Source organism: Micromonospora sp. NPDC047134 (genome assembly GCF_040643455.1).
Classification (GTDB): domain Bacteria; phylum Actinomycetota; class Actinomycetes; order Mycobacteriales; family Micromonosporaceae; genus Micromonospora.
In genome coordinates, this window is sequence record NZ_JBEYUI010000034.1 from 1 (window position 1) to 51,025 (window position 51,025).

At 70.3% G+C, this 51,025-nt stretch carries 51 protein-coding genes, 2 tRNA genes and 1 pseudogene; 14 read left to right on the plus strand and 40 right to left on the minus strand.

Features of this window, described 5'->3' with window-relative positions; translation table 11 throughout:
• Nucleotides 1-673 precede the first annotated feature (673 nt).
• Nucleotides 674-901: a hypothetical protein gene (locus tag ABZ795_RS26405; RefSeq protein ID WP_357532313.1), complete on the plus strand. Its 228-nt coding sequence runs from the start codon at nt 674-676 to the stop codon at nt 899-901.
• Between the two features lie 6 nt (nt 902-907).
• Here ABZ795_RS26405 and ABZ795_RS26410 read toward each other — a convergent pair whose 3' ends face one another.
• The 6 genes from ABZ795_RS26410 to ABZ795_RS26435 all read right to left on the minus strand — a co-directional run bounded on the left by ABZ795_RS26410 (nt 908) and on the right by ABZ795_RS26435 (nt 6,333).
• Nucleotides 908-1,705, minus strand: coding sequence for a carbon-nitrogen hydrolase family protein (locus tag ABZ795_RS26410; RefSeq protein WP_357532314.1), 798 nt, complete (start codon nt 1,703-1,705; stop codon nt 908-910).
• Between the two features lie 59 nt (nt 1,706-1,764).
• Nucleotides 1,765-3,060 carry an ATP-dependent Clp protease ATP-binding subunit ClpX gene (gene clpX / locus ABZ795_RS26415; protein ID WP_327024486.1) on the minus strand — a complete coding sequence of 432 codons (1,296 nt, stop codon included), beginning with the start codon at nt 3,058-3,060 and terminating at the stop codon, nt 1,765-1,767.
• 206 nt (nt 3,061-3,266) lie between these two features.
• The gene (locus ABZ795_RS26420; protein ID WP_327024485.1) at nt 3,267-3,929 is read right to left on the minus strand and encodes an ATP-dependent Clp protease proteolytic subunit; all 663 of its coding nucleotides are present in this window, start codon (nt 3,927-3,929) and stop codon (nt 3,267-3,269) included.
• Nucleotides 3,930-3,943: 14 nt separating this feature from the next.
• Nucleotides 3,944-4,582 (minus strand): ATP-dependent Clp protease proteolytic subunit, encoded by a 639-nt coding sequence (locus ABZ795_RS26425; RefSeq protein WP_327024484.1) that lies wholly within the window; start codon nt 4,580-4,582, stop codon nt 3,944-3,946.
• 172 nt (nt 4,583-4,754) lie between these two features.
• The gene (tig, locus tag ABZ795_RS26430; protein ID WP_327024483.1) at nt 4,755-6,101 is read right to left on the minus strand and encodes a trigger factor; all 1,347 of its coding nucleotides are present in this window, start codon (nt 6,099-6,101) and stop codon (nt 4,755-4,757) included.
• Between the two features lie 158 nt (nt 6,102-6,259).
• A tRNA-Pro gene (locus ABZ795_RS26435) sits at nt 6,260-6,333 on the minus strand.
• Between the two features lie 254 nt (nt 6,334-6,587).
• On the opposite strand from ABZ795_RS26435, the gene ABZ795_RS26440 reads away from it, so the two are divergent.
• Nucleotides 6,588-6,661, plus strand: a tRNA-Gly gene (locus ABZ795_RS26440).
• Nucleotides 6,662-6,725: 64 nt separating this feature from the next.
• On the opposite strand, the gene ABZ795_RS26445 is transcribed toward ABZ795_RS26440, so the two are convergent.
• The 9 genes from ABZ795_RS26445 to ABZ795_RS26485 all read right to left on the minus strand — a co-directional run bounded on the left by ABZ795_RS26445 (nt 6,726) and on the right by ABZ795_RS26485 (nt 14,769).
• Nucleotides 6,726-7,109: a hypothetical protein gene (locus ABZ795_RS26445; protein ID WP_327024482.1), complete on the minus strand. Its 384-nt coding sequence runs from the start codon at nt 7,107-7,109 to the stop codon at nt 6,726-6,728.
• Between the two features lie 98 nt (nt 7,110-7,207).
• Nucleotides 7,208-8,599, minus strand: a complete 1,392-nt coding sequence (locus tag ABZ795_RS26450) for an MFS transporter (protein ID WP_357532315.1) — start codon at nt 8,597-8,599, stop codon at nt 7,208-7,210.
• 60 nt (nt 8,600-8,659) lie between these two features.
• Complete coding sequence (locus ABZ795_RS26455) at nt 8,660-9,310, minus strand: MOSC domain-containing protein (protein WP_357532316.1); 651 nt, start codon at nt 9,308-9,310, stop codon at nt 8,660-8,662.
• A 49-nt stretch (nt 9,311-9,359) separates the two neighbouring features.
• Nucleotides 9,360-11,180, minus strand: coding sequence for an ABC transporter ATP-binding protein (locus ABZ795_RS26460; RefSeq protein ID WP_357532317.1), 1,821 nt, complete (start codon nt 11,178-11,180; stop codon nt 9,360-9,362).
• Nucleotides 11,177-12,193, minus strand: a complete 1,017-nt coding sequence (locus ABZ795_RS26465; RefSeq protein WP_357532318.1) for a MauE/DoxX family redox-associated membrane protein — start codon at nt 12,191-12,193, stop codon at nt 11,177-11,179. The genes ABZ795_RS26460 and ABZ795_RS26465 overlap by 4 nt, the downstream gene beginning before the upstream one ends.
• Before the next feature lies 1 nt (nt 12,194).
• Complete coding sequence (locus tag ABZ795_RS26470; protein ID WP_327024477.1) at nt 12,195-13,211, minus strand: MvdC/MvdD family ATP grasp protein; 1,017 nt, start codon at nt 13,209-13,211, stop codon at nt 12,195-12,197.
• 9 nt (nt 13,212-13,220) lie between these two features.
• Nucleotides 13,221-13,511 carry a hypothetical protein gene (locus tag ABZ795_RS26475; RefSeq protein WP_327024476.1) on the minus strand — a complete coding sequence of 97 codons (291 nt, stop codon included), beginning with the start codon at nt 13,509-13,511 and terminating at the stop codon, nt 13,221-13,223.
• A complete protein-coding gene (locus ABZ795_RS26480) occupies nt 13,508-13,867 on the minus strand; it encodes a hypothetical protein (RefSeq protein WP_357532319.1) in 360 nt (119 codons plus the stop codon). Before ABZ795_RS26480 ends, ABZ795_RS26475 begins: the two co-directional genes overlap by 4 nt.
• Before the next feature lie 362 nt (nt 13,868-14,229).
• Nucleotides 14,230-14,769: a hypothetical protein gene (locus tag ABZ795_RS26485; RefSeq protein WP_327024474.1), complete on the minus strand. Its 540-nt coding sequence runs from the start codon at nt 14,767-14,769 to the stop codon at nt 14,230-14,232.
• A gap of 114 nt (nt 14,770-14,883) precedes the next feature.
• Between ABZ795_RS26485 and ABZ795_RS26490 the strand changes: the two genes are divergently transcribed.
• Nucleotides 14,884-16,116 (plus strand): GNAT family N-acetyltransferase, encoded by a 1,233-nt coding sequence (locus ABZ795_RS26490; protein WP_357532320.1) that lies wholly within the window; start codon nt 14,884-14,886, stop codon nt 16,114-16,116.
• 297 nt (nt 16,117-16,413) lie between these two features.
• Nucleotides 16,414-16,740: a hypothetical protein gene (locus ABZ795_RS26495; RefSeq protein WP_357532321.1), complete on the plus strand. Its 327-nt coding sequence runs from the start codon at nt 16,414-16,416 to the stop codon at nt 16,738-16,740.
• Nucleotides 16,741-16,841: 101 nt separating this feature from the next.
• Here the strand turns inward: ABZ795_RS26495 and ABZ795_RS26500 are convergent, their stop codons facing one another.
• The 4 genes from ABZ795_RS26500 to ABZ795_RS26515 all read right to left on the minus strand — a co-directional run bounded on the left by ABZ795_RS26500 (nt 16,842) and on the right by ABZ795_RS26515 (nt 19,992).
• A complete protein-coding gene (locus ABZ795_RS26500; RefSeq protein ID WP_327024471.1) occupies nt 16,842-17,309 on the minus strand; it encodes a ribose-5-phosphate isomerase in 468 nt (155 codons plus the stop codon).
• A 112-nt stretch (nt 17,310-17,421) separates the two neighbouring features.
• Nucleotides 17,422-18,627, minus strand: a complete 1,206-nt coding sequence (locus ABZ795_RS26505) for a DUF1015 family protein (protein ID WP_357532322.1) — start codon at nt 18,625-18,627, stop codon at nt 17,422-17,424.
• A gap of 113 nt (nt 18,628-18,740) precedes the next feature.
• Nucleotides 18,741-19,181: a hypothetical protein gene (locus ABZ795_RS26510; protein ID WP_327024469.1), complete on the minus strand. Its 441-nt coding sequence runs from the start codon at nt 19,179-19,181 to the stop codon at nt 18,741-18,743.
• 187 nt (nt 19,182-19,368) lie between these two features.
• Nucleotides 19,369-19,992, minus strand: a complete 624-nt coding sequence (locus tag ABZ795_RS26515; protein WP_357532323.1) for a DsbA family protein — start codon at nt 19,990-19,992, stop codon at nt 19,369-19,371.
• A gap of 217 nt (nt 19,993-20,209) precedes the next feature.
• Between ABZ795_RS26515 and pepN the strand changes: the two genes are divergently transcribed.
• Nucleotides 20,210-22,759, plus strand: coding sequence for an aminopeptidase N (pepN, locus tag ABZ795_RS26520; RefSeq protein ID WP_327027472.1), 2,550 nt, complete (start codon nt 20,210-20,212; stop codon nt 22,757-22,759).
• A 122-nt stretch (nt 22,760-22,881) separates the two neighbouring features.
• Here pepN and ABZ795_RS26525 read toward each other — a convergent pair whose 3' ends face one another.
• The 16 genes and pseudogenes from ABZ795_RS26525 to ABZ795_RS26600 all read right to left on the minus strand — a co-directional run bounded on the left by ABZ795_RS26525 (nt 22,882) and on the right by ABZ795_RS26600 (nt 35,354).
• Nucleotides 22,882-23,295, minus strand: a complete 414-nt coding sequence (locus ABZ795_RS26525) for a DUF5130 family protein (protein ID WP_327024467.1) — start codon at nt 23,293-23,295, stop codon at nt 22,882-22,884.
• Nucleotides 23,282-23,569 carry a hypothetical protein gene (locus tag ABZ795_RS26530; RefSeq protein WP_327027470.1) on the minus strand — a complete coding sequence of 96 codons (288 nt, stop codon included), beginning with the start codon at nt 23,567-23,569 and terminating at the stop codon, nt 23,282-23,284. Before ABZ795_RS26530 ends, ABZ795_RS26525 begins: the two co-directional genes overlap by 14 nt.
• Nucleotides 23,570-23,639: 70 nt before the next feature.
• Nucleotides 23,640-23,908: pseudogene (locus tag ABZ795_RS26535) on the minus strand (amidase); the annotation flags it as partial.
• Nucleotides 23,909-23,916: 8 nt separating this feature from the next.
• Complete coding sequence (locus ABZ795_RS26540) at nt 23,917-24,345, minus strand: PIN domain-containing protein (RefSeq protein ID WP_327024466.1); 429 nt, start codon at nt 24,343-24,345, stop codon at nt 23,917-23,919.
• Nucleotides 24,342-24,560: a type II toxin-antitoxin system VapB family antitoxin gene (locus ABZ795_RS26545; protein WP_327024465.1), complete on the minus strand. Its 219-nt coding sequence runs from the start codon at nt 24,558-24,560 to the stop codon at nt 24,342-24,344. Before ABZ795_RS26545 ends, ABZ795_RS26540 begins: the two co-directional genes overlap by 4 nt.
• Nucleotides 24,561-24,588: 28 nt before the next feature.
• Nucleotides 24,589-25,611, minus strand: coding sequence for an amidohydrolase family protein (locus ABZ795_RS26550; protein WP_357532324.1), 1,023 nt, complete (start codon nt 25,609-25,611; stop codon nt 24,589-24,591).
• A complete protein-coding gene (locus ABZ795_RS26555; protein WP_327024463.1) occupies nt 25,611-26,135 on the minus strand; it encodes a 3-hydroxyanthranilate 3,4-dioxygenase in 525 nt (174 codons plus the stop codon). Before ABZ795_RS26555 ends, ABZ795_RS26550 begins: the two co-directional genes overlap by 1 nt.
• Nucleotides 26,132-26,560: a RidA family protein gene (locus ABZ795_RS26560; protein ID WP_357532325.1), complete on the minus strand. Its 429-nt coding sequence runs from the start codon at nt 26,558-26,560 to the stop codon at nt 26,132-26,134. Before ABZ795_RS26560 ends, ABZ795_RS26555 begins: the two co-directional genes overlap by 4 nt.
• Before the next feature lie 123 nt (nt 26,561-26,683).
• Nucleotides 26,684-27,457 carry a 4-oxalocrotonate decarboxylase gene (locus ABZ795_RS26565; protein ID WP_327024461.1) on the minus strand — a complete coding sequence of 258 codons (774 nt, stop codon included), beginning with the start codon at nt 27,455-27,457 and terminating at the stop codon, nt 26,684-26,686.
• Entirely contained in the window at nt 27,454-28,566 is a 1,113-nt protein-coding gene (dmpG, locus tag ABZ795_RS26570; protein WP_357532326.1) for a 4-hydroxy-2-oxovalerate aldolase, read from the minus strand. The genes ABZ795_RS26565 and dmpG overlap by 4 nt, the downstream gene beginning before the upstream one ends.
• On the minus strand, nt 28,563-29,474 hold the full coding sequence (locus ABZ795_RS26575) for an acetaldehyde dehydrogenase (acetylating) (protein WP_327024459.1): 912 nt from the start codon (nt 29,472-29,474) through the stop codon (nt 28,563-28,565). The genes dmpG and ABZ795_RS26575 overlap by 4 nt, the downstream gene beginning before the upstream one ends.
• A complete protein-coding gene (locus tag ABZ795_RS26580; RefSeq protein ID WP_327024458.1) occupies nt 29,471-30,322 on the minus strand; it encodes a fumarylacetoacetate hydrolase family protein in 852 nt (283 codons plus the stop codon). The genes ABZ795_RS26575 and ABZ795_RS26580 overlap by 4 nt, the downstream gene beginning before the upstream one ends.
• A complete protein-coding gene (locus tag ABZ795_RS26585; protein WP_327027469.1) occupies nt 30,319-31,800 on the minus strand; it encodes a 2-hydroxymuconic semialdehyde dehydrogenase in 1,482 nt (493 codons plus the stop codon). Before ABZ795_RS26585 ends, ABZ795_RS26580 begins: the two co-directional genes overlap by 4 nt.
• A gap of 20 nt (nt 31,801-31,820) precedes the next feature.
• Nucleotides 31,821-33,155 (minus strand): NAD(P)/FAD-dependent oxidoreductase, encoded by a 1,335-nt coding sequence (locus ABZ795_RS26590; protein WP_327024457.1) that lies wholly within the window; start codon nt 33,153-33,155, stop codon nt 31,821-31,823.
• A complete protein-coding gene (gene kynU, locus ABZ795_RS26595; protein ID WP_327024456.1) occupies nt 33,152-34,447 on the minus strand; it encodes a kynureninase in 1,296 nt (431 codons plus the stop codon). The genes ABZ795_RS26590 and kynU overlap by 4 nt, the downstream gene beginning before the upstream one ends.
• Before the next feature lie 7 nt (nt 34,448-34,454).
• A complete protein-coding gene (locus tag ABZ795_RS26600; protein ID WP_357532327.1) occupies nt 34,455-35,354 on the minus strand; it encodes a tryptophan 2,3-dioxygenase family protein in 900 nt (299 codons plus the stop codon).
• A 148-nt stretch (nt 35,355-35,502) separates the two neighbouring features.
• On the opposite strand from ABZ795_RS26600, the gene ABZ795_RS26605 reads away from it, so the two are divergent.
• From ABZ795_RS26605 to ABZ795_RS26615, 3 genes are all read left to right on the plus strand, one after another.
• Nucleotides 35,503-35,985: an Lrp/AsnC family transcriptional regulator gene (locus ABZ795_RS26605; protein ID WP_357532328.1), complete on the plus strand. Its 483-nt coding sequence runs from the start codon at nt 35,503-35,505 to the stop codon at nt 35,983-35,985.
• An 89-nt stretch (nt 35,986-36,074) separates the two neighbouring features.
• Nucleotides 36,075-36,605, plus strand: coding sequence for a hypothetical protein (locus tag ABZ795_RS26610; protein ID WP_357532329.1), 531 nt, complete (start codon nt 36,075-36,077; stop codon nt 36,603-36,605).
• A 15-nt stretch (nt 36,606-36,620) separates the two neighbouring features.
• Nucleotides 36,621-37,457 carry a class F sortase gene (locus ABZ795_RS26615; RefSeq protein ID WP_357532330.1) on the plus strand — a complete coding sequence of 279 codons (837 nt, stop codon included), beginning with the start codon at nt 36,621-36,623 and terminating at the stop codon, nt 37,455-37,457.
• 245 nt (nt 37,458-37,702) lie between these two features.
• Here the strand turns inward: ABZ795_RS26615 and ABZ795_RS26620 are convergent, their stop codons facing one another.
• Nucleotides 37,703-38,236: an HNH endonuclease gene (locus tag ABZ795_RS26620; protein WP_327024451.1), complete on the minus strand. Its 534-nt coding sequence runs from the start codon at nt 38,234-38,236 to the stop codon at nt 37,703-37,705.
• Between the two features lie 268 nt (nt 38,237-38,504).
• On the opposite strand from ABZ795_RS26620, the gene ABZ795_RS26625 reads away from it, so the two are divergent.
• The 3 genes from ABZ795_RS26625 to ABZ795_RS26635 all read left to right on the plus strand — a co-directional run bounded on the left by ABZ795_RS26625 (nt 38,505) and on the right by ABZ795_RS26635 (nt 41,593).
• The gene (locus ABZ795_RS26625; protein ID WP_357532332.1) at nt 38,505-39,542 is read left to right on the plus strand and encodes a mechanosensitive ion channel family protein; all 1,038 of its coding nucleotides are present in this window, start codon (nt 38,505-38,507) and stop codon (nt 39,540-39,542) included.
• 223 nt (nt 39,543-39,765) lie between these two features.
• Nucleotides 39,766-41,112 (plus strand): MFS transporter, encoded by a 1,347-nt coding sequence (locus ABZ795_RS26630; protein ID WP_327027466.1) that lies wholly within the window; start codon nt 39,766-39,768, stop codon nt 41,110-41,112.
• Between the two features lie 61 nt (nt 41,113-41,173).
• Complete coding sequence (locus ABZ795_RS26635) at nt 41,174-41,593, plus strand: globin (RefSeq protein ID WP_327024450.1); 420 nt, start codon at nt 41,174-41,176, stop codon at nt 41,591-41,593.
• Between the two features lie 119 nt (nt 41,594-41,712).
• Here the strand turns inward: ABZ795_RS26635 and ABZ795_RS26640 are convergent, their stop codons facing one another.
• From ABZ795_RS26640 to ettA, 4 genes are all read right to left on the minus strand, one after another.
• Complete coding sequence (locus ABZ795_RS26640; protein ID WP_327024449.1) at nt 41,713-42,297, minus strand: YbjN domain-containing protein; 585 nt, start codon at nt 42,295-42,297, stop codon at nt 41,713-41,715.
• A gap of 131 nt (nt 42,298-42,428) precedes the next feature.
• Nucleotides 42,429-43,145 (minus strand): hypothetical protein, encoded by a 717-nt coding sequence (locus ABZ795_RS26645; protein WP_327024448.1) that lies wholly within the window; start codon nt 43,143-43,145, stop codon nt 42,429-42,431.
• On the minus strand, nt 43,142-43,585 hold the full coding sequence (locus ABZ795_RS26650) for a thioesterase family protein (protein ID WP_327024447.1): 444 nt from the start codon (nt 43,583-43,585) through the stop codon (nt 43,142-43,144). Before ABZ795_RS26650 ends, ABZ795_RS26645 begins: the two co-directional genes overlap by 4 nt.
• Before the next feature lie 16 nt (nt 43,586-43,601).
• Nucleotides 43,602-45,278 carry an energy-dependent translational throttle protein EttA gene (gene ettA / locus ABZ795_RS26655; protein WP_327024446.1) on the minus strand — a complete coding sequence of 559 codons (1,677 nt, stop codon included), beginning with the start codon at nt 45,276-45,278 and terminating at the stop codon, nt 43,602-43,604.
• A gap of 327 nt (nt 45,279-45,605) precedes the next feature.
• On the opposite strand from ettA, the gene ABZ795_RS26660 reads away from it, so the two are divergent.
• The 3 genes from ABZ795_RS26660 (at nt 45,606) to ABZ795_RS26670 (ending at nt 50,856) form a co-directional block, all read left to right on the plus strand.
• On the plus strand, nt 45,606-47,006 hold the full coding sequence (locus ABZ795_RS26660) for a trehalose-6-phosphate synthase (protein WP_327024445.1): 1,401 nt from the start codon (nt 45,606-45,608) through the stop codon (nt 47,004-47,006).
• Between the two features lie 53 nt (nt 47,007-47,059).
• A complete protein-coding gene (gene otsB, locus ABZ795_RS26665) occupies nt 47,060-49,609 on the plus strand; it encodes a trehalose-phosphatase (RefSeq protein ID WP_357532333.1) in 2,550 nt (849 codons plus the stop codon).
• A gap of 644 nt (nt 49,610-50,253) precedes the next feature.
• Nucleotides 50,254-50,856 (plus strand): hypothetical protein, encoded by a 603-nt coding sequence (locus ABZ795_RS26670; protein WP_357532331.1) that lies wholly within the window; start codon nt 50,254-50,256, stop codon nt 50,854-50,856.
• The last annotated feature ends 169 nt before the right edge of the window (nt 50,857-51,025 follow it).

Here is a 51,025-nt window from a genome sequence, read left to right on the forward strand (position 1 = left end):
AGAAATCAAAGACCTCCAGCCGGCACGGGGCATAAACTACTTGGCACTGGCTTATCAAACACCCTGTTGAGTTCTCAAAGAACAACCACACACCAAACTCGGCCTCGAATCCGAAACCTTGTCTGGGGCAACCGCTCCAAACTATCCGAATCGTTCTCGTGGGTCAAAACTGAAGCTCAGTCTCAGACCTTCTAAGATCGTTCGGGCCCACGGTGGCGCACGCCTCTCGGCGGTCGCTTCTTCCGTGGAGAACCGCAGACCGGCCAGTTGCCCTCAGGCAACCCGCCCGGCTCCTGCCGGCTCCAGAACCTTACCCGGCCGGCTTCGCGATTGCAACCTCAACTTCAGGCCCACTCGCACCGCCCGGTCTCGGCCTTACGATCACTCGCAAGACCGGCGCCCGTTCTCGGCTGGTTTGCCCGGCCTCCCTCGTGCAGAGAGAAAGTTACGCGCACCCACCGGAGAAGGCAAATCAGCGACTGTCGATCAGGGGCAGGCATCCAGGGGTGTCTCTCATCCGCTCGTGGTTCGGGGGCGCGGAACTCACCGGCAGCCGCACTCCGCCAGGTCGTCAGCGAACTGCCCCAACACACACCTGACTAGTACGCAATCTGCGTGATTGCGTACTCGCGGCGGCGACCGCGGAGGGCACCGGCGTGCCAGAGTGTCTGACATGGATGACGTGTCCCGGCCTGCCAGCCCGGTCCTCGCCGAGGACGCGCTGCTCGGCCTGTTACTCCCCTTCTGGCAACTGATCATCGGGGCCTTCGTGCTCTTCGCCGTGGTGGTGTCGATCGGGCGGCTGGTCCGGCGGGGTCCCTCGCGGATGAGCACCGCCCTGCTGGTGACGGCCGTGGCCATCGCCGGCTTCGCGGTGGTGGGGGTACTGCTGCAGGGATAGTCGCGCTCAGAGCCGGCGGTTTGCCAGGCTGGGCAGTTCTGCTCGGATGCGGGCCAGCCGGTCGAGGTGCACCTCAGCGATGGCGAACCCGGGGCCGTCCGGCACCTGGGACAACACCGTCCCCCAGGGGTCGATCACCATGCTGCGCCCGTAACAGGTCCGGCCCGGCTCGTGGTCCCCGGTCTGTCCGGCAGCCGCGACGAAGCACTGGTTCTCGATCGCTCGGGCGCGCAGCAGGACCTCCCAGTGGTCACGCCCGGTGTGCATCATGAAGGCCGCCGGGACCACGAGCAGATGAGCACCACCCTCGGTGGCGAGTTGCCGGTAGAGCTCGGGGAAGCGCAGGTCGTAACAAATCGACAGCCCCACCCGCAGCCCTTCGACCTCCACCACCACGGACTGGTCGCCCGGGGCCACCGAAGCCGACTCCTGGTACGAGACCCGACCGGGGATCTCCACGTCGTACAGGTGGATCTTGCGGTAGCTGGCGGCGAGAGTGCCGGCGCGGTCGAAGACGAGGGTGGTGTTCCAGGTGTGCTCGGGGTCGGGGCCGGCCTCGTGGAAGGAGCCGGCGATGAGCCAGATGCCCCGTCGACGGGCGACGTCGGCGAAGAACTGACCCACCTCGCCGCCGACCGGTTCCGGCGCCGGCATCTTGGCACCCGGCCCCAGATAGTCGACGTACTCCGGCAGGAGCACCAGGTCCGCGCCGGCGTCGGCCGCGCGATCGATCAGGGCCTCCGCGGCGGCGAGGTTCGCCTTCCGGTCGTCGCGGGAGTTCAGCTGGCAGACGGCGACGCGCATGACAGCCAGGGTACGGGCGGACGGTCGAAACCGGCAGGGTAAGACACTCCCCTACCGGATCAGGCCGACTTCTCCTCGCGCTCGCGTCGGGCCCGACGTCCGGTGAACTCGCGCGGGACGATGGTCGGGTTGACGTTCTCCAGCACCACCTCACGGGTGATGAGCACCCGGGCGGCGTCGGGGTTGCTGGGCACCTCGTACATCACGGAGAGCAGGACCTCTTCCATGATGGCGCGGAGGCCACGGGCACCGGTGCCGCGCAGCATGGCCTGGTCGGCGATGGCCTCCAGAGCCGGTCGCTCGAACTCCAGCTCCACCCCGTCGAGCTCGAAGAGGCGTTGGTACTGCCGGACCAGGGCGTTCCGCGGCTCGGTGAGGATGCGCACCAGGGCCGTCCGGTCGAGGCTGCGGACACTGGTGATCACCGGCAGGCGGCCGATGAACTCCGGGATCAGCCCGAACTTGAGCATGTCCTCCGGCATCACCTGGCTGAAGATGTCGTCCGTGGAACGCTCGGAGACGGCCCGGAGCCGGGCGCCGAAGCCGGTGCCGCCGTGGCCGGTACGCGCCTCGATGATCTGATCCAGGCCAGCGAAGGCACCACCACAGATGAACAGCACGTTGGTGGTGTCGATCTGGATGAACTCCTGGTGCGGGTGTTTGCGGCCGCCCTGCGGTGGCACGTTCGCCACGGTGCCTTCGAGCATCTTCAGCAGGGCCTGCTGGACGCCCTCGCCGGAGACGTCACGGGTGATCGACGGGTTCTCCGACTTGCGGGCGATCTTGTCGACCTCGTCGATGTAGATGATGCCGGTCTCGGCGCGCTTGATGTCGTAGTCGGCGGCCTGGATCAGCTTGAGGAGGATGTTCTCCACGTCCTCGCCGACGTAGCCAGCCTCCGTCAGGGCGGTGGCGTCGGCGATGGCGAAGGGCACGTTGAGCATCCGCGCCAGGGTCTGCGCCAGGTGGGTCTTGCCACACCCGGTCGGGCCCAGCAGCAGGATGTTCGACTTGGCCAGCTCGACGCCGTCGTTACCGGCGCCCGGCGCGTTGGCCGCCTCCGCCTGGATGCGCTTGTAGTGGTTGTAGACCGCGACGGCGAGCGCCTTCTTGGCCTGCTCCTGCCCCACCACGTAGGTGTCGAGGAACTGGCAGATCTCCATCGGCTTGGGAAGCTCTTCCCACTTCACCTCGCCGGACTCGGCCAACTCCTCTTCGATGATCTCGTTGCAGAGATCGATGCACTCGTCGCAGATGTAGACCCCGGGGCCCGCGATGAGCTTCTTGACCTGCTTCTGCGACTTGCCGCAGAAGGAGCATTTGAGTAGGTCGCCGCCGTCACCGATCCGTGCCACCTACGTTCTCCCTGCACTCATCGGCCGGAGCCCCGGCCACGACCTGCGGACGCTTCGCTCTGCCCGTCTCCACCCACCACGCCGGTCGCCCGACGAAGCGGTACTGACCCGACGTTACCCGCTGCAGGGGCATTCTCCGACCCCCAAAACGGGTGTGTCAGAGGCCGGCGGGTGACAGACCCGACCGGCCCCTGATCCCGTGCAGGTCAGCCGGCCGCGTTGGCGGCCAGCAGACCCTTCTTGCGACTGCTGAGGATCGTGTCGACCAACCCGTACTCCCGGGACTCCTCGGCCGTCATGATCTTGTCCCGGTCGATGTCCTTGCGGACCTTCTCGACCGGCCGGTTGCAGTGCCGGGAGAGCATCTCCTCCAGCTGGGTGCGCATCCGCAGGATCTCCCGGGCCTGGATCTCGATGTCCGAGCCCTGCCCGTAGCCACCCTCGGTGGCCGGCTGGTGGATGATGATCCGCGAGTTCGGCAGCGCCATCCGCTTACCCGGAGTGCCGGCCGCCAGCAGCACCGCCGCGGCGGAGGCGGCCTGGCCGAGGCAGACCGTCTGGATGTCCGGCCGGACGTACTGCATGGTGTCGTAGATCGCCGTCATCGCGGTGAACGAGCCGCCGGGCGAGTTGATGTACATGATGATGTCCCGGTCGGGGTCCGTCCCCTCCAGGGTCAGCAACTGGGCCATCACGTCGTTGGCCGACGCGTCGTCCACCTGGACGCCGAGGAAGATGATCCGGTCCTCGAAGAGCTTGTTGTACGGGTTGGATTCCTTGACCCCGTACGACGTGCGCTCGACGAACGACGGCAGGACGTAGCGGTTGTGCACGGCCGCGAACTGGGGCGGCAGGCTGAGGTCGGTCATCGTCTGCTCCTCGATCAGCTCAGGGTCCCGGCGCCCTCGGGAACCTGAGCGGCCCCGATGATCACCTTGTCGATGAAGCCGTAGTCCATGGCCTCCTGGGCGGTGAACCAGCGGTCGCGGTCCGAGTCCGCCTCGATCTGCGCCTGGGTCTGTCCGGTGTGGTGCGCGACCCGCTCCTGGAACATCCGCTTGGTGTAGAGCATCTGCTCGGCCTGGATCGCGATGTCCGAGGCGGTACCGCCGAGGCCACCCGAGGGCTGGTGCATCATGATCCGGGCGTGCGGCAGAGCGTACCGCTTGCCCTTGGTGCCCGCGCAGAGCAGCAGCTGGCCCATCGAGGCCGCCATGCCCATCGCCACGGTCGACACGTCGTTGTCGATGTACTGCATGGTGTCGTAGATCGCCATGCCGGAGTAGACCGAGCCACCCGGCGAGTTGATCCAGAGGAAGATGTCCCGGTCCGGGTCCTCCGCCGCGAGCAGCAGCAGCTGCGCGCAGATGCGGTTGGCCACCTGGTCGTTGACCTCGCTGCCGAGGAAGATGATGCGTTCCTTGAGCAACCGGTTGTAGACCGAGTCGTCGAGGTTGCCAATTGAGTCGCCGCCTCGGGCGTCGAGCGCCCGCGGCTTCGCTGGGATGTGCATGTCGGTCATGGCAGCCCTTCGCTCTCCGTACCGTCCTGTCCGACACTAACCGCTCAGCCGGGCGGCAGAGTCCCGCTCCGGGCACTGTTCGCTCTCAGCGCAGGGGGCCCGGGACTCGTACCCGGAAAGGGGTCGGGCCACCACCCACCGCGACCGGCGGACGGTGGCCCTCACCCGACGATCAGTGCTCGTGCCCGTGCTCCGCCTCGCTGGCCTCGCGCAGCGCGTCCAGGCTGATCTCGTTGCCTGCGGTGTCCTTGATGGTGATGCGCTCCATGACCGCGGCCAGCGCCTTGCCCCGGCGGACGTCACCGAAGACCGCGCCGGCGGCGCCAGAGCGCACCAGCTGGTCGTAGTACTGCTGAGGGGCCATGCCGGCCCGCTGGGCGCGGTGGACGATCTCGTGGCCGAACTCGTCGTCGGAGACCTGCACGTCCTCGGCGTCGGCGAGGGTGTCGAGCAGCAGCTGGACCTTGATGCCCTGGGTGGCGGCCTCGGTCAGCTCGGCGTCGATCTGCTCCTCGGTCTTCTCCTCGGCGGCCAGGTAGTCCTCCATCGAGGCGCCGATCCGCTCCAGCTGGTCGACCATCGCCTGCTTGCGGCTCTCCACCTCGTCGCGGATGACACCCTCCGGCGCCGGCACCTCGGCGGCCTCGACGAGCTGCTCCAGGGCCTTGTCCCGGGCGGCGTAGATCTGCTCGACCCGCTTGCCCCGGGTGACCCGCTCACGCAGGTCGTTGCGCAGCTCCTCCATGGTGTCGAACTCGCTGGCCAGCTGCGCGAACTCGTCGTTCAGCTCGGGCAGCTCCTTCTCCTTGACCGTACGCACGGTCACCAGGACCTCGGCGTCGCGGCCGGCGAAGTCGCCACCGACCAGCTGGGTGGTGAAGGTGGTGTCCTCGCCGGCGGCGAGGCCGACCAGGGCCTCGTCCAGGCCCGGCAGCAGCTGCTTGCTGCCCACCTCGTGGGAGATGTTGCTGGCCGAGCCGCCCGGCACCTCCTCGCCGTCGACGGTGGCCCGCAGGTCGATCTGGACGTAGTCGCCCTCGGCCGCGGCCCGCTCGACGGTCTTGAGGGTGGCGAACCGCTCGCGCAGGTTCTTCACCTGCTCGTCGATCTCGCTGTCGTCGATCTGCAACTCGTCGACGACGACCTCGAGGGAGGCCAGGTCCGGCACGGTGATCTCCGGCCGGACGTCCACCTCGGCGGTGAAGTTCAGCGAGTCACCGTCGTTGAACTCGGTGATGTCGACCTCGGGACGGCCCAGGGTCTTCAGGTCGTGCTCGCGGACCGCGGCGAGGATGTTCTGCGGGATCGCCTCCTGCACGGCCTCGTTGAGCACCGTGCCCCGGCCCACCCGCTGGTCGATGATCGCCGCCGGCACCTTCCCCTTACGGAAGCCGGGGATCTGGATCTGCTGGCCGATCTCCCGGTACGCCTTCTTGAGGCTCGGCTCGAGCTCGACGAACGGCACCTCGATGGCGAGCCGCACGCGCGTCGGGCTCAGAGTCTCGACGGTGCTCTTCACAGGCGTACTCCTTGACGGATCTCGGTTGATTCTGGGCGCACTTCGGCCCATCGAGTGTAGGCGAACCGGCGTGGCCGACCGGCAGCGCCCAGGGACCCGGCGGCGAAGCATCCCGCTCGCCCACCGTCCCGGGTGCACCGGCCCCACGCTGGAGGCAGTCGGGGTGGCGGGATTTGAACCCACGGCCCCTCGCTCCCAAAGCGAGTGCGCTACCAAGCTGCGCCACACCCCGTGGCGTCGAGCAGTCTATGCCTTCGACCCGACAACCGGATGCCGGGGCATCCCCCAACGCGCCGAACAACCCCAAATCGGACACCCCCTGACCTGGTAGCCGCCGTTTCGCCGATGTTGCGGCATCGGTGGCGGCCGGATACCCCCAGATCGCCGAAACCGCGGGGCCGACGCCGGCGCGGCGGCGGGGATACGGCCGCGCGCTCGTCGCGGGCATTGGGTAGGCTGTCGGCGCGCTCGGGTTTCCGGGCGTACGCGGGCGTAGCTCAATGGCAGAGCTTCAGTCTTCCAAACTGACGGTGCGGGTTCGATTCCCGTCGCCCGCTCCATCAACTCCGGCCCAGGTCAGCGCCATGACCGCCGGAACCAGTGATGGCGGAAGCTCGGCGTCGACTACCCGGGCCGCTTGTCCTCGACGTGGATGACGTGCAGCTCGTGGCCGTCCCGGTCGCGCTTGTGGCGGCCGTACAGCCCGATGGCCAGGTCGCTGCTGTCTGAGATCTCGTCGGGTCCCACGTAGGTCAGCACGTCGTCGTGGTGGCCGTAGACCACCCATCCGAGACCGGGGTCGAGGGTGATCGTGCCGAAGTCTCCGGCGGACGAGCCGGGGTGGACGGGGCCGTACTCACGCAGGATGTCGACGGCCTGAGCGGCGAGGTCGATGTCGGGTCCGGGGTCTGGCAACACGACGCAGGTGCCGTGGGCGAACACCACCCAGGACTTGCTGTCCCCGTCGATGATGCCGCGCCAGGTTCCGGCCAGATCTCGCTCAGACATGGAGGATGATCCTCCCCGAGTCGGTGCACCGGCGCTACCCCGAAGCCTTCTACCGCCCCGCTCAGGCGGGGTTCAGTTGGCGGACGGTACCGAAGCTTTCAGGTCCTGGTCTGGGGCTTCGATCTGGGCATAAGGCCGATGGTGGCGAGGATGCCGAGGCCGACGACGGCGGCGCCGACCAGTTGGACCGTGCCGTAGCCGACGCCCGCGCCGAGCAGGGTGAGGAACGCCGCCACCGAGAGGGCGCCGCCGACGTGGTTCGTCGATTCGAACAGCGCGGAGGCCGAACCTCGGTCCTCGGGGGCCGCGGTGCTGATGCATTCCCGGGTCAGGGCCACGTAGACGGGTCCGGCGCTGAGCCCCCAGGCGACCAGCCAGGCGATCACGACGGGCAGGGAGCCGCCGGTGCCCACCGCCACCCCGGCGAGGCTGCCCGCGCAGAGGGTCAGGGCCACCGTGACGACCGTACGCGGGCCGTAGCGGCGGACCAGCCAGCCGGCGGGCGCGGCGCTGATGAGGGAGCCGAGCAGGACCGGGGCCAGGACGAGACCGGTCTGGGCGGCCGACAGGCCGTGGATCTCCTGGAGGTGGAGGCTGCCCACGACGACGATCGCCGCGTACGACGCCGAGTGGGCCGCGAAGGCCAGGCAACTGGCGGTCAGGGAACGCGAACGGAACAGGGCGGGCTTGAGCAGCGGGTCACGTATCCGGCGTTCCAGGGGGACGAGGACCGCCAGCAGGAGCAGGCCGGCGACGACGATGGCCGGTGCCGGACCGGACACCCCCTGCTCGGCGACCCGGGTGGCGCCGTAGATCAGGATTACCAGCCCGCCGGTGGCCAGCAGGGCACCGGTGACGTCCAGGGATCGGCGGCCGGCTGTCGGCTGATCCGGCGGCAGCAGCCGGAGGGCGGCGAGCATCGCCACCAGGCCCACCGGGACGACGGCCAGGAAGATCCAGCGCCAACCCCAGTAGGAGGTGATCACCCCACCGCAGACGGCCCCGGCCAGCCCGGCGGAGTTGGCGGCGGCCGCGACCACCGCGAAGACCCGGCTGCGCCAGGGCTCCTCCGGGAAGAGTGCGGCGGCCGACGCCAGGGCGGCGGGGATGGCGAAGGCGGCACCTAGGCCCTGGAGTACCCGTCCGGCGAACAGCAGCGGCAGCGAGGAGGTGGCGCCGGCGAGCAGCAGGCCGAAGGTGTTGACCCCCAGGCTGGTGACGATCAGGCGTCGCCTACCCCACAGGTCGCAGACCCGACCGCCGAGCAGCAGGAACCCGCCGATGCTCAGGGAGTAGAGGGTGATCACCCATTGCAGTTGGTCCGGGGAGATGGCGAACTCCCGGCCGATCTGGGGCAGGGCGGTGGCGACCGCGAGGCTGTCGAAGAGCACCAGGAACATGACCCCGGCCAGGACCAGGGAGACCGGCCAGCGGCGTAACCCTGCCAACTCCGCCGGCGGTGCTGGTGGTGCGGTCAGTGCTGATTCCATGTCGCCCCGACCACACACCGTAGTTCCCCGGTGGCGGGTACGCATCTCGGCGCATGGGGCCTACCCGGTGGCCGACCGGCGGTGGATGGAGTCCCGGGCCTCCTCGGGCAGGGCCTCGGCGACCAGCAACTGCGGCAGCAGCTCGGGTTCGAGGGTCAGGGCACGAAAGGCCAGCTCGATGGTGACCTGATGGTCGGGCCGGTACACGATCTCGATCGGGTCGCCGCCGCGCAGCTCGCCGGGTACGATCACCCGCAGGTACGCCCCGGGCACGGCGGCCTGGGTGAACCGCTTGATCCAGCCGCGCTGCTGCAACCAGTGCTGGAAGGTCGAGCAGGGGATCCTCGGGCAGGACACCTCCAGGACCACCTCCGGCCCGATCCGCCAGCGTTCCCCGATCAGGGCACCGTTGACGTCGAGGCCGGTGGTGGTCAGGTTCTCCCCGAAGCCGCCGTTGCCGAGGGTGACGCCCAACTCGGTCGCCCAGCGGTCCAGATCCTCCCGGGCGTAGGCGTACACGGCCTGGTCGGTGCCGCCGTGATGCTTCACGTCGTACACCCGGTCGCCGACCAGACCCACCTCGCCGGTGCCCTTGGGGCCGGGCACCACGACGGCGACCGGGCCATCCACCGGGCGTTTGTCGATGCCGGTCAACCCACCCTTGGCCGGGTTGGGCCGGGGTCTGCCCACGTTCACGGAAAGCACTCGCATCCGGCGAATGGTAGGCCGACCCGCCCCAGGGCGGCGACTCAATTGGTCGTCAGGCCGCCGGCTGCGGGTCCTCCTGGTAGCCGGCGGCCTGACGGCGGAACAGCCGGGCGTACGTGCCGTCCAGGTCGATCAGTTCCTCATGGTCGCCGCGTTCGGTGATCGTGCCGTCGGCCAGTACGACGATCAGGTCGGCGTCGCGCACGGTGTTCATCCGGTGGGAGATCAGCAGGCTGGTTCGGTCTGCGCGGTGTGCGGCCAACCGTCGGCTGACCTCGTACTCCGCCTCGGCGTCCAGGCCGGCGCTGGGCTCGTCCAGCACCAGCAGGTCGGCCTCCTCGCGCATCAACGCCCGGGCCAGGGCCACCCGCTGCCACTGGCCGCCGGAGAGCACCACTCCCGTGGTGGGGTCGTCGCGGTCCTCGGCGTTCATGTAGACCCGGGTGAGCATGGTGTCGTAACCGCGGGGCAGCGCCCCCAGGATGTCGTCCACCCCCGCCAGCCGGGCCGCCGCCCGAATCCGGGTCAGGTCGTCCAGGGCGGTCACCGCACCTATCCCGATGTTGTCGGCGGCACTGAAGTCGTACGACATGAAGTCCTGGAACAGCACCCCGATCCGCGCCCGCAGCTCGGCCGGGGGCAGGTCGCGCAGATCCACCCCGTCCCAGCGGATGCTGCCCCGGCTCGGGTCGTAGAACCGGCACAGCAGCTTCACCAGGGAACTCTTGCCGGCCCCGTTGTGCCCGACCAGGGCCACCGAGGACCCGGCGGGAAGGGTGAAGCTCACCCCCCGCAGCACCCAGGGCAGGTCCTCGCCGTAGCGGAACCACACGTCGTCGAACTCGATTCCCTGCCGCAGCGGTGGCACCTGCGGCAGGGCGGTGGGACGGGCGGGCAGGTCGGGTGGGGCCTCCACGACGAAGCGGTAGTGCCCGAACAGCAGCATCGCCTCGTGCAGTCGCCCGGCGTTGACGAAGGCACTGCTCAGCCCGCCCTGCACCCCGGCGACCGCGGCCACGAAGACGGAGACGTCGCCGATGGTCAGCGCGCCGGACCGGGCGGCGGTGACCGCCCAGAACAGGCCCAGCCCGGCCACCACCGCGCCGAGCAGCCCCTGCACCGACTGGACGAGCAGCTCACGCCGGTCCATCCGGCGTTGCCCGGCGTGGATGCCGCGCAGTTCGGTGAGCATCCGGGCGCCGAACAGCCCGCTGAGGCCGTACAGGCGGACCTCCTTGGCGGCGGTGACACTGGTCATCAGTTGGGCGTAGAAGAACTCCCGCCGGGCGGCGTGGCCGTACTCCCACAGCAACGCGGCCCGCTGGCGGCCCAGGCGCAGTTCCGCCCGCAGGGTGGGTAAGGCGGCCGCCGCCACGACCAGCACCATCCACGGATTGATGGCGGCCAGGGTGGTGAGGAAGGCGGCCATGGTGAGCAGCCCCTGGGCGGCCCCGAGGAAGCCGCTGACCACCTCCGGCGGCCCGGCCGGGCCGGTCTCGGCGGCGATGCTGAGCCGGTCGTGGAACTCCGGGTCCTCGAACCGGCGCAGCCCGAGCATCCGGCCGACAGCGGCGAACAGCCGCTGCCGCGCGGTCAGCCCGACGGACCGTTGCAGCTCGGCGTCGACATAGCGGCCCAGTTCGGGCAGGAGCACCGCGGCGGCACCCGCGCCGGCCAGCAGCAGCACCGGCCCGGTAAGCCGGTCGTCACCGGCGGCCAGCCGGTCCAGCACCACCTTCATCAGCCAGGCGACGGCTACCGGCACCATGCCCGCCACCACGGCGAGCAGCACCCGGGCGATGAGCCAGCCGCGGGATGCGGCCCAGGCCATCCGGGTGGCCTCGGCCAGCGAGCCGCCTGCCTGTCTGATCACGAGGCGCTGGTGACGGGCACCCGGTCGAGTACGAAGTGGCTGGCGACCACGGTGTCGCCGGAGAGCAGGCCGAACGCCGGGTAGCCGTCCACCCCGAAGGCGCGGGCCACCGGACCCCGCTCGGGCTCGTTGATCACCTGGGCCACCGGGGCCAGCCGCTCGCAGAGTTGGGTGGCGGCCTCACCGGTGCCCAGCACCACGGCCAGGGTCTGCTCCCGGGGGATCGCCTCGGCCCGGGCGACGAACCCGGGCAGGCTCTCCGCGCACGCCGGACAGCTCGGGGAGAGGAACCCCACCAGGGTCTCCCCCCGCAGCCCGGCCCGGGACACCGGTGTGCCGTCGACCGTGGTGGCGGTGAAGTCGCCGACCGTGGCACCGGCGGTCAGCATGATCGGCTCGGGATTCTCCACCCCCTCGATGCTGACCTTCAGCAGAGTGGACTGCCGCCGCAACTGCGCGAGCACGACCAGCAGGACGGTGGTGTTGACCAGACACAGCACCGTGACCACGAGCAGCAGGACGGACGAGGGGGCCATGTCAGCTCCGGACGGTTCAGCGGTGAGGGTGGACAGCGACGGTGGCCGGACCCCGCCGAAGGCCAGCGCCGCCCCGCCCAGGGCGACCGCGGTCAACAGCAGGTTGCGGATGACGTGCGCGGGGCCGGGCGGGCTCTCGGCGACCCCGAAGCAGTGACAGGGCTCCCGGACCCCGCGACGGACCATCCCGGCCACGGCCACCGTGAAGGCCGCGAACAGGCCGGTGGCCAGCGCGAAGCCCGCAGCCGCCAGGGCGGGGAGGGCGACCGCGGCCAGCAGGATCCCGGCGGTGAGCGCCTCGGCCGCCAGGACAGCCACCGCCAGGGCCCCCGCCCGGGCCGCCGACACCCCGACGGTACGCGGCAGCGAGGCGCGGAAGGCCGCGAAGGCGGCCCGGTCGCGTACCTTGCCCACCAGGGCCCAGCCGAGGGTGCCGACCAGGGCCAGTTGGGCGACGAGCAGCAACGCCCCGATCATCTCAGTAGCCGACCTGGGTTACCTCGCCCTGCCGGAAGGGGCCGCCGGCCAGCAGCAGGTCGGCGATGGTCTCGTCCATCGGCAGACCCAGGTCGTGTTGCAGCCACATGAACTGGCCGCCCGGGTTCACCTCCAGGAAGACGTACTCCCCCTCCGGGGTGACGATGAAGTCGATGGCCGCGTAGACGAGGCCGAGGCGGTCGAGCAGGCGTTGGGTCTTCGCCACCACCTCGTCGGGCAGTGGTTTGTACGGGCCGTAGGGCAGGTGGTTCTCGCCGCGCCAGTCGACAGAGGTGGTGGGCAGGGCCTGGGAGTCGATCACCACCGGGAACCAGGTGTTCCCGACGACGGTCAGCCGGACCTCGTACGCCTTCTCGATGTACTCCTGGAACATGCAGATCGTGTGCTGGACCCGGTCGGCGTTGGCCAGCACCTCCTCGCCCACCACTGTGGTGTAGAGGCCGCTGGGGAAGGCGCCCGGATAGTGGATCACCCCGCCGGTGAGGGCCTTGTAGACCACGGGCTGGTCGGTGGCACCGACCAGGGCGCGTACCTCGGCGGGGTCGTTGGTGAGCAGGGTGCGGGGCACCCGCATGCCTACCTGCTTGGCCAACTGGAGTTGGTAGGGCTTGAGCTCGGCGACCGCGTCGACGTCGGGACGGTTGACCCAGAGGCAGTCCGTGCTGCGCAGGATGCCGCCGATGCCGTGCAGGGCCTCGTTGCGGGCGAACTGCTGTTCGGCCTCGCTCATCTGCTCGTGGAAGCGGAAGGCTGTGGGGCGGCGGTACCACACCCCGGAGAGCCGATCGAGATCGACCTCCCGCCCGCGGTGCAGCAGCCGCCGCCGCTCGCCATCGAAATCCGAGGTGGTGAACGTCAGCGTCTGCGGGAAGTAGCTCAGGTCGACGCGGACGATGTCGGCCCCCCGGGCGGTGAGGGTCCGCACGACGGGGTCGACCGTGGGATCGAAGTCCTGGGTGAAGATCAGGATCCCGCGATCAGATGGCGAGGTGGTCATGCGTTGTCCTTAGGCGCAGGCGTCGTCGGTTACGCAGTCTCCGCAGTTGGAGCCGGAGGTGCGGGTCTTGGTGTAGACACCGGCGGTGATCGCGCCGTCCGGGGTGACCCAGACCTGCTGGTCGGCGTCGTAGTAGCCGAGCTCGGTCTCGGTCTCCGCCGGGGTGCCCGGCTCCCAGTTGGCGAAGAGGTAGCCGAAGGGCTGGCGGTCGTGGTCGGCGGGCAGCGGCTGGCTGAAGTCGTGCCCACTGGTCATCGACAGCGAGGTGCGCAGGGGGTTGCGGGTCAGGGTGGTCGTCACGGGTGATCTCCTTCTTCTCCGACTTTTTCGGCTGGCGGGTTGTCAGCCGACGACAGCGGCTCGGTAAGGCCGATAATCCCGGGCACCTCAGCGGAAAATGACCAGGTCTGGTCACCCACGTCATAGTGCCCGGCGTCAAGGATGAGATCGGATTCCAATTCGTCGTGGTCGGCGCGATCGTAGAGGTATCCCAGCGGTGCCAGATGGTGCCCACGACGGCGTTCACGCAGTTCGACATCGACGGCCCGCACGACGAGACGGGTGCCGTCCAGCTCGGGGCGGTCCAGTCGAAGGACAGTCACCGGGACGCTGGTGCCTCCCGGAAATCCATCACCTTCGTCCTGTGCCCCGTTCACAGAGCCCATCCTTATAGACGCACCAAGATTTGAGAAGACCTCAGTTCATGGAATTTTCACGGCCCGCGATGCTTGCGGTGACAGCATTTCACCTGCTAGCGACCCCATTTTCCGCTTACCGGAATAAGCGTCTGGTCGCGCTAAAGTACGGTGACGACAGTAAATTTGCGGCCAAGCCGGACAGAATCTCTCATGTCCGGACTGTGGCGGACCTGGCACCGCTGGTGGTCGCGGGGGATGAACCGGCTCCGGCCGGGTATGCAGCGGCCGTCCTGGTGGAGTGACGACCTTCCGGTCGCAATGCGCGACCGGCTCCGTCGGGCGGGTCGGCGTGAGAACGTCGACCCGCCCGACGACGCGACTCAGGTGGTCAGCCAGTTCCAGGCGTCCATGATCCACTGGGTCTGCTGGAGGTAGGCGATGCCCAGGCCGGTCAGGAAGACCGCGGTGACCAGATGAGCGCCCCGCGCGCTGCGCCGTACCCGGCCCAACTGCCGCTCCAGCACCAGCCGGCCCAGCAGCCGGGTCAGCGCGAACAACCCCGCCGCCACCAGCAGGCTCAGCACGAAGATCAGGAAGGGCCCGGCCAGATCGCCACCGCCGGAGATCGCCCAGATCCCCCAGCACACGAAGGCGAACAGGGCGCCGGCCGTACTCCACTCGCCGCCCTTGCGTAGCTGGGCCACATGCCAGCTCAACGGCCGGCGCGGCGCCGGCTCACCCGGCCAGCCGGTGCCGGTCGGCACCTGGTCCACCGTCGGAAACGGTTCGGTACGCGGCGCGCTGGCACCGACCGAGGCCACCCCGCGTCGGTACGGGTCGCGCTGCGACGGAATGCCCGCACCGGGCTGCGGCGGCACCTCCACGGTCCGCTCCGCCCACGGCTGCGTCTTGTCGGCCATCTCGTCCCTCCCCCTCGGTCGGCGGTGAACTCGATCACCGTCCGGCCCTGCTTCGAGGGTAGCCAGCCCGCAAATAGGTCGCCGCATCCGTGCCCATCCGTTAGACACGAAGCCGTGACCAGCCACTCCCTGCCGATCAGCAGCGCCCGCCCGGAAGACTTCGACGAGATGGGGCGCCACCTCAACTTCCTGTTCCATCACGGCCTCGAACCCGAGGCACATGAGACCGAACGCAGGATCTTCGAACCGGAGCGTGCCCTGCTGATACGCGACGGTCCCGAGTTGGTCGGCACCGCCGCCGCCTTCACCCGGGCATTGGGGGTGCCCGGCGGCGAGGTGGCCGCCGCCCACGTCAGCATGGTCGGGGTGGCCCCCACCCACCGGCGGCGGGGTCTGCTCACCACGCTGATGCGCCGACAACTGACCGAGATCCACGAGGCCGGCCGGGAACCGGTGGCGGTGCTCTGGGCCAGCGAGGGCCGGATCTATCCCCGCTTCGGGTACGGCCTGGCGGCGCAGCGACTCCAGATCACCGGCAACACCCTTGAGCTGCGGCTACCGTCGCCGACCGCCGACGAGGGCCGACTGCGCCTGGACTCTCCGGCCGACCGCCTGGCGGACCTTAGCCGGGTGTACGACCGGGTACGCGCTGCCCGACCCGGTTGGTCCGCCCGCGACGAGCGCTGGTGGCGCTACGTCCTGCTGGATCCGCAGGCCCACCGGGGCGGCGCCACCGAACGGCGGGTGGTGCTGCACGAGGGACCCGAGGGCATCGACGGGTACGGCCTGTTCCGCACCAAGGCCGAGTGGGACGGCACCGGCCCGAAGTGTCAGACCACGGTCGACGAGGTGGTGGCGACCAGTGTCGCCGGGTACCGGGCGATCTGGCGGCTGCTGCTCTCGATGGACCTGACCCGCCAGGTGACCTTCCTGCGGGCTGCCGTGGACGAGCCCCTGCTGCGGATGGTCGACGAACCACGCCGACTGAGCCCGACTCTGGTCGACGCCCTGTGGGTACGGGTGGTCGATGTGCCGGGCGCCCTGTCCGCCCGGCGTTACGCCACCGACATCGACGTGGTGATCGAGGTGACCGACGACCTGCTGCCCGCCAACAGCGGCCGGTGGCGGCTCAAGGGCGGCCCGACGGCGGCCAGTTGCGTACCGGTGACCGATCCGGCCGACCTGGCCTGCGACGTGAGCTGCCTGGGCGAGTTGTACCTCGGCGGTGCCCGGCTGACCGCCCTGGCCGATGCCGGCCGGCTACGCGAACTGCGGCCCGGCGCCCTGGCCTCCGCCGATCCGGCGGTCGGCTGGCACCGCGCCCCCTCCGCCCTCGAGGTCTTCTGACCCTGCCCGCACCGACCGCCGACCGGCTCGACTCCGGTCGGCGGTCTGGCACCGCTGGACCTCCTCGGTGCGACGCGGCCCGGCGATCAGAGGCAACCGGACCCCTGCGCGCAGCTCGGATCCCGTGGTGCGGTGCGGGCGATTCGGGGGTCCGGGTGCGGTCTGTGATGGGCTCACCTGGCACCGCTGACGGTGAGTGAGGTGGTGCGTCCGTATGTGCTTTCACTGTCAAACATCGAGGGTACGACCCGCCGTGAGACCGTGATCGACAACCGTCATCCCAGGTAGGGTCGGGGGGTGGCGGACGAGGGACGACGGCGACGACGACACCGACACCAGGGCGTACCACCGCAGACCACCGACGCCAGCGCCGCGGCGACAACCGCAGGAGTGCACGACGGCGGGGAGCCGCCGCCCCGCGCACGACGCGGCGGCGGAGCCGAGGAAGGCGAACGAGGGCTACGCGGACTGGTCGGATCCGGCTCCTCACAGGTGAGCGTGACCGCGGCCATGCGGGCCCGGGACGCCGCCCGCCCCACCGAGGAGGACCTGGCCGCCGCCGAGGCCGAGATCGTCATCGTCCGTCGGAACTGGATCCCCCGCGACGAACTCCCCCGCCGCTGACCCGGCTGTGCGGTCGCTGCTCGCAGTTGCGCCGAACGGCGGGATCCGCAGCCACGGGACCCCGCCGTTTCGGCGTAACGGAGTTGGTCTGTAACGAAGAGTCAGGGCAGGTCGGGCAGCTTGCGGGTCTGCTCGTACTCGGCGACCTGGGCGATGCGGCGGGCGTGCCGCTCGCTGCCGGAGAAGGCCGTGGTCAGGAACGCCTCGACGATCGCGGTGGCCTCGTCCAGAGTGTGCTGACGGGCCCCGACCGCGACCACGTTGGCGTCGTTGTGCTGCCGGCCCAACTGGGCGGTCTCGATGCTCCAGGCCAGAGCCGCACGGACTCCGGCCACCTTGTTGGCGGCGATCTGCTCGCCGTTGCCGGAGCCACCGATGACCACACCCAGGCTGCCCGGGTCGGCCACCACCCGGGTGCCGGCGTGCAGACAGAAGGCCGGGTAGTCGTCGTCCGGGTCGAAGACGTGCGGGCCGACGTCGACCACCTCGTACCCCTGCTTGGCGAGATGGTTGGCCAGGTGCACCTTCAACTCGAAACCGGCGTGATCGGATCCCAGGTAGACGCGCATACCGGGCAGTCTGTCAGGCCGGCCGCACCGGGCACCGGCGGGGCGGTACCCAGGTGCGACTATGCCCCTTTCGGGTCGGTGCGAACCTCACCCGGCACCGACCCGACAACCCTCACGCCGGGTCCGGCAGCTCCGCTACCACCAGGCCGCCACGCGCCTTCGGGGTGAACCAGGTGCTCTTGCGCGGCATCTTCTCCCGAGCCAGGTTCACCGCGACGAAGTCGTCCACGGTCACCGGCGCGATGAGGATGGCCAACTCGGCCCGGCCGGCCTCGACCTCACCGGCCAGCCAGCTGGCCGGGTAGTCGCCACCGACGTAGGTGATCCGCTTGTCCCCCGGGTCCAGCCCCAGGGCGTCGCGCAACAGCAGCCGCTCGACCAGGGCGTGGTCGAGGTTCTCCAGCCGGCCGGCGCCGGTGTGCGGCAGGGTCACCGCGTACGCCTGGCCGGGTAGCTGGAGCACGATGGTGCCGCCGGCGGCCGGGACCTGCGCCGGGCCCTCGACGGGGCTGACCTGCGCACCGGCGGCGGTCAGCCGGTCGAGCAGCTCCTGCGGGGTGGTCGGCAGCTCGCTGATGAGGCGGTTGTACGGCTGGATGGCCACCGAGGCCGGGGTGGTCACCACCGCCAGGAAGCGGCGGAATCCGCCGGTCTGGGCGGCGAGGCTGCGGTGGTTGCCGTCGGCGACGACCAGTTCCCCGCCACCGGCCAGGGCGGTCAGCTCGTCCTGCTCCGGGCCCGGCCCGAGCAGCCAGATGGCGTGCGTACGCCCGGCCTGGTCCAGGTCGGTCGCGGCGGGTGCGCCGGCCGCGTCGGTGGCCTTGGCCAGCGCGGCGTGCAGTTCGTCACCGCGCCCGGTCTGCAACAGCAGCACCGGCGAGAGCAGGTGCCCCAGCGCCTCGGCCAGGGCCACCCGCTCGCGCACCTTGGCGATGAAGACGTCCTCGTTGCGGATGACCAGGCCCGGCTCGTCGGCCCGGGTGGAGATCTGATCGGTGTCGACCATGGCGAAGATGCCGTACGCCGGCTCCTCCCCCGGCGCGGTGATCCGGTACAGGACCACGACCTGCTCGGCGGGGGTGTAGCTGCCGTCGTCCTTCGCCTCGGCCAGCCGGGTCACCGCGTCCGGCAGCGCGTCGCCGAAGGACTTGCCGAGGCTGTCCGGAGCCCGGTGTGGCATCTCGATGCCGAGGGCGCTGTGCGGATTCGCCTCGATGATCGCGGTGATCTCCGCGTCGTCGGCGAACTCGTCGTAGTTCTGCGCTCCGGTGCCGCCAGTGGTGATCCAAGCCCGGGTGATCGGGTGCACGACCGTCATGACCATGACGCTACCGTCGCCGCCTCCGGCCCCGCCGCCCGACCCACACCCCCGCCCACCAGGTGAAAGGAAGGGCCCCCGCTTAACGCCTGCGGTAGTGCAGGGGTCCCTTGTTAACAGTCCGGCTCCGCCGCCCGACGATGCCGGCCGGCGGGCGCCGGCACCACGCCGGGACGTCGTACCGGTCGCGGGCCCTGGTTGCGGATCTCCCGACCGGGCGGCGTCAGCCGGGAGGTGGCCGGCACCCGGGCGACCCCCACCACGGGGGTACGCCCGAGCACCCCGGGGGCGTTGAGCGGACGCTGCTGCGGCGCCGGCCCACCGCCGGAGCGGTCGTACGGTGGGCCGGGCCACAGCTCGGCGAGGTCAGGTCGGGGGGCGGCCCACTCGCGCCGCTCCCCGAAGGTCAGTCCAGCCTCGGCGAAGTCCGGTCGAGGGCTCTCCCGGTCCTGCCTGGGTACCGGCTGGCTGAGGTCCGCCGGGTGGGTCGCCTCGTTGCCGGTCCTCTCCCTACGAGCCCGACGGTCGGAAACCGGGGCACGGTGTTTGGCCATCTGGCGCCTCCACGAGTGCGGCCGACGGGCACGGGTGCGGCCCGCCGGCTCTCTGCGGACACCTGGTCAAACGACTCCACGAAGGCAGCGGTGACGCCGGGTACGGCGCCCGAGGCGACGCGGAGCTGGTGTTAACAAGGGACCCGGCCTATACCCGAGGCGTTAATAAGGGGCCCTTCCTTGCACCTCAGTCGAAGATGGGGTCGAGGTCGCGGGTGCGCTTGAGTTCGAAGAAGCCGGGGGTGCCGGCCACCAGCAGTACCCCGTCCCAGAGCCGACCGGCGGCCTCCCCCTTGGGTGCCGGGGTGACCACCGGGCCGAAGAAGGCCACCTTCCGGCCCTCCGGTCCGGGTGCGTGGATGACCGGGGTGCCCACCTCGGTGCCGACCGGCCGCATGCCCTCCTCGTGGCTCTGCCGCAGGGCGGTGTCGAGGCCGCTGTCCTCGGCGGCCTCGGCCAGTTCGGGGTCCAGGCCGGCGTCGGTGAGGGCGGCGACGAACAACTCGCGGCCGACCTGCTCCTTGCCGAGGTGGATCCGGGTGCCCAGGGCGGTGTAGAGGGCACCCACCGCCGCCGACCCGTACCGCTGCTCCGCCGCGATGCACACCCGCACCGGCCCCCAGCCGGTACGCATCGCCTCCTGGTACGGCTCGGGCAGTTCGCGGCCCTCGTTGAGCACCGACAGGCTCATCACGCGGAACCGGACCTGGACGTCGCGGACCTGTTCCACCTCCAGCAGCCAGCGGGAGGTGACCCACGCCCAGGGGCAGATCGGATCGAACCACATGTCGACGCTGGTGCGTTCGTTCATAGCGAGGTCCCTTCGGGATGCTGGCACCGGGCAGCGGTGCACCCTCCGATCCTTACTCCACAGCGACCCGATCGCGCTGGATACCACAGCGTGACCTCGCCCACCACCGGCTGCCCGTCCGTGGAAGACTTCAGGATCGGACGGGCCGTCACAGGCGGTCCACGATGATGTGGCCGTGGGGTACGGCGAGAAACGGATGGAGACGAACGTGCCGGGAGTGCGCAACCTGACGCAGGTCGAGGCGACCGAGCGGGCCCGCCTGCTCGAGGTGACGGGGTACGACATCAATCTGGACCTGTCCAGTGCCGTCCACGCGGCGGGGGGTCGCACCTTCCGGTCGATCACAGAGGTGCGTTTCCGCTGCAGCGAACCGGGCGCCGGCACCTTCATCGAGGTGGCCGCCGACTCGGTGCGTTCGGCGACCCTCAACGGCACCCCGGTCGACCTGACCGACTTCTCCGCCGAGAAGGGACTGACCCTGACCGGGCTGGCCGAGGAGAACCTCCTCGTCGTCGACGCCGACTTCGCGTACTCGAACTCCGGGCAGGGCCTGCATCGCAGTGTCGACCCGGTGGACGGGGAGACCTATCTGTACAGCCAGTTCGAGACGGCTGACGCCCAGCGGGTCTTCGCCTGCTTCGACCAGCCCGACCTCAAGAGCGTCTACACCTGGCACGCCACCGTCCCGGAGCACTGGAAGGTGATCTCCAACGCGACCGTGGAGCGGGTGGAGCCGGCCGGTGAGGACCTCAAGACGGTCCACTTCGCCACCTCGGCGCGGATGAGCACGTACATCACCGCGCTGTGCGCTGGGCCGTACCACGAGGTGCGGGACAGCCACGACGGGATCGACCTGGGCCTGTTCTGCCGGACCTCGATGGCGCAGTACCTCGACAGCGACGACCTGTTCCTGGTCACCAAGCAGGGCTTCGACTTCTTCCACGAGCAGTTCGGGGTGCGCTACCCGCTGCCCAAGTACGACCAGCTGTGGGTGCCGGACTTCAACGCCGGCGCGATGGAGAACTTCGGCTGTGTCACCCACGCCGAGTCGCACTACCTGTTCCGCTCCCAGGTCACCGACTTCGAGTACGAGCAGCGGGCCAACACGATCCTGCACGAGATGGCCCACATGTGGTTCGGTGACCTGGTCACCATGCGCTGGTGGAACGACCTGTGGCTGAACGAGTCCTTCGCCGAGTGGGCCAGCCACTGGTGCAACACCCACGCCACTCGGTTCACGGAGGCCTGGACGACCTTCCTGTCCGTCCGGAAGAACTGGGGCTACCGGCAGGACCAGCTCTCCTCCACCCACCCGGTCTACTGCGAGATGCCGGACCTGGAGGCGGTCGAGGTCAACTTCGACGGCATCACGTACGCCAAGGGTGCCAGTGTGCTCAAGCAGCTGGTCGCGTACGTGGGGCTGGAGCCCTTCCTGGCCGGTCTGCGGGCCTACTTCGCCAAGTACGCCTGGGGCAACGCCACCTTCGACGACCTGCTCACCGAGTTGGAGACCGCCTCCGGTCGCAAGCTGCGCACCTTCGCCGCCCAGTGGCTGGAGACCGCACAGGTCAACACCCTGCGGCCGGAGCTGACCATCGGCGCGGACGGCGCGTACGAGCGGGTGCTGGTGCGGCAGGAGGCTCCGCAGGGGTACCCGACCCTGCGTACCCACCGCATCGGGGTAGGTCTGTACGACCTCGCCGACGGCCGGCTGGTGCGCCGCCAGCGTCTGGAGGTCGACATCGACGGTGAGCTGACCGAGCTGACCGAGTTGGTCGGGGTGCCCGCGGCCGACGTGCTGCTGCTCAACGACGACGACCTCACCTACGCCAAGCTGCGGCTGGACGAGCGGTCGATGGCCACGGTGGTGCAGCACATCGGCGGGTTCGAGTCCTCCCTGGCGCGGGCCCTGTGCTGGACGGCGGCGTGGGACATGACCCGCGACGCCGAACTGGCCACCCGCGACTACGTGGCGCTGGTGCTGGCCGGTCTGCCCGCCGAGACGGACATCAACCTGGTCACCGCCACCCTGCGGCAGGCGAGCAGCGCCCTGACCTTCTACGCCGACCCGGCCTGGGCCCCCACCGGCTGGGCCGAGCTGGCCCGTACCGCGCGGACCGCCCTGGCCGCGGCCGAGCCGGGCAGCGGGTTCCAGCTGGCCTGGGCCCGGACGTACGTCTCGGCGGCCCGCGCTCCGGAGGACCTGGCTGTGCTGCGCGGCTGGTTGGACGGCAGCCAGGTGACCGAGGGGCTGACCATCGACACCGAGCTGCGCTGGAGCGTGCTCCACGCGTTGGTGGCCAACGGGGCGGCCGGTGCCCCGGAGATCGAGGCCGAGCTGGCCGGGGACCGGACCTCCAGCGGGGAGCGGGAGGCCGCGTACGCCCACGCTCTGGTGCCGACCGAGGAGAACAAGGCGGCCGTCTGGGCCCAGCTGACCAGTGCCGAGGCCCTGCCGAACTGGCGCAACCGGGCCTTGTTGCAGGGCTTCACCCACCCGGCGCAGGTCGAGCTGATCACGCCGTACCGGCAGCGGTACTTCGAGGCCGTGGGACAGGTGTGGGCCAGCCGCGACAGTGAGCCGGCGCAGGAGTTCGCCCTGCTCGCCTACCCGGCGTACCTGGTGGAGGAGGAGACCGTCGAGGCCACGGACGCCTGGCTGGCGCAGCCCGGCTACCCGGCGCCGCTGCGCCGGCTGGTGGCCGAGGGCCGCGACGGGGTGATCCGGGCGGTGGCCGCACGGGCCCGGGACGCCCGCACCGCCTGAGGCAGGTTTCCCGGCGCGGGTGGATCATCCGCCCGCGCCGGGCACTCCAGACGCACCTGATCCGACACGACTGAGCCCGGCCCCGCAGTCGCGGGAGCCGGGCTCGATCGTGCTTGGCAGGGTCAGCCCTTGCCGGCGTACCGGGAGAGCTGGTCGAGGCCCTGGATGATGCCGCCGGCCAGATCACCACCGCCGAAGGAGGCCACCATCGACAGCGCGGCGATCTTGGCGTACGTGTCCGGGACCCGCTTGCGGGCGTACCGGCCGGTGACGATCTCCAGCTGCCGCTGGTTCGGCGACACGGCGATCAGCACCGAGCGGTCCGGGTCGGCGAGCTGCCCGTGCAGCCGCTCGGCGTGCTCCCGGACCGGCTCGTCGAGACCGCCGACGAAGACCGAGAAGACCAGACCGGTAGTACGGTCGGCCAGCCGCAGCGCCTCGTCGATGCGCAGCAGCTGACGGGTCGAGAAGGGCCCGTCCAGCACGTCGGGCCGGGGGTCGGTCCCCGCCTCGGGCTGCATCTCACCAACGGTCACTTGCGCCTCCGGTTCCACCAGCCGGCGCCTCGGCGCCGGCCTGCTCCTGCTTGCGGCCGGTCAACGCCGGCGCCTGAGCCCCGGCGGCCAGCACGGTGCCGGCCGAGTCGGCCAGCTCGTCCGGCTTACCGAGAAACCAGACCGGCGTGAAGTTGAACGGACGGCCCGGCCGGTAGCGCTTGGCACCGCCGCCGCCCCCGTCCCGGCTACCCGCGTACACCAGGCCGGCGATCACCAGCACGACGGCTGCCGGGATGCCGACGAAGACCAGCAACGTGTCGGTTACAGACAATCCCAACGCCCCCAGGCGGAAAGAGAGACCTTCGACCGGATCGGGTGGCGGGTCACCGCGGTGACCTCCCGACTCCGCTGCCACTCACGTTAGCGGAGCCGACGCTTCGCCAAAGCGCGGGGTCGCGATCCCATCCGCCACACAAGTGCTCAACCTGCGCAACTGTGGCGATCAGTGTCGCCTCAGCACCGTACCGTTCGGTGAGGAGCACGCCGATCGGCAGCCCTTCGGCGGTCGTGCCGACCGGCCACGAGACGCACGGATCACCCGTGACGTCGAACACGGCACAGTACGCGAGAAGCAGCGTTGCCGGTCAAAGTTCCGGCACCTCAGGAGAGGGTGCCGGGCGGCGACACCCATTCGGACCGAGGGCCACCCACCTCCGCCAGCAGATCGAAATCCCGGTCGTAGTGCAGGACGGTCGACGAGTATTCGGCTGCGGCCGCCGCCACCATCACATCGACCGGACTCGCGGCCCGGTGGTGACCGCGAGTCGTCAATGCCAACTGCAGATCGCGAGCCCGGGTGGCCACTGCGGAACTGATCGGCAGGTCGATCATCAGCTCCGCGCGCCGGGCGCGAATGGTCATCGCATCGCGGAAGTCACGGGCGCTGCGCCCATCCTCCAGATCGAGCGGCAGACAGGTCGCGGCGAGTTGCTCCTCCAGGAGCGCCCGGATGCGCTTGCCGACGGCCGGATGACGCAGCCGCCCCCAGGCCGAGGTGTCGATGAGATAGAGGCCGGGCGGCGGTGTCACGCGACGTCCCGCTCACCGTGCGGTGTCTTGTCGTCCTCCAGCAGACCACTCCAGTCGCGATCGACCGAAAGCAGCTCGCGGATCGCCTCCACCCGCTCGCCGCGCTCCGCGACCATCCGGAGCGCGGCGTGGATGGTGTCCTTCTTACTCTTGGTGCCCAACTCGCGACGGGCCCGTTCAAGCAGCTCATCGTCAAGATCTATGACCGTCTTCATCCGACGATTATATACGCGCCAGCCTTCGTTATATACGATCCGTGCCGAGGAACCGTCGGGCGTTGCCGCCCAGCAACAGGGCGCGCTGGTCCTCGGTGAGGAAGTCCGCCTCGTGGATCACCCGGCCGACCGGGCGTTCCCCCAGCGGGTACGGGTAGTCGCTGCCGAGCAGCACCTGACCGGGGCCCATGGTGTCCACCAGCAGGCGCAGGGCCGGTGTAGCAAAGACCACCGAGTCGACGAAGAAGCGGTCGACATACGAGCTGGGTGGGGCGGCGGAGGCACCGCGTACCAGATCGCCCCGGCGGTGCCAGGCGTTGTCGGCCCGCCCCAGCCAGAAGGGGAAGCTGCCGCCGCCGTGCGCGAAGCAGATCCGCAGGCTGGGCGGCACCTTGTCGAAGACCCCACCGAGGATCATCGACAGCACCGACAGGTGGGTCTCGGCCGGCATTCCGGTGAGCCACCGGGCCATCCACCGGTCCAGGCGGGGGCCACCCGGCATGTCCCAGGGGTGGACGAAGACCGGGGCGCCGACCTCGGCGCAGTGGGTCAGGAAGGTCACGATCCCGGCGTCGTCCAGGTCCCGGTCACCGACATGGTTGCCGATCTCCACACCGACATGGCCGGCCGCCAGGCAGCGGTCCAACTCGGCGCAGGCCGCGTCCGGGTCCTGCAACGGCACCTGGCAGAAGGGCAGCAGCCGGTCACCACCGGCCGCGGTCACCTCCAGGGTCAGGTCGTTGAAGATGCGAGCCACCTTCACCGCCTGGTCGGCCGGGCGTTCGTAGCCAAAGAAGACCGGGGTGGGCGAGACGACCTGCACGTCGACGCCGTCGGCGGTCATGTCGGCCAGTCGGGTGGGCGCGTCCCAGCACTGGGCACCGATCGGGCGGAACTCGGTCTCCCCCACCATGATCATGGCGGCGCGTTCCGAGTCGATCCGCAGCCAGGGCCAGCCGGACCCGCCGCAGGCCGCGGTCAGGTCCGGCCACCCCTTCGGTACGACATGCGAGTGCACGTCCACCACCGGGTGGGCAAGCGGCTGGGCCATCAGCCCTTGCCCGGGTGCAGGGTGCCACAGTTGCCGCAGGTGCGGGCCGCCTCGTCGGCGTAGAAGGCGCCGAACACCGGGGGCAGGTCGGCGGCGATGTCGCGGACCTGCAACTCGACCTCGTGCACCTTGTGCCCGCACTCCGGGCAGTACCACTGGAACTTCTCCAGGGTCCCCTCCGGACGGACCCGCTCCACCACCACCCCGATCGAGCCGGGCTCGGGCCGCTGCGGCGAGTGCGGGGTGTTGCGCGGCAGCATCCACATCTGTCCCTCGCGCACATGCACCGTACGCGGCCCCTCCGGGGTCATCAGGTTGACATGCATGTTGCCCTTGACCTGGTAGAAGAACTCCTCGTACGGGTCGACGTGGAAGTCGGTGCGCTGGTTGGGGCCGCCCACCACCATCACGATGAAGTCGTCCGACCCGGGGAACATCTCCTTGTTGCCCACCGGCGGCTTGAGCAGGTGCTGGTTCTCGGCGATCCAGTTGGGAAAGCTGAACGGCTCGACGATCTCACTCACGATTGACCTCCTTCGGGCAACACGGCCACGGCTTGCATCTCGATCAGCAGGTGCGGATGCGGTAACTGGTGCACGGCCACGGTCGTCCGGGTCGGCCCGGTGGCGTCGAAGAACTCCGCCCACACCTCGTTGTACCCACCGAAGTCGTTCATGTTGACCAGGTACGAGGTCACCTGCACCAGGTCGGACAGGTCGGCGCCGACCGAGCGCAGCAGGTCACCGATGTTCTCGATCACCGCGCGGGTCTGCACCCGAATGTCCAGGTCCGTCGTACCGAACTCGTCCACCGACACCCCGGCGAAACTGTTGTCCGGCCGCCGCGACGACGTACCCGAGACGAAGACGAACCCGTTGGCCACCTTCACATGCGGAAACGCCCCCCGAGGAACAGCCTTCCCCGCGACCACCCGCGCCCCGTCAGCCATGCCGACCCCCTTCGACCCGCACCACGTCAGGGGTTCCGGGCAGCCCGACCGGCGCAGGGATCAAGCCTGACCGCCCGGAGCCGGTCGGGCTGCCCGGAACCCCCACCAGGCCGATCCGCGCGCTCATGACGCCGCCTTGAGGGTGGCGGTGCCGAGCTTCTCGACCACTGCCCGGACCTGAACCCCAGGCCGCAGCGGAACAGCCGCCGTGGCCGCGCCGGCCAGGAACACCCAGCCCTCACGCATCCGTACCCCGTGCCGTCCGGCCAGGCGGACCCCCTCGTCGAGGGCCCGGCGGGGGTCGCCGAGGATCGCCGCGGTCGAGCCGACCTGGGCCACCCGACCGTCGATCTCCAGCAACACCCCGAGGTTGTCCAGCCCGTCCGGCACCGGCGACCAGGGGCCGACCACGAAGGCGGCGGCCGAGGTGTTGTCGGCGATCACGTCCGGCAGGGAAAAGCTGAAGTTCGCGTACCGGGAGTCGATCAGCTCGATCGCCGGGGCGACCGCACGGACGGCGTCCGTGAAGGCGCCGACCGGCTCGCCCGGCTCGGGCAGCCGGTCCAGCAGGAAGGCCACCTCCGGCTCGACCCGGGGGTGGATGTAGGTCGACACCTCGACCGTGCCCCCGTCCGGCACCCACATCGCGTCCGTCAGCCGACCCCAGATGACCTCGTCGACCCCGACCTGGGCCATCTTCGCCTTGCTGGTCAGCCCCATCTTCAGACCGACCAGCCGCTCGCCCCGGTCCAGCCGACGCTGCACCAGGGCGGCCTGCACCCCGTACGCGGCGTCGACGTCCAGGCCGACCTCGGCGGCCAGTTGCGGAATGGCGGTGGCGGTGGTGGCGGCCTTGTCCAACTGCTCGGCGATGCCGGCCGGGTCCAGCCCGCTCATGCTTGCTCCTCGGTTCGCGGTTGCGTGGCCGTCGGGTCCCCGTCGCGGGCCGGGTCCCCGGCACCCTCGCGGACCAGGTCCAACGCCACGTCGACGATCATGTCCTCCTGGCCGCCGACCATCCGCCGTCGACCCAGCTCCACCAGGATCGAGCGGACGTCCACCCCGTAGCGGGCGGAGGCGCGTTCGGCGTGCCGCAGGAAGCTGGAGTAGACCCCGGCGTACCCCAGGGAGAGGGTCTCCCGGTCTACCTGGACCGGCCGGTCCTGCAACGGGCGGACGATGTCGTCCGCGGCGTCCATCAGCGCGAACACGTCACAGCCGTGCTTCCAGCCGTGTAGTTCGGCGACCGCGACGAAGACCTCCAGCGGGGCGTTGCCCGCCCCGGCGCCCATCCCGGCCAGTGAGGCGTCCACCCGTACGGTGCGCCCCGACGGCGATCCCAGCGGCCCGTCACCGAGGATCCGGCCGTGTTCGACCGCCAACACACTGTTGGCCACCCCGAGAGACAGGTTGTGGTGGGCGTGGATGCCGATCTGGGTGGTCGGCTCCAACACCTGCCGGTACGCGTCGACCCGCTGTGCCACATCCGACATCAGCAGCCGGCCACCGGAGTCGGTGACGTAGACGCAGTGCGCCCCGTACGACTCCATCAGTTTGGCCTGCGCGGCCAGCCCGGCCGCGTCGTTCATGTGCGACATCATCAGGAACCCGGACACGTCCATGTCGTTTTCCCGGGCCCAGGAGATGTGCTGGGCGGAGATGTCCGCCTCGGTGCAGTGGGTGGCGATGCGCACACTGGTCACCCCGAGGGCCTTGGCCGCCTTCAGGTCGGCGATGGTGCCGATGCCGGGCAGCAGCAGGGTGGTCAGTTTGGCGTTCGTCATCACCTCGGCCGCCGCCGCGATCCACTCGGCGTCACTGGCCGCGCCGTGGCCGTAGTTGACACTGGACCCGGCCAGCCCGTCGCCGTGCGCCACCTCGATCGCGGCCACCCCGGCGGCGTCCAGGGCGGCGGCGATGGTCCGCACCTGGTCGACCGTGTAGCGGTGGGCGATGGCGTGCATGCCGTCGCGCAGGGTCACGTCCTGGATGTAGAGATCGGTCACGACGAGACCATCCGTTCGGCCGTACGCAGCGCGGCGCTGGTCATGATGTCAAGGTTCCCGGCGTACGCGGGCAGGTAGTGCCCGGCACCGGAGACCTCCAGGAAGACCGAGACCTGTAGGCCGGTCAGCTGCCGTCCCAGCGAGGGCACGTAGGTGTCCACCCGGTCGAACTGCACGTCCTGCTTGAGCCGGTAGCCCGGGACGTACTCCTGCACGTCGGCGACCATCTCGGCGACCGAGGCGGCGATGGCGGCCTGGTCGGCGTCCGGGTCGGGGCAGAGGCAGTAGACCGTGTCGCGCATCAGCAGCGGCGGCTCCGCCGGATTCAGCACGATGATCGCCTTGCCCCGGTCGGCGCCGCCGACCACCTCGATGGCCCGGGCGGTGGTCTCGGTGAACTCGTCGATGTTGGCGCGGGTGCCCGGACCGGCCGAACGGGAGGAGATCGAGGCGACGATCTCGCCGTACGCCACCGGGGTGACCCGGCGTACCGCGGCGACGATCGGCACGGTGGCCTGCCCGCCGCAGGTGACCATGTTGACGTTCGGCTCGGCCAGGTGCTCGTCCAGGTTGACCGGCGGCACCACGTACGGGCCGATGGCGGCCGGGGTCAGGTCGACCACCCGGCGGCCGTGGGCGCGCAGCACGGCGTCGTTGTGCCGGTGGGCCCCGGCGGAGGTGGCGTCGAAGACCAGTTCGACGTCGGCGAACTCCGGCATCTTCACCAGGCCTTCCACCCCCTCGGCGGTGGTCGCCACGCCGAGACGGCGGGCCCGGGCCAGGCCGTCGGAGGCCGGGTCGATGCCGACCATTGCCACCATCCGCAGCGACTCCGACAGTCGCAGCACCTTGATCATCAGGTCGGTGCCGATGTTGCCCGACCCGATCACCGCCACACCGACGCTCATGACGAGCCACCTTTCGTTCCCGACTGCGGGGCTCGCAAAACCGGCTCACTCCTCGCGCTCACGGGATCCAGGGAGAAGCAGGTCCGGACCGAGCCGAGGCCGGAGATCCGGGCCTCGTACGCCGCCCCGGGGGTGACCGACACCATCGGGCCCAGGGCTCCGGAGAGCACCACCTCACCGGCGCGCAGCGGCTCACCGGCGCGGGCCATCGTGGTGGCCAACCAGGCCACCGCGTGCAGGGGGTTGCCCAGGCAGGCCGCCCCGGCACCGACCGACACCGGCTCCCCGGCCTGCTCCAGCACCATCCCGCACAGCCGCAGGTCCACCTCGGCCAGCCGTCGGGGTGCGGTACCGAGCACGAACAGCCCACTGGAGGCGTTGTCCGCCACCGTGTCCACGATGGAGATGTCCCAACCGGCCACCCGGGAGTCGACGATCTCGATGGCCGGCAGCAGGTGGTCGACCGCGCGGATCACGTCGACCGTGGTGACCCGCTCGTCGGGCAGGTCCGCGCCGAGCACGAAGGCGATCTCCGCCTCCACCCGGGGCTGGAGCAGCCGGTCGATCGGCACCTCCACCCCGTCCGGCACGGCCATGACGTCGGTGAGGACACCGAAGTCCGGCTCGTACACCCCCAGGTTCTCCTGGACCGCCCGGGAGGTCAGCCCGATCTTCGCGCCCACCCGGCGCTGCCCTGCGGCCAGCCACTGGCGTACCTGGTGCTGCTGCACCTCGTACGCCGCGGCCACATCCCCCTCGGGCAGCAGCCGCCCACGCAGGGGTGGGCAGGGCTTGCCACTGGTCCGGGCCTCGGTCAGTTCCTCGGCCGCTAGCTGAAGGTCGCTCATGACATGTCCACGCAGACGTTGGTGAGTTCGGAGTAGAAGTCGAGCGAGTGCACCCCGCCCTCCCGGCCGATGCCGGAGGCCTTCACCCCGCCGAAGGGGGTACGCAGGTCCCGCAGGAACCAGGTGTTGACCCAGACGATACCGGCGTCCAGCCGGGCCCCGGCCCGGTGCGCCCGGCCCACGTCCCGGGTCCAGACGGCCGCCGCCAGGCCGTACTCGGTGCCGTTGGCCAGGGCGTACGCCTCCTCCTCGGTGTCGAAGGGCGCCAGGTGCACCACCGGACCGAAGATCTCCTCGGTGTTGGTGCGGGCCTGCGGGCCGAGCCCGGCCAGCACGGTCGGCTGCACGTACGCCCCGCCGTCGCGGGCGTCACCGAAGTGCGGCACTCCCCCACCGGCCAGCACCTGGGCACCCTCGGTCCGGGCCAGGTCGTAGTGGCCGAGCACCTTGTCGCGGTGCCCGTGCGAGATCAGCGGCATGTTCACGGTCGCCTCGTCGGCCGGCCAGCCGTACGCCAACTCCCCGGCTCGCTTGGCCAACCGGGCGGCGAACTCCTCGAAGACCGGCCGCTGCACGTAGATCCGCTCGGTGCACAGGCACACCTGGCCACCGTTGGTGAAGCTGGACCGCACCGAACCCTCGACGGCCGCGTCCAGGTCGGCGTCGGCGAAGACCAGCCCGGCGTTCTTGCCGCCCAGCTCGAAGCTGACCGCCTTCACCCCGTCGGCCGCGGCCCGCATGATGGCCGACCCGGTGGCGGACTCGCCCGTGAAGGTGATCGCGTCGACCCCGGGATGGCGGGTGAGGAACTCACCGGCGGAGTCCGGGCCGAAGCCGTGCACCAGGTTGAACACGCCGGCGGGCACCCCGGCGGCGGCCATCACCTCGGCCAGCAGGGTGGCCGAGGCCGGGGTCTCCTCGCTGGGCTTGACCACGACGGCGTTGCCGCAGGCCAGGGCCGGAGCGACCTTCCAGGTCAGCAGCAGCAGCGGCAGGTTCCAGGGCACGATGATGGCCACCACGCCGACCGGCTTACGGACCGCGTAGTTGAGGGCCCGGCCACCGGTCGGGGTGACCGTGGTGAAGGACTCCGTCGGGGCGGTCGCCACGATCTCGGCGAAGGCCCGGAAGTTGGCCGCACCCCGCGGAATGTCCAGGGTCCGGGCCTGGGAGATGGACTTGCCGGTGTCCGCCACCTCGGCGGCCACCAGGTCGTCGAAGCGTCGCTCCAACTCCTCGGCTACCCGGCGCAGCACCTCGGCGCGTTCCCGCTCCCCCATCCGTCCCCACGGCCCGCGCAGCGCCGCCCGGGCGGCGGCCACCGCATCGTCCACCATGGAACGGTCGGCCTCGACCACCTCGAAGACCGGCTCACCGGTCACCGGGCTGCGCTTGGTGAACCGGTCACCGGTCGAGACGAACTCGCCGCCGACGAAGTTGCGCAGCAGCCCGGGGCCCTCCGGCGCGTGGCCGGACATCAGCCGGGAATCCCACAGGGTCATCCTCGCCTCCGGCGACCGAGAGCCAGCACCGCACCCGCCAGCACCGCGGCCGCACCGGCGGCGACCGCACCGAGCACCTGGTACTGCCGGCGGACCCGGCGACGCACCTGGGCGTACGGGACGGTGGTGAAGGAGACCAGTTCGTACTGGGAGACGTAGCGGCCCGGCAAGGCCCGCTCCAAGGCGTGCTCCACCTTCTTCCGGGTCTGGAACACCGGGGAGGCGACCTTGTCGCGCATCTCCACGAAGTTGGCCAGCGCCATCCGGGCGATCGCCTCGGCGTTGTCCTGCCGACGCTGCTGGTACAGCGGCAGGGCCGCCGCCCAGTCGTCGCCGCACTCGTCGAGGCAGTTGTCCAACTCGACCACGTCCTCGAAGGCGCAGTTCGCCCCCTGGCCGTAGAAGGGCACGATGGCGTGCGCGGCGTCGCCGAGCAGACCCACCCGCCCGTTGAACTGCCACGGGTCGCACCGCACCGTGCCGAGCACCCCTACCGGGTTGTGCTGGTAGTCGTCGACCAGGTTCGGGGCCAGCGGCGGCAGGTCCGGGTAGTGCTGGGCGAAGTACCGCTCGATCGCCGCCTTGCTGCCCAACGAGGAGAAGCTGGCGGTGCCGTGGTTGGGCCAGAACAGGGTGCAGGTGAAGGAGCGGTCCGGGTTCGGCAGGGCGATCATCATCGAGGTGCCGCGCGGCCAGATGTGCAGGGCACCCGGGTCCAGGGCGAAGTCCCCACCCACCGCAGGGATGGTGAGTTCCTTGTAGCCGTAGTCGAGGAAGTCGACGCTCTCGGTGAGCAGGCCGTGTTCCAGCAGCTGTCCGCGTACGGCCGAACCGGCGCCGTCGGCGCCGAGCACGACCCGGGCGTTCGCGGTGACCGTGCCCTGCGGGGTTTCGAAGGTCATCTGGGCGGTGTCCGGGTCCAGCCCGACCAGCCGGTGGTCGAAGGCGATCCGCACCTGCGGCAGCTTGGCGGCGGCGTCCAGCAGGGCGTTGTTCAACGCCCCCCGGCTGATCGAGTTGATCGCCCGATCGCCCTCGGCGCTGTACGGCTGGAAGTCCGGCTCACCGGCCACCGGGTGCACCATCCGGCCCCGCATCGGCAGGGCGTCGGCCATCACCTGCTCGTCCAGGCCGATGCGGCGCAGCGCGTCCAGGCCCCGCTCGGAGAGAGCCAGGTTGATCGAGCGGCCCCGCTCCGGGGTCCCTACCCGCGGGTCCGGTCGCCGCTCGTACAGGGCAACCGCGTGCCCCCGCCGAGCCAGGTAGCAGGCCAGCAGGCAGCCGGCCAGTCCGGCCCCCACCACCGCGATCTCGTCGTGCCGGGTGTTCACGCGTTCACCTCCACCGTCGCGGCCAGGGCCTCGGCGACTCGCCAGCAGTCGTGGTACGTCGAGTAGAGCGGCACCGGGGCGAACCGGACGATGTCCGGCTGCCGGGCGTCCGCGATCACCCCGTGCTCGTACCGCAGCCGCTTGGTCAGTTCGTTCGCGGTGCCTTCGCCGATGCGTACCGACAGCTGGCAGCCGCGCCGGCCGGGGTCTCGGGGGGTGACCACGGTCAACGGCCGGTCGGCGACCACCTCGTCGAGCAGCCGCTCCAGGTAGCCGGTGAGCCGCAGGCTCCGCTCGCGCAGCGCCGGCATCCCGACCGAGTCGAACAACTCCAGGGAGGTACGGACCGGGCCCATCGCGAAGATCGGGGGGTTGGAGATCTGCCAGGCCTCGACCGTGGCCGGGGGCCGACTCACCGGGGTCATCTCGAACCGGGTCTGCGCCGCCGTGCTCCACCAGCCCTCGAACCGGTGCAGGGCGGGATCTCCGTGGTGCCGCTCGTGCACGAACACCCCGCCCAGGGCCCCGGGACCGGAGTTCAGGTACTTGTACGAGCACCAGGCCGCGAAGTCGACCTCCCAGTCGTGCAGCGACAGCGGCACGTTGCCGGCCGCGTGCGCCAGGTCCCAACCGACGACCGCACCGGCGGCCCGGGCGGCGGCGGTGATGGTGGGGATGTCCATCAGCTCGCCGGTGAGGTAGTTGACCCCGCCGAGCAGCACCAGCGCCACCGTGTGGCCCTCCGCCGCCAGGAAGGCGGTCACGTCCTCGGTACGCAGGTTCTCCTCACCGGGACGGGGGGTCAGCCGGACCACTGTGGTGTCCGGGTCCAGCCCGTGGAACCGGGCCTGGCTGCGCACCGCGTAGCTGTCCGAGGGGAAGGCGGTGTCCTCGATGACGATCCGGGTCCGCTCCCCGAAGGGCCGGTAGAAGCTGACCATCAGCAGGTGCAGGTTGACCGTCAGGGAGTTCATCACCACGGTCTCGCTGGGCCGGGCGCCGACCAGGCGGGCCGCCGGGGCGGTCAACAACTCGTGGTACGGCAGCCAGGGGCGTTCCGCCTCCAGGTGGCCCTCGACCCCCAGCCGGCTCCAGGACTCCAGGTCGGCCAGCAGCTCCGTACGGGTGGCCTTGGGTTGCAGGCCCAGGGAGTTGCCCGCCAGGTAGGCGGTCTCCGGGTAGCGCCCGCCGTCGGCCGGGGGCACATGGAACAGGTGCCGGTGGCCCGGCTCGGCGGCGTCCAGGCGCAGCGCCTCGGCCTCACCGGCACTCATGGTCTCGTTCTGGTTCATCCTCGCCTCACATCGCCGTCCGAGCCGACCACAGCTCGGGGAAGACCACCCGGGCCATGCTGCGTTGCAGCCAGGCCAGCCCCGCCGAACCACCACTGCCGACCTTGGCGCCCATGGTCCGCTGCACCGCCTTGACGTGGTGGTGCCGCCAGTCACCGAACTGCTCGGCAACCTCGGTCAGCGCCTCGCCGAGCATCCGCAGGTGGTTGTCCGGGCCGTTGTCGGCGTAGATGCGGACCCAGGCCGCCTCCACCGCGGCGTGCGGCTGGTGCTCCTCGCGGACCTCCCGCTCCAGCAGCTCGGCGGGGATCTCGTGTCCCTGCCGGGCCAGCAGGGCGACCACCTCGTCCCAGACACTGGGGGCGGCCAGGGTCGCGTTGAGTTCGGCGTACACCTCGGTCTGCCGGCGGAAGGGCCGGATCAGGGTGGTGTCCCGCAGCCCCAGCAGGAACTCCAGGTGCCGATACATGGCCGACTGGAAGCCGGAGCCCTCGCCGAGCAGGTTGCGGAAGCGGTTGAAGTCGGCCGGGGTCATCCACCGCAGCCCGTGCCAGGCGGCGTTGAGGGCCTCCAGGTGCAGGGCGGCCCGGCGCAGCGGGGCCAGGGCCTCCCAGACCCGATCCTCGCGCAGCAGTCGGGAGGTCTCCCGCAGCTCGTGGCAGGTCAACCCGAAGTACAGCTCCATGATCTGGCTGACCATCAGGAAGGACATCTCGCCGGGGTCGTCACTCAGCGGCTGTTGCAGTTTGTGCAGGGTGCTGGCCTGCACATAGGCGTCGTAGGGCACCCGCTCGGCGAACTCCAGGGTCGGCTCGCCGCCGTTGCGGGCGGCACGGGCCGCCCGCTGCCTGCCCGTCACCGGACGCACCGCCGTCCGGGTTCCCGGGCGCAGCTCGGTCTGCTCCATCCGTCCACTCCTTCCTGGCTGGCGATTCCAGACATGATCTCTCGGCCTCACCCCCGGATGGAATGCCTCTTCAACGGCGGTACGCCGGGCAGACCTACCGAACGTGAGGCGATGGCAGCATTTGACTTGTCAGACGTAAGGTGAGTGCGTGGACGAGATGGACTGGGCCCTGCTGCGTGAACTACAGGCCGACGCACGGTTGTCCTTCAGCGAACTCTCCCGCCGGGTGCACCTGTCCCCACCTGCGGTGGCGGAGCGGGTACGCCGGCTGGAGGAGAACGGGGTGATCACCGGCTATCACGCGCATGTAGACCTGACCCGGGCCGGGCGGACGGTGGTCGCGTTGATCCGGATGTCCTGCTACGGGACCCGGTGCATCCTGCACGACCCCGAGGTCGCCACCTGGCCGGAGATCCTGGAGATCCACCGGATCACCGGGGACGCCTGCAGCGTGCTGAAGGTCGCGGCCGGTTCGATCGGGGAGTTCGAGGGGGTCATCGACCGACTGGCCCCGTACGGCCAGCCGTCGAGCACCATGGTGCTCTCCTCCCCCCTCAACTGGCAGCCCCTGACCCGATGCAAGGAAGGGCCTTCCGCCAACCCCGCCGGCAGAGGACGGACCCCCGCTTGACACCCCTGCCGGGTTAGTGGCCGGAGCAGGGGGAAAGCACCGCGGGTCAGCCCAGCAGGACCGGTGCACCGGTGCCGGGAGGGAGGATCATGCGGGGTCTGAGAGCGTACGGAGGCGTGCTGCACGCCCCCTCGACCATCATCCGACTTCTCGGGGCGTTCGCACTGATCGGGGCGTTCGTCCTGTTCGGTGCCGCACCGGCCCGAGCAGGTGAGAACACCTTCATCGAGGTGACCCCGAACAGTGTGCAGGCCGGTTCCCGGGTGCACCTGCGGGCCAGTTGCGACAACGCCAACAACCGGCAGGCCGAGGTCGAGTCGGAGGCCTTCAACCGGGTCTTCCTTCGACCGGACAACGGCTTCCTGACCGGTGAGGTCACCGTGCCGGGCAACAAGGCCGCCGGGGACTATCCGGTGAACCTGCGGTGCGGCAACGGCCAGAACGCCAGCACCAACCTGACCGTGCTGAACATGCAACAACCCACCAAGGGCCCGGCGACCGGAGGTGGTGGCACCGCCGGACCGGGCACCGGCTCGACCCTGCTGCTCGGCGGCGTAGCGGTGGTAGCCGCAGCGGTGGTCTTCGGGCTGGTCAGCAACCGACGCCGGACCGGTTCCTGACCCAGGGCGGACGCCATGATCGGCCACCGCGTACCGGTGCCCGAGCCGCGTCCGGCCCCACGGCCGACCGCCACCCGCCGGAGCACCCGAGTCTGGCGGAGGGCGGTGGCCGTGGCCGGCCGGCTCGGCCGGGTCACCGCGCAGATGGGTACGGCCAGTGTCACCACACCGGACCCCTCGACCGCCCCGGTGCCACCACGGGCCCGTCGGGCCTGGTCGGCGGCGACCCGGAACGGGTTCCGCAGCGGCCCCGGACTGCCCGTGGTCCTGATCGCCAGCCTGATGCTGTTGATCGTCACGATGCTCGGGGTCGAGCGACTGACCGGGCTCAGCCTGCTACCGGACCGCTTCATCGCCGGGCTGGCACCACCGCCCAAGAAGTTCCCGCTGCTGCCGGCGAGCCGACCGGTCGGCATCGAGATCAACAAAATCGACCTGGCCGCGCCGGTGCACAACGTCGGCGTGGCCCCGGACGGCAGCATCGCCGCACCGACCGCGGAACGCGCCCAGGAGGCCGGCTGGTACGACCAGGGCCCCTCACCGGGCCAGTACGGCCCGGCCGTCATCGTCGGGCATGTCGACACCAACACCGGGCCGGCGGTCTTCCAGGACCTGCGGCAACTGCGGGCCGGTGACCAGGTCGAGGTGGCCCGCACGGACGGCAAGGTCGCGGTCTTCGAGGTCGACCGGGTCGGCCGGTACGACAAGGAGGCCCTGCCGGCCGACGAGGTCTTCGGCGACTTCAGCCGGCCGCAGCTTCGGCTGATCACCTGTGGGGGGCGCTGGGTCGGGGGTTCGACTGGGTACGCGGACAATGTGATCGTCTTCGCTTCGTTGGTGGAGGCTCGGTGATGCTGTTGCGGTTGTGGGGTTTGCGGGGGAGCCCGACCCGCTCCGGGCGGTCAGGCTTGATCCCTGCGCGGGTCGGGCTCCCCCGCAAACCCTCGGGCGACCGGCTTCGCGGTCCGGTGGCGGGTGCGTCTGGTGGGGCCGCGGTAGCCAGCGGGGGTGAGGTGGCAGGGGCGGTGGCTGGCCGGGGACGGCGGCCCGGGCGGTAGCCGGCGGGGTGAGAAAGCTGAGGCGGTAGCCGGGGGGGGTTAGGCGGCTTCGGGTTCGCGGAGGTCTAGCCAGTCGGCCCAGCGGGGGTCGGGGGCTCGGTGACCGAGTACTCGCCAGGCGATGCCCTTGGGTGCGGTGGGCAGGGAGTGCAGTCGCCAGCCCAACTCGGCGGGGGTCTTGTCGCCCTTGGTGTGGTTGCACCTGGCGCAGGCGGCGACCACGTTCTCCCAGGCGTGTGGGCCGCCCCGGCTACGCGGGAAGACATGGTCGATGGTCTCGGCCGGCCCTCGGCAGTAGGCGCAACGCCAGCCGTCCCGGGCGAAGATCGCCCGACGGGACAGACCAACATGGGTACGGTAGGGAACCCGGACGAACCGGGTCAGCCGGACCACCGAGGGCACCGGTAACGCGCTGCGGGCGCTGTGCAGGATGCCCTCACCGTCGGCTACACAGACCGCCTTGGCGGAGAGCACGAGGATCGCGGCGCGACGCACCGACACGACACACAGCGGCTCATAGGTGGCGTTGAGAACCAGCGCGCCGGAGCCCACCGTGGGTCGTATGTCAGGCATCGCGTCACCCTCCCGGTCAAGCGGCTATCAACTCGCCACCGCCGACCGGTGCAGGACACAGCCATACACCATGTCGACGCCGGCCGAATCACCGACGTCCGTTGCGCCAATCGTCCCTGATCGGACCGGCGAATGCACGCCCTAATCCTGGGTAGCCCGCAGAGCTTTCGCCCGGGATTCGGTGTCGGCGGGGCCCGGGGTCACCCGGCGGTGGGTCGGTCACCGGCCCGCCGGGAGGTTGCGGTACGAAATCAGGGTGACCGTCAGCATGCTCAGCCCCTCCCCCGGCCCCTCCACCCCGGCCGCGGAGGAGACCCCCAGTCCGGAGTGCCTGAACGAGATCGTCTGCAAGTGGGTGTGGACCAACTTTGACTCCGTGTGGTTCGCCGAGGGCAGCTACTGGATCCTGGTCAAGCCCCTGCGGATCCTCCTGATCCTGTTGCTGGCGATCGCCACCCGCTGGCTGGTGCACCGCACGATCCGGCGACTGGTCCGCACCACCACCGATGCGGGCGTACCGACCATGCTCCGGCCGCTGCGTGAGCGCATCCCCAGCGCCGCCACCGAGCCCGGCGAGTTCGTCCCTGAGCGGCGTCGGCAGCGGGCCGAGGCGATCGGCTCCGTGCTGCGCAGCCTGAGTACGGCGTTCATCTTCGGCATCGCCGTACTGATGGTGCTCAAGGAGTTCAGCTTCGACCTGGCGCCGCTGCTGGCCAGCGCCGGCATCGCCGGGGTGGCCCTGGGCTTCGGCGCACAGAGCCTGGTCAAGGATCTGATCGCCGGTCTGTTCATGCTGATCGAGGACCAGTACGGGGTCGGCGACAACGTCGACCTGGGCGAGGCCACCGGGGTGGTCGAGGCGGTCGGCCTGCGGGTCACCACCGTCCGGGACGGGCGGGGGGTGCTCTGGTACATCCGCAACGGGGAGATCGTCCGGGTGGGCAACAAGAGTCAGGGCTGGGCCCTGGTGGTGATCGACCTGCCGATCGGTTTCGCTGGCACCGAGGAGGCCACCGCGGTGCTGCGTACCGCCGCCGCCTCCGTCGCGGTGGACCCGGAGTTGGCGGCCTCGATCGTCGAACCGCCCGAGGTGCTCGGCGTGGAGCAGGTGACGGTGGACGGCACGGTGATCCGCACGGTGGTCAAGACCACCGCCGACGGGCAGGGCGCCGTGGGCCGGGAGTTGCGCCGCCGGCTCGCGGAGGCTCTGGAAAATTCCGGGATCACCGCCCGGATCGCTGCGGTACGGGCCCTGCCCGGGTACCTGCGGGACGACAACGAGACTGGTCAGGGCGGGGCTACCTGAGCAAACGGCGAGGGGGTCGCGGCCGAGCAGCCCCTCGGGTATCGTCCGTTCGTTCAGTCAGAGATGCGACGATCCAACCGTTCGCCCTAGCCAGTTGTCAGACGATCGGGCAGAATCCGGTGCACGCGCTCCCCGAGCGTGGTCACGTCCTCGCTGATTCGTAGATCTGACGATGGCCTCGGGGCGGCCATCATGAGTGGCCTGCCACCGGCCGATGGAGGCGATGGTGTCGGACGAGCGGCCTCCTCCGGAAGGTCCGGCCACTTTCCGTGAGGTCTTCGCCCAGGGGGAGTACCGCGCCGTCTTCCTGGCCAGCACGCTGACCTGGATCGGCGACTATGTCGCCAAGGCGGCGGTCACCCTGCTCGTCTACCGGGAGACCGACTCCGTAGCGCTCTCCGCCGCCGCCTTCGCGGTCAGCTACCTGCCCTGGCTGATCGGCGGGCCGCTGCTGGCCACGATCGCCGAGCGGCACCGTTACCGCCAGATCATGGTGGTCTGTGACCTCATCCGGATGGCCTTGATGCTGCTCATCGCCATCCCGGGGATTCCGGTGCCGCTGATCCTGGCCCTGCTGTTCGCCACCACCCTGGCGAATCCTCCGAGCCAGGCGGCCCGGTCGGCGTTGATGCCCCTGATCCTGCCGGGCGACCGACTCGTCGTCGGAATCTCGGTCAATGCCAGTGTCGGGCAGGCCGCCCAGGTGGTCGGCTACCTGCTCGGTGCCGCGGTGGCTACCGTCAACACCACCGCCGCGCTGGTGATGAACGCCACCGCCTTCGCCATCTCGGCGGCCCTGGTCCGCTTCGGGGTCCGCGACCGGGCACCGGCGATGCCCAGCACCCACCGGCGGCACCTGCTCCGGGAGACCGCCGACGGGTTCCAGCTGGTGTTCCGTACCCCGGTGCTGCGGGCGATCGCGATCCTCGTCTTCGGCGCCATGCTCTGCTCCATCGTGCCCGAGGGGTTGGCTGCCGCCTGGGCCAACGAACGCGCCGACGGCGGGATGCACGCCGGTGTGGCGCAGGCTCTGATCATGGCGTCCAGCCCGGTCGGGTTCATCCTGGGTGGGCTGTTGATGGGCCGGGCGGTGGCGCCGGCCCGGCGGATCGCGCTGCTGCGTCCACTGGCGGTCATCGCCCCCCTGGTGCTGGTGCCCGCCCTGCTGGACCCGCCACCGGCGGTGGTGGCGCTGCTCGCCGCCGCCTGCGGGTTCGCGGTGGCCGGCATCCTGCCGGTGGCGAACAGCCTCTTCGTCCAGGCCCTGCCGCACGGCTACCGGGCGCGGGCCTTCGGGGTGATGGCCACCGGGGTCCAGGTGATCCAGGGCGCCGCGGTCCTGGCGACCGGTCTGCTGGCCGAGCACTACCCGATTCCGATCGTGGTCGGTCTGTGGAGTGCCGCCGGGGTGGTGCTGATGGCCCTGGTCGCCCGCAGCTGGCCCGACGCGCAGACCGTGGCGGCCACCGTCGAGGCAGCTCAGCGGACCCCTGCCGGGGCGGCCACCCCGCCGGAGGACCCGGATCCGGGCAGTGTCGGGCCGGGTCGACCCCGGCACGCGGTGAGCTGAACCACCCCCTCGGCGCCTCCCGGCCCGGTCACCGGCGGACGATGCCTGGCAGGATGGAAGGGTGAATCCCGCAGGTGAGTCCGAGCCCCGCGGCGAGGCGGTGACGCTGTACGAAGCCGTCGGCGGCGAGCCCACGTTCCGCAAGCTGGTCGATGAGTTCTACGCCGGCATCGCCGGCGACCCCTTACTCCGCCCGATGTACCCGGAGGACCTGGAGCCGGCCGCCGACCGGATGCGGCTGTTCCTCATGCAGTACTGGGGCGGCCCGAACACCTACTCCGCCCAACGCGGCCACCCCCGGCTGCGGATGCGGCACGCGCCCTTCCGGATCGGCGCAGCCGAACGGGACGCCTGGCTGCGGCACATGCGCCAGGCGGTCGACAGCCTCGACCTGCCGCTGGCGACCGCCACGGAGCTCTGGAACTACCTGGAGCGGGCGGCCTACTTCATGGTCAACGCCATGGAGGACCCGGCCGGCTAGGCGGCGGCCCCGCAGCGACGCCCCCGGCCGCAGCTCGACCGGGGTGCCGTGCTCGGCCGAGGTCAGGGCCGGGCGGCCCCGTCACGGCCGGGCGGCCCCGTCACGGCCGGGCGACCTCGTCAGAGCAGGGCACCCTCGTCGTGCAGCCAGTCGACGAAACTCGTGGCGACGGCGGCGCCGCAGTCGAGCAACTCGACCAGCAGCGCGTCGTGGGCGCCGGCGGCGAGTGGCACCTGCAACTCGGCGTAGATCGGCAACTGCCCCCGCTCGGTGGCGTCGCCGACGTACGCCTTGCAGAAGCGTCGGGTGTGGTTCCACTCGTTGACCACCCGGTAGGCCCGGTCGGCCCAGTCCGGCGGCACGGTCGCGTGCGGGCGGGCCCGGAGCACCAGGATCTCGTCCTCGGGGCCTTCCAGGGCGACCAGCACCGCATGGCGCTCCCACATGGCCAGCAGGTTGCCGTCCCCGTCAGCGAGATAGCGCACGTCGAGCAGGTCCAGGGCGTCGCAGATGCGGCCCAGGGTGACCGGTTCGACAGTAGCTGACATGTCGGCGATCAAGGGATGCTCCCCGGCCGGGCAGTCATCCTCGGGTTTACGGGGCGTCGGCGGCCCGACTCTGACGGCCTCCTCCACTGTGACCCTGCTTCGAGTTTCCGGGTCGCCGCCACTGGCGGGACCGGGGCGCCATGACCACCACGGCATCGCTCGCGCACCTCACTCCCCAGCGGATCCAGTTGCATACGGTGGGTTGGATCCGAGGATGGACGGTACCCGGACAGTCGAACCGAAGCATCCCCCCAACGCCCGCCCCAAACCAGAAGGTTGAGGGGTGATCATACTTTCGGAGGAGCAGAAAGCGGTTGCAGGGCAAGATCCATAGCCTTCTGCGACCAGACGGCTCCATACGGTCCCACCAGGGCGACCCAACGGCCAGCCACGCGTACCCGAACATCGTCAGTGCTCGACGAATCGTGGGCGGACCCCAGGAATCCCATCCGGATCAACCCCTGCACCAGTCGCTGAGTGACCTCCACCGGACGGTCAGGCGCGTCGTCCGGCGTCACCACTACGGCGACATGATCCAGCAGAGCGTCGCGCAGGGTCCGCTGCCCCACCGCCCGACCTCCGACGCCGTGGGTCGTGGCCGTACGCAGGGTGCCGGCGGCGGCCTCGGCCAGCCGGCGCAACTCACCGCCCGGCAGGACCTCCACCGGTCGGCTGGCCGCCGGCGGCAGCGCCCAGCGCCACTGGGAGTCACGCGAGGTGGGCAGCCCGGTCCGGCCGGCCGCCAACTCGGCCAGCAACTGCCCGGCGGCCACGGTGACGTCCCCGGCACCGGGGCCGGAGACCGTCCGCACGGCCAGCACCCCCCAGGGCAGCCGAGCCCACAGGGCCGTACGCCCCGGCGTACCGGCCGGACGCAGCCGCACCAGGGCGGCCGGCTCCAGGCGGACCAGGCGAGCCAGGAAGGCCCCGGCGTCGGCGACCCCCTCGATCCCGTGCCGGGTCTGCGCGGCACCGGACTCCGGTGCCGCGCCGCCCTCGCTCATGCCACCTCGTCCGGGGCGTATTCGAGCAGGAGGGCGCGTTCCTGCTCGGTGAGTCGCCGGGGCACCTGCCGGACCAGGTCGAACGGCACCAGCACCGAGCGCGCCTGGCTGACCAGCAGTTCTCCGTCGTACATCTCGTAGCCGAGGATGAAGGAGGCGGCGCGGACGCGTTCCACCCACATCTCGATGCGTACCGTGGGGGCCGCCTCCGCGCTGGCCCGAGCCAGGGAGTAGTCGACCGGGCGCAGGTAGTCGACCTCGTGCCGACGGATGACCACCCCGTCGGCGAACGAGTCGATCCCCCGCGCCCGGGCGCCGACGAACATCAACGCCACCCGGGCCTCCTCGTAGAGGGTCAGGAACCGGGCGTTGTTGACATGGCCGTACGCGTCCAGGTCGGACCAGCGCAGGGTGCAGTGATAGATGAACCGATCAGCCAAGACGGTCGCTCGCCGGTCAGTCGCGGGTCAGCTTGCGGTAGGTCACCCGGTGCGGTCGGGCCGCCTCCGCGCCGAGTCGGTCGACCTTGTTCTTCTCGTACGCCTCGAAGTTGCCCTCGAACCAGAACCACTTGGCCGGGTTCTCCTCGTCGCCCTCCCAGGCCAGGATGTGGGTGGCCACCCGGTCCAGGAACATCCGGTCGTGGGAGATCACCACGGCACAGCCGGGGAACTCCAACAGGGCGTTCTCCAGGCTGGACAGGGTCTCCACGTCCAGGTCGTTGGTCGGCTCGTCGAGCAGGATCACGTTCCCGCCGATCTTGAGGGTGAGCGCCAGGTTGAGCCGGTTCCGCTCGCCGCCGGAGAGCACCTTGGTCGGCTTCTGCTGATCGGGCCCCTTGAACCCGAAGGCCGCGATGTAGGCCCGGGAGGGCATCTCGACCTTGCCCACCATGAGGTAGTCCAGCCCGTCGGAGACGACCTCCCAGACGGTCTTGTCGCCGTCCAGGCCCTGCCGGTTCTGGTCGACGTAGGACAGCGAGACCGTCTCGCCGACCCGGACCGAGCCGCTGGTCGGCTGCTCCAACCCGACGATGGTCTTGAACAGGGTGGTCTTACCGACGCCGTTCGGGCCGATGATGCCGACGATGCCGTTACGCGGCAGCGAGAACGACAGGTTGTCGATCAGCACCCGGTCGCCGAAGGCCTTGGTCAGGTTCTGCGCCTCGATGACGGTGTTGCCCAGGCGCGGGCCCGGCGGGATCTGGATCTCCTCGAAGTCCAGCTTGCGGGTCTTCTCCGCCTCGGCGGCCATCTCGTCGTACCGGTCCAGACGGGCCTTGGACTTGGTCTGCCGGGCCTTGGCGTTGGACCGGACCCACTCCAACTCCTCGGAGAGGCGCTTCTTCATCTTGGCGTCGCGGCGCCCCTCGACGGAGAGCCGGGCGGCCTTCTTCTCCAGGTAGGTGGAGTAGTTGCCCTCGTAGCCGATGGCCCGGCCCCGGTCCAGCTCCAGGATCCAGCCGGCCACGTTGTCCAGGAAGTACCGGTCGTGGGTGATCGCCAGCACGGTGCCGGGGTACTTGGCCAGGTGCTGCTCCAACCACTGCACGCTCTCCGCGTCCAGGTGGTTGGTGGGCTCGTCGAGCAGCAGCAGGTCCGGCGCCTCCAGCAGCAGCTTGCACAGCGCCACCCGGCGGCGCTCGCCACCGGAGAGCTGGGTCACCTCGGCGTCCGGCGGCGGGCAGCGCAGCGCGTCCATGGCCAGTTCGAGCTTGGAGTCGATGTCCCAGGCGTCGGCGTTGTCCAGCTCCTCCTGGAGCCGGCCCATCTCCTCCATCAGCTCGTCGGAGTAGTCCGTGGCCATCTGCTCGGCGATGGCGTTGAACCGCTCCAGCTTGGCCTTGGTCTCCGCGACCGCCTCCTCGACATTGCCGAGGACGGTCTTGGCCTCGTTGAGGGGCGGCTCCTGGGCCAACATGCCGACGGTGTAGCCGGGCATCAGCCGGGCCTCACCGTTGCTCGGCTGGTCCCAACCGGCCATGATCTTGAGAAGGCTGGACTTACCGGCACCGTTCGGGCCGACCACACCGATCTTGGCCCCCGGCAGGAAGTTCAGCGTCACGTTGTCGAGCACGACCTTGTCGCCGTGCGCCTTGCGCGCCTTATCCAGGACGTAGATGAACTGGGCCACGGTGCGGGCTACCTCCGTCGGTACTTGATCGCTGATGTGCGTGACACGCGCCAACGTGCGGGGCGCGGAACGCGCCGTGGCCCCTTAACTTGAGCGGGAGTCGGCCGCGCACACGCCATCGTCAATCCTGACAGGTCCGCCGGGCCCCGCCCACATCGCCCCGCCCGCCTGAGCAGAGGTCGTCACGGTGACCTGTCAACATGATCACGTACAAGGTTCGGCCGGGCTGGGACGGGTACCTCACTCCGGCACTGAGCACCAGACGCCGCAGATACGCTCAGTACGCTCATCGCGGTGGACCCGTCAGCAACCCGGAGGTGGCCGATCGTGACCGTCCGTAGCTCCTTTGTCGTTGTGGCGAACCGCCTACCGGTCGACGAGGTGAGCACACCCGAGGGACGGCAGTGGCGACGCAGCCCTGGCGGGCTGGTCACCGCCCTGCACCCCGTCCTCGCCGAGCATCAGGGCACCTGGGTCGGGTGGGCCGGTGGCACCGGCGCCGCCCCCGAGCCGTTCGACCTGGAGGGCATCCGGCTGCACCCGGTGCCGTTGAGTGCCGAGGAACTCGAGCGCTACTACGAGGGCCAGTCCAACGCCACGATCTGGCCCCTGTACCACGACGCCGTCGAGACACCGGCCTACAAGCGTCGCTGGCGTGAGGCGTACCGGCTGGTCAACGCCCGGTTCGCGGAGGCCGCGGCGGAGGTGGCGGCCGAGGGGGCCACCGTGTGGGTGCAGGACTACCAGCTCCAACTGGTGCCCGCCATGCTCCGGGAGCTGCGCCCCGACCTGCGGATCGGCTTCTTCCTGCACATCCCCTTCCCGCCGATCGAGCTGTTCATGCAGATGCCGTTCCGCGCCGAGATCCTGCGCGGGCTGCTCGGCGCCGACCTGGTCGGGTTCCAGCAGCGGCTGGCCGCCCAGAACTTCGTCCGGCTCGCGCGTCACCTGCTAGGTCTGCGCTACGAGGGGCAGATGATCCAGGTGGACGGGCGCCAGGTGAAGGCCGGGGCCTTCCCCATCTCGATCGACACCAAGGAGATGGAGCGACTGGCCGCGGACCCGGCCATCCAGGCCCGGGCCAAGGAGATCCGCGAGGAGTTGGGCAACCCGCGCACCATCATCCTGGGGGTGGACCGCCTCGACTACACCAAGGGCATCGAGTTGCGACTCAAGGCCTTCCGCGAGTTGTTGGCTGACGGAAAGTTGACAGTCCCAGACGCTGTTATGGTGCAGGTAGCCACACCGAGCCGCGAGCGCGTCGAGCACTACCAGGCACTTCGCGTCAAGGTTGAGCGCGAGGTCGGTCGGATTAATGGCGAATTCGGCCGGGTCGGTGTGCCTGCCGTGCATTATCTGCATCAGTCGTACAGTCGGACCGAACTTGCTGCGATGTACGCCGCCGCCGACGTGATGATGGTTACCCCGCTGCGAGACGGTATGAACCTGGTGGCCAAGGAGTACGTCGCATCAAGGGCGGACCACGGGGGCGCACTCGTACTCAGTGAGTTCGCCGGCGCGGCCACCGAGCTGCGTCAGGCGTTCCTGTGCAACCCGCACGACCCGGACGCTGTCAAGGACGCCCTGCTCCGGGCCGTGCATGTGGAGAAGCCGGAGGCTCGTCGCCGTATGCGGACTATGCAACGCCACTTGCGCACCCATGATGTGGGGCACTGGGCTAAGTCTTTCCTCACCGAACTCGGTGTACCCGACATGGAGGCGGCGTGAGCGCCCCCTCCAACGAGATCATCGTGCCCACGGCGGGCACCCTGGACCGGGAGATGATCTCCGCCATCGGGCGGATCGCCCGAGTCCCCCAACTGCTGATCGCCTGCGACTACGACGGGACCCTGGCCCCGATCGTCGAGGACCCCAGCAAGGCCGTACCCCTGCCGGAGGCGGTCGCCGCGGTACGCGCCCTGGCCGCGCTGCCGCAGACCACCGTCGCGGTGGTCTCCGGCCGGGCGCTCCGTGACCTGGCCGCGCTCTCCCGGCTGCCCAGCGAGGTCCACCTGGTCGGCAGCCACGGCTCCGAGTTCGACATCGGCTTCGTCGAGCGGCTCTCCCCCGAGCTGATCGAGGTGCGGACCCGACTGCGCAACGCACTGCGCGAGATCGCCGCGGCCCACCCGGGGGTACGGCTGGAGCGCAAGCCGGCCAGTGTCGCCGTACACACCCGGGGGGTCGAACCCCAGATCGCCGCCGCCGCCATCGAGGCGGTCCGCAGTGGTCCCGCCACCTGGCCGGACGTCACCGTCACCCAGGGCAAGGAAGTCATCGAGCTGTCCGTGGTGGCCACCCACAAGGGCACTGCGGTCGACCAGTTGCGCACCCAACTGTCGGCCAGCGCGGTGCTCTTCATCGGTGACGACGTCACCGACGAGAACGCCTTCGGCAACCTGAGCGGCCCGGACGTCGGCATCAAGATCGGCCCCGGCGAGACCAAGGCCGACTACCGGGTGGCCGAGCCGATCGAGGCCGCCCGCGTACTCGGGCTGCTGCTGGAGACCCGCCGGCACTGGCTGTTCGGCGAGCGGGCGGTGCCGATCGAGCGGCACTCGATGCTGGCCAACGGGCGTACGGTCGCACTGCTCACACCCGACGCGAAGGTGACCTGGCTGTGCAACCCCAAGCCCGACTCGGCGGCCATCTTCGCCGACCTGGTCGGGGGTAGCCCGGCCGGGCACTTCAGTGTCGCCCCGGAACGCGGCGGCATCCCCCTGGGTCAGCGCTACCGCTCCGGCACCATGACGGTGGAGACCCGCTGGTCGGGGCTGACCGTCACCGACTGGCTGGACAAGCCCGACCCGAGGACCACCCCGGACGGGCCGGCGATCATCTCCGGTGACTCCACCCTGATCCGGGTACTCACCGGCACCGGGCGGGTCCGGGTGGAGTTCGCCCCCCGACCGGAGTTCGCGCAGGTCGCCGTCCAGCTCCAGCCGCTCGACGACGGCCTGCTGGTGCTCGGCTCCAACGAGCCGATCGCCCTCTACTCCCCCGGGGTGCAGTGGGAGGTCGGCAACGACGGCGGCTACGAGAGCGCCAAGGCGGTGGTGGACCTGTCCGCCCTCGGCGGGCAGGTGGTGCTGGAGCTGCGCTTCGGTACCCACAGCCTGGAACACCACCGGCTGTCCATCCACGAGCGGCAGGCGGCGGCGGAACGGCCCTGGAAGGAGTGGGTGGCCTCGCTGCGGCTGCCCACCACCGCCCGGGACCTGGTCGCCCGCAGCGCGTTGACCCTGCGCGGCCTCTGCCACGAGGCCACCGGCTCGATCCTGGCCGCCGCCACCACCTCCCTGCCGGAGGAACTGGGCGGGGTCCGCAACTGGGACTACCGCTACTGCTGGCTGCGGGACGCCGCGATGACCGCCCGCGCCCTGGTCGACCTGGGCTCCATCGCCGAGGCCGAGGCGTTCCTGCGCTGGGTCGACGGCTGTGTGGAACGCACCGGCGGGCACCCCGAGCGGCTGCACCCCCTCTACACCGTGGACGGCTTCGAGCTGGGTGCCGAGGCGGTCATCGACACCCTGCCCGGCTACGCCGGGTCCCGCCCGGTCCGGGTCGGCAACCTCGCCAACCACCAGCTCCAGCTGGACGTCTTCGGCCCGATCGCCGACCTGATCGCGGCCACCGCCGACGTACGCGGCTCGGTGCGCGCCGAGGAATGGCGGGTGCTGGAGAACATGGTCGAGGCCGTACGCCGCCGCTGGCACGAGCCCGACCACGGCATCTGGGAGGCCCGCCTGCCACCCCGGCACCACATCTTCTCCAAGGTGATGTGCTGGATGACGGTCGACCGGGCGTTGCACGTGGTCCGGCAGCACGGCGGCGAGGACCGCCCCGAGTGGGTGGAACTGCGCGACCGGATCGGCGCCAACGTGCTGGAGTACGGCTGGCACGAGGAGGCCGAGGCGTACAGCGTCGCGTACGGCGACGAGGACATGGACGCCTCCTCGCTGTGGATCGGCCTGTCCGGTCTGCTGCCCGGAGACGACCCACGATTCCTGTCCACCGTGCTGAAGATCGAGGCGGATCTGCGCAGCGGACCGGTCGTCTACCGCTACCACTGGGACGACGGACTGCCCGGTCGGGAAGGCGGCTTCCACATCTGCACGGCGTGGCTGATCGAGGCGTACCTGCGCACCGGTCGGCGTACCGATGCCGAGGAGCTGTTCCGCCAGATGATCGACACCGCCGGCCCGACCGGTCTGCTGCCCGAGCAGTACGACCCGCTGGCCGAACGCGGCCTGGGCAACCACCCGCAGGCGTACAGCCACCTCGGGGTGATCCGCTGCGCCCTGCTGCTGGACAACATGCTCAAGCATTAGCTCACCCTCCTTCAGGCGGCCGGAGACAGTCTTCTGTCTCCGGCCGCTCGCGCGTCCGGGTGCGCGCGGTGTGGGCGGGGCGTCCTCGCCGTTACGGCGAAACGGCGGGATCCACGCGAGCCGGAAACCGCCATAACGGCGCAACGGAGTCGATCACCTTCCAAGCAGCCCACCTGGTTGGATCGGGGAGCCGGTGGCCGAGAAGATGGCCCAGCGGCCACGAACGGACTTGCATCCCCACGAACGGACTTGCGTCCCACGGACGGACTTGCGTCGTGGAGCCGACCCGTTCGCCGGGTTTACCAAGGAACGCTGGCGGCCTGCGGGGCGTTGTACTCGCCTGGACGGCCGAGGAAGACGCCGGGCTTGAGCCGGGCGGGTGCGGGCCGGAATGTGGCTCCGCCGGATGGCGTTGTATCGGGTGGCTGACCGAGCAGGGCGCCGTGACCGCCAATGGTCAGGTGTGATCCGCCCCCGGGAATCACCGCCCCCGGTCACCGGTTGTAGTTGCTTCCGACGACGCGCAGCCGCTCCCCCGGTACGTTGCGGACTTCCCCCACTCTTCTTTGAGCGCCGGACGGTGCTTGCGCACCCCGTGCCGATCCCCCTCGGCGGGTGCGCCAACCCCCGAATGGAGCTTCATCATGAACTCGATCTTCCGTAACAGCGTGCTCGGCATTGCCGGTGTGGCCCTCGCCGGCGGCGTCTTCGCCGGTCCCGTGGCCGGTCATGCGGACACCACCCTCGTGAAGTCGAACCCGGTGGCCGCCGTGCAGGCCGACAAGCCGAAGGCCGACAAGCCCGACACCGGCAAGCTGATCCCCCACGGTGTGCAGGGCAACCAGTCCCGCATCGACCTGGACGACGAGCAGGTCGCCAACACCAAGGCGATCATCGCCGCCACCAAGAAGAACGGCATGGACGAACGCGCCGCCGTGGTGTCCATCGCCACCGCCCTGCAGGAATCGAAGCTGGAGAACCTGGGCCACCTCGGCGACCGCAACGACCACGACTCCCAGGGCCTGTTCCAGCAGCGCCCCTCCAGCGGCTGGGGCACGGTCGAGCAGATCACCGACCCCGAGTACTCCACCACCGCCTTCCTCAAGGGCCTCAAGCAGGTCGACGGCTGGCAGGACATGCCCCTGACCAAGGCAGCCCAGACCGTGCAGGTCTCGGCCTACCCCGACCACTACGCCCAGTGGGAACAGCAGGCCGCCGACCTGGTAGCCCAGCACTGGAACAGCTGACCCGACAGACATTCCTCCACAGGGGGAGCAAGAAACCGTTGGCCGGCACCCGAGGTTCGGGTGCCGGCCAACGGCCTCGTGTTTTGACCATCGGGGGGATTTGTGGTGGTCGAGGTCTAGCGGAATGGGGAGGACCCTGTCCATGATCTGAGTTCTCACACAAAGATCA

Bases quoted from the DNA above. Each gene is read 5' to 3' on its own strand.
- ABZ795_RS26405 (WP_357532313.1), top strand. From the start codon at position 674: ATGGATGACGTGTCCCGGCCTGCCAGCCCGGTCCTCGCCGAGGACGCG.
- ABZ795_RS26410 (WP_357532314.1), bottom strand. From the start codon at position 1,705: ATGCGCGTCGCCGTCTGCCAGCTGAACTCCCGCGACGACCGGAAGGCG.
- ABZ795_RS26420 (WP_327024485.1), bottom strand. From the start codon at position 3,929: ATGACCGACCTCAGCCTGCCGCCCCAGTTCGCGGCCGTGCACAACCGC.
- ABZ795_RS26425 (WP_327024484.1), bottom strand. From the start codon at position 4,582: ATGACCGACATGCACATCCCAGCGAAGCCGCGGGCGCTCGACGCCCGA.
- ABZ795_RS26445 (WP_327024482.1), bottom strand. From the start codon at position 7,109: ATGTCTGAGCGAGATCTGGCCGGAACCTGGCGCGGCATCATCGACGGG.
- ABZ795_RS26450 (WP_357532315.1), bottom strand. From the start codon at position 8,599: ATGGAATCAGCACTGACCGCACCACCAGCACCGCCGGCGGAGTTGGCA.
- ABZ795_RS26455 (WP_357532316.1), bottom strand. From the start codon at position 9,310: ATGCGAGTGCTTTCCGTGAACGTGGGCAGACCCCGGCCCAACCCGGCC.
- ABZ795_RS26465 (WP_357532318.1), bottom strand. From the start codon at position 12,193: ATGATCGGGGCGTTGCTGCTCGTCGCCCAACTGGCCCTGGTCGGCACC.
- ABZ795_RS26470 (WP_327024477.1), bottom strand. From the start codon at position 13,211: ATGACCACCTCGCCATCTGATCGCGGGATCCTGATCTTCACCCAGGAC.
- ABZ795_RS26485 (WP_327024474.1), bottom strand. From the start codon at position 14,769: ATGGCCGACAAGACGCAGCCGTGGGCGGAGCGGACCGTGGAGGTGCCG.
- ABZ795_RS26500 (WP_327024471.1), bottom strand. From the start codon at position 17,309: ATGCGCGTCTACCTGGGATCCGATCACGCCGGTTTCGAGTTGAAGGTG.
- ABZ795_RS26505 (WP_357532322.1), bottom strand. From the start codon at position 18,627: ATGACGGTCGTGCACCCGATCACCCGGGCTTGGATCACCACTGGCGGC.
- ABZ795_RS26510 (WP_327024469.1), bottom strand. From the start codon at position 19,181: ATGGCCAAACACCGTGCCCCGGTTTCCGACCGTCGGGCTCGTAGGGAG.
- ABZ795_RS26515 (WP_357532323.1), bottom strand. From the start codon at position 19,992: ATGAACGAACGCACCAGCGTCGACATGTGGTTCGATCCGATCTGCCCC.
- ABZ795_RS26545 (WP_327024465.1), bottom strand. From the start codon at position 24,560: ATGAAGACGGTCATAGATCTTGACGATGAGCTGCTTGAACGGGCCCGT.
- ABZ795_RS26550 (WP_357532324.1), bottom strand. From the start codon at position 25,611: ATGGCCCAGCCGCTTGCCCACCCGGTGGTGGACGTGCACTCGCATGTC.
- ABZ795_RS26560 (WP_357532325.1), bottom strand. From the start codon at position 26,560: ATGGCTGACGGGGCGCGGGTGGTCGCGGGGAAGGCTGTTCCTCGGGGG.
- ABZ795_RS26565 (WP_327024461.1), bottom strand. From the start codon at position 27,457: ATGAGCGGGCTGGACCCGGCCGGCATCGCCGAGCAGTTGGACAAGGCC.
- ABZ795_RS26575 (WP_327024459.1), bottom strand. From the start codon at position 29,474: ATGAGCGTCGGTGTGGCGGTGATCGGGTCGGGCAACATCGGCACCGAC.
- ABZ795_RS26580 (WP_327024458.1), bottom strand. From the start codon at position 30,322: ATGAGCGACCTTCAGCTAGCGGCCGAGGAACTGACCGAGGCCCGGACC.
- ABZ795_RS26585 (WP_327027469.1), bottom strand. From the start codon at position 31,800: ATGTCCGGCCACGCGCCGGAGGGCCCCGGGCTGCTGCGCAACTTCGTC.
- kynU (WP_327024456.1), bottom strand. From the start codon at position 34,447: ATGAACCAGAACGAGACCATGAGTGCCGGTGAGGCCGAGGCGCTGCGC.
- ABZ795_RS26600 (WP_357532327.1), bottom strand. From the start codon at position 35,354: ATGGAGCAGACCGAGCTGCGCCCGGGAACCCGGACGGCGGTGCGTCCG.
- ABZ795_RS26610 (WP_357532329.1), top strand. From the start codon at position 36,075: ATGCGGGGTCTGAGAGCGTACGGAGGCGTGCTGCACGCCCCCTCGACC.
- ABZ795_RS26615 (WP_357532330.1), top strand. From the start codon at position 36,621: ATGATCGGCCACCGCGTACCGGTGCCCGAGCCGCGTCCGGCCCCACGG.
- ABZ795_RS26620 (WP_327024451.1), bottom strand. From the start codon at position 38,236: ATGCCTGACATACGACCCACGGTGGGCTCCGGCGCGCTGGTTCTCAAC.
- ABZ795_RS26625 (WP_357532332.1), top strand. From the start codon at position 38,505: ATGCTCAGCCCCTCCCCCGGCCCCTCCACCCCGGCCGCGGAGGAGACC.
- ABZ795_RS26630 (WP_327027466.1), top strand. From the start codon at position 39,766: ATGGTGTCGGACGAGCGGCCTCCTCCGGAAGGTCCGGCCACTTTCCGT.
- ABZ795_RS26640 (WP_327024449.1), bottom strand. From the start codon at position 42,297: ATGCCGTGGTGGTCATGGCGCCCCGGTCCCGCCAGTGGCGGCGACCCG.
- ABZ795_RS26645 (WP_327024448.1), bottom strand. From the start codon at position 43,145: ATGAGCGAGGGCGGCGCGGCACCGGAGTCCGGTGCCGCGCAGACCCGG.
- otsB (WP_357532333.1), top strand. From the start codon at position 47,060: ATGATCTCCGCCATCGGGCGGATCGCCCGAGTCCCCCAACTGCTGATC.
- ABZ795_RS26670 (WP_357532331.1), top strand. From the start codon at position 50,254: ATGAACTCGATCTTCCGTAACAGCGTGCTCGGCATTGCCGGTGTGGCC.